This is a genomic window from Siminovitchia terrae (assembly GCF_003605405.2).
In the GTDB taxonomy this organism is placed as follows: Bacteria; Bacillota; Bacilli; order Bacillales; family Bacillaceae_C; genus Siminovitchia; species Siminovitchia terrae.
On sequence record NZ_QYTW02000023.1, the window covers coordinates 1 to 57,671 of the forward strand.

The 57,671-nt window shown below is 41.6% G+C and carries 50 protein-coding genes (1 of these 50 running past the window's edge); 8 read left to right on the top strand and 42 right to left on the bottom strand.

Going from position 1 to position 57,671, the window contains the following annotated elements; genetic code table 11:
• Positions 1 to 115 precede the first annotated feature (115 nt).
• Positions 116 to 556, bottom strand: a complete 441-nt coding sequence (locus D5F11_RS18685) for a GNAT family N-acetyltransferase (protein ID WP_185830791.1) — start codon at positions 554 to 556, stop codon at positions 116 to 118.
• Between the two features lie 691 nt (positions 557 to 1,247).
• Positions 1,248 to 1,607 (bottom strand): holo-ACP synthase, encoded by a 360-nt coding sequence (acpS, locus tag D5F11_RS18690; protein ID WP_120119269.1) that lies wholly within the window; start codon positions 1,605 to 1,607, stop codon positions 1,248 to 1,250.
• A gap of 77 nt (positions 1,608 to 1,684) precedes the next feature.
• Between acpS and D5F11_RS18695 the strand changes: the two genes are divergently transcribed.
• Positions 1,685 to 2,287 carry a rhomboid family intramembrane serine protease gene (locus tag D5F11_RS18695; protein WP_120119270.1) on the top strand — a complete coding sequence of 201 codons (603 nt, stop codon included), beginning with the start codon at positions 1,685 to 1,687 and terminating at the stop codon, positions 2,285 to 2,287.
• Here the strand turns inward: D5F11_RS18695 and D5F11_RS18700 are convergent.
• The 5 genes from D5F11_RS18700 to D5F11_RS18720 all read right to left on the bottom strand — a co-directional run bounded on the left by D5F11_RS18700 (position 2,271) and on the right by D5F11_RS18720 (position 8,574).
• Positions 2,271 to 3,734, bottom strand: coding sequence for a PH domain-containing protein (locus D5F11_RS18700; RefSeq protein WP_120119271.1), 1,464 nt, complete (start codon positions 3,732 to 3,734; stop codon positions 2,271 to 2,273). The two genes, D5F11_RS18695 and D5F11_RS18700, sit on opposite strands and share 17 nt — an antisense overlap.
• Entirely contained in the window at positions 3,727 to 4,209 is a 483-nt protein-coding gene (locus D5F11_RS18705) for a PH domain-containing protein (protein ID WP_120119272.1), read from the bottom strand. The genes D5F11_RS18700 and D5F11_RS18705 overlap by 8 nt, the downstream gene beginning before the upstream one ends.
• A 220-nt stretch (positions 4,210 to 4,429) precedes the next feature.
• Entirely contained in the window at positions 4,430 to 5,869 is a 1,440-nt protein-coding gene (gene cshA, locus D5F11_RS18710) for a degradosome RNA helicase CshA (protein WP_120119273.1), read from the bottom strand.
• A gap of 248 nt (positions 5,870 to 6,117) precedes the next feature.
• Positions 6,118 to 7,500 carry a UDP-N-acetylmuramoyl-tripeptide--D-alanyl-D-alanine ligase gene (locus D5F11_RS18715; RefSeq protein WP_120119274.1) on the bottom strand — a complete coding sequence of 461 codons (1,383 nt, stop codon included), beginning with the start codon at positions 7,498 to 7,500 and terminating at the stop codon, positions 6,118 to 6,120.
• Positions 7,501 to 7,515: 15 nt separating this feature from the next.
• Positions 7,516 to 8,574, bottom strand: a complete 1,059-nt coding sequence (locus D5F11_RS18720; RefSeq protein WP_120119275.1) for a D-alanine--D-alanine ligase — start codon at positions 8,572 to 8,574, stop codon at positions 7,516 to 7,518.
• 348 nt (positions 8,575 to 8,922) lie between these two features.
• On the opposite strand from D5F11_RS18720, the gene D5F11_RS18725 reads away from it, so the two are divergent.
• Positions 8,923 to 10,101 carry a dicarboxylate/amino acid:cation symporter gene (locus tag D5F11_RS18725; RefSeq protein WP_120119276.1) on the top strand — a complete coding sequence of 393 codons (1,179 nt, stop codon included), beginning with the start codon at positions 8,923 to 8,925 and terminating at the stop codon, positions 10,099 to 10,101.
• A gap of 186 nt (positions 10,102 to 10,287) precedes the next feature.
• On the opposite strand, the gene D5F11_RS18730 is transcribed toward D5F11_RS18725, so the two are convergent.
• Complete coding sequence (locus D5F11_RS18730; protein ID WP_120119277.1) at positions 10,288 to 11,058, bottom strand: hypothetical protein; 771 nt, start codon at positions 11,056 to 11,058, stop codon at positions 10,288 to 10,290.
• Between the two features lie 669 nt (positions 11,059 to 11,727).
• Here D5F11_RS18730 and D5F11_RS18735 point away from each other — a divergent pair.
• The gene (locus tag D5F11_RS18735) at positions 11,728 to 13,020 is read left to right on the top strand and encodes a hemolysin family protein (protein WP_120119278.1); all 1,293 of its coding nucleotides are present in this window, start codon (positions 11,728 to 11,730) and stop codon (positions 13,018 to 13,020) included.
• A gap of 179 nt (positions 13,021 to 13,199) precedes the next feature.
• On the top strand, positions 13,200 to 13,790 hold the full coding sequence (locus D5F11_RS18740) for a YqaA family protein (protein ID WP_120119288.1): 591 nt from the start codon (positions 13,200 to 13,202) through the stop codon (positions 13,788 to 13,790).
• Between the two features lie 44 nt (positions 13,791 to 13,834).
• On the opposite strand, the gene D5F11_RS26720 is transcribed toward D5F11_RS18740, so the two are convergent.
• The 22 genes from D5F11_RS26720 to D5F11_RS18845 form a co-directional block, all read right to left on the bottom strand.
• Positions 13,835 to 13,987 carry an Lmo0850 family protein gene (locus D5F11_RS26720; protein ID WP_185830785.1) on the bottom strand — a complete coding sequence of 51 codons (153 nt, stop codon included), beginning with the start codon at positions 13,985 to 13,987 and terminating at the stop codon, positions 13,835 to 13,837.
• Positions 13,988 to 14,616: 629 nt separating this feature from the next.
• Complete coding sequence (locus tag D5F11_RS18745; RefSeq protein WP_120119279.1) at positions 14,617 to 15,135, bottom strand: MerR family transcriptional regulator; 519 nt, start codon at positions 15,133 to 15,135, stop codon at positions 14,617 to 14,619.
• A gap of 381 nt (positions 15,136 to 15,516) precedes the next feature.
• Positions 15,517 to 15,921 carry a ferritin-like domain-containing protein gene (locus D5F11_RS18750; protein WP_120119280.1) on the bottom strand — a complete coding sequence of 135 codons (405 nt, stop codon included), beginning with the start codon at positions 15,919 to 15,921 and terminating at the stop codon, positions 15,517 to 15,519.
• Positions 15,922 to 16,312: 391 nt separating this feature from the next.
• Positions 16,313 to 16,585 (bottom strand): zinc ribbon domain-containing protein, encoded by a 273-nt coding sequence (locus D5F11_RS18755; protein WP_120119281.1) that lies wholly within the window; start codon positions 16,583 to 16,585, stop codon positions 16,313 to 16,315.
• A 28-nt stretch (positions 16,586 to 16,613) separates the two neighbouring features.
• The gene (gene fmdA, locus D5F11_RS18760; RefSeq protein WP_120119282.1) at positions 16,614 to 17,792 is read right to left on the bottom strand and encodes a formamidase; all 1,179 of its coding nucleotides are present in this window, start codon (positions 17,790 to 17,792) and stop codon (positions 16,614 to 16,616) included.
• 144 nt (positions 17,793 to 17,936) lie between these two features.
• Positions 17,937 to 18,158, bottom strand: a complete 222-nt coding sequence (locus D5F11_RS18765) for a hypothetical protein (RefSeq protein WP_120119283.1) — start codon at positions 18,156 to 18,158, stop codon at positions 17,937 to 17,939.
• A 93-nt stretch (positions 18,159 to 18,251) separates the two neighbouring features.
• Entirely contained in the window at positions 18,252 to 19,367 is a 1,116-nt protein-coding gene (locus D5F11_RS18770; RefSeq protein ID WP_120119284.1) for a dihydrolipoamide acetyltransferase family protein, read from the bottom strand.
• A gap of 23 nt (positions 19,368 to 19,390) precedes the next feature.
• Positions 19,391 to 20,413, bottom strand: a complete 1,023-nt coding sequence (locus D5F11_RS18775; RefSeq protein WP_120119285.1) for an alpha-ketoacid dehydrogenase subunit beta — start codon at positions 20,411 to 20,413, stop codon at positions 19,391 to 19,393.
• 59 nt (positions 20,414 to 20,472) lie between these two features.
• Positions 20,473 to 21,456: a thiamine pyrophosphate-dependent dehydrogenase E1 component subunit alpha gene (locus tag D5F11_RS18780; RefSeq protein ID WP_120119286.1), complete on the bottom strand. Its 984-nt coding sequence runs from the start codon at positions 21,454 to 21,456 to the stop codon at positions 20,473 to 20,475.
• Positions 21,457 to 22,431: 975 nt separating this feature from the next.
• Positions 22,432 to 23,391: a nuclease-related domain-containing protein gene (locus tag D5F11_RS18785; protein WP_120119287.1), complete on the bottom strand. Its 960-nt coding sequence runs from the start codon at positions 23,389 to 23,391 to the stop codon at positions 22,432 to 22,434.
• A 1,204-nt stretch (positions 23,392 to 24,595) separates the two neighbouring features.
• Positions 24,596 to 26,521, bottom strand: coding sequence for a sigma-54-dependent Fis family transcriptional regulator (locus tag D5F11_RS18790; RefSeq protein WP_120115665.1), 1,926 nt, complete (start codon positions 26,519 to 26,521; stop codon positions 24,596 to 24,598).
• Positions 26,522 to 28,025: 1,504 nt separating this feature from the next.
• Complete coding sequence (locus D5F11_RS18795; RefSeq protein WP_120115652.1) at positions 28,026 to 29,513, bottom strand: sodium:solute symporter family protein; 1,488 nt, start codon at positions 29,511 to 29,513, stop codon at positions 28,026 to 28,028.
• A complete protein-coding gene (locus tag D5F11_RS18800) occupies positions 29,510 to 29,710 on the bottom strand; it encodes a DUF3311 domain-containing protein (RefSeq protein ID WP_120115651.1) in 201 nt (66 codons plus the stop codon). The genes D5F11_RS18795 and D5F11_RS18800 overlap by 4 nt, the downstream gene beginning before the upstream one ends.
• Before the next feature lie 179 nt (positions 29,711 to 29,889).
• A complete protein-coding gene (locus D5F11_RS18805) occupies positions 29,890 to 30,186 on the bottom strand; it encodes a hypothetical protein (protein ID WP_120115650.1) in 297 nt (98 codons plus the stop codon).
• A gap of 341 nt (positions 30,187 to 30,527) precedes the next feature.
• Positions 30,528 to 32,000: an aldehyde dehydrogenase family protein gene (locus D5F11_RS18810; protein WP_120115649.1), complete on the bottom strand. Its 1,473-nt coding sequence runs from the start codon at positions 31,998 to 32,000 to the stop codon at positions 30,528 to 30,530.
• A gap of 222 nt (positions 32,001 to 32,222) precedes the next feature.
• Positions 32,223 to 33,893, bottom strand: coding sequence for a thiamine pyrophosphate-binding protein (locus tag D5F11_RS18815; RefSeq protein WP_120115648.1), 1,671 nt, complete (start codon positions 33,891 to 33,893; stop codon positions 32,223 to 32,225).
• A 292-nt stretch (positions 33,894 to 34,185) separates the two neighbouring features.
• Positions 34,186 to 35,235, bottom strand: coding sequence for an aromatic ring-hydroxylating oxygenase subunit alpha (locus tag D5F11_RS18820; RefSeq protein WP_120115647.1), 1,050 nt, complete (start codon positions 35,233 to 35,235; stop codon positions 34,186 to 34,188).
• Between the two features lie 452 nt (positions 35,236 to 35,687).
• Positions 35,688 to 37,106, bottom strand: a complete 1,419-nt coding sequence (locus D5F11_RS18825) for an amino acid permease (RefSeq protein ID WP_120115646.1) — start codon at positions 37,104 to 37,106, stop codon at positions 35,688 to 35,690.
• Positions 37,107 to 37,590: 484 nt separating this feature from the next.
• Positions 37,591 to 38,766, bottom strand: coding sequence for a Glu/Leu/Phe/Val family dehydrogenase (locus tag D5F11_RS18830; RefSeq protein ID WP_120115645.1), 1,176 nt, complete (start codon positions 38,764 to 38,766; stop codon positions 37,591 to 37,593).
• 142 nt (positions 38,767 to 38,908) lie between these two features.
• Positions 38,909 to 39,952: an aromatic ring-hydroxylating oxygenase subunit alpha gene (locus D5F11_RS18835; RefSeq protein WP_120115644.1), complete on the bottom strand. Its 1,044-nt coding sequence runs from the start codon at positions 39,950 to 39,952 to the stop codon at positions 38,909 to 38,911.
• Between the two features lie 332 nt (positions 39,953 to 40,284).
• A complete protein-coding gene (locus tag D5F11_RS18840) occupies positions 40,285 to 40,530 on the bottom strand; it encodes a ferredoxin (RefSeq protein WP_120115643.1) in 246 nt (81 codons plus the stop codon).
• Between the two features lie 14 nt (positions 40,531 to 40,544).
• Positions 40,545 to 41,558 carry an NAD(P)/FAD-dependent oxidoreductase gene (locus D5F11_RS18845; protein WP_120115642.1) on the bottom strand — a complete coding sequence of 338 codons (1,014 nt, stop codon included), beginning with the start codon at positions 41,556 to 41,558 and terminating at the stop codon, positions 40,545 to 40,547.
• Positions 41,559 to 41,912: 354 nt separating this feature from the next.
• Between D5F11_RS18845 and D5F11_RS18850 the strand changes: the two genes are divergently transcribed.
• Positions 41,913 to 43,268, top strand: a complete 1,356-nt coding sequence (locus D5F11_RS18850) for a sigma-54 interaction domain-containing protein (RefSeq protein ID WP_120115641.1) — start codon at positions 41,913 to 41,915, stop codon at positions 43,266 to 43,268.
• A 481-nt stretch (positions 43,269 to 43,749) separates the two neighbouring features.
• Here D5F11_RS18850 and D5F11_RS18855 read toward each other — a convergent pair whose 3' ends face one another.
• Positions 43,750 to 44,085 (bottom strand): L,D-transpeptidase, encoded by a 336-nt coding sequence (locus D5F11_RS18855; protein ID WP_120115640.1) that lies wholly within the window; start codon positions 44,083 to 44,085, stop codon positions 43,750 to 43,752.
• A gap of 115 nt (positions 44,086 to 44,200) precedes the next feature.
• Here D5F11_RS18855 and sda point away from each other — a divergent pair, with 115 nt between their 5' ends.
• The 3 genes from sda to D5F11_RS18870 all read left to right on the top strand — a co-directional run bounded on the left by sda (position 44,201) and on the right by D5F11_RS18870 (position 45,154).
• On the top strand, positions 44,201 to 44,332 hold the full coding sequence (sda, locus tag D5F11_RS18860; protein ID WP_185830786.1) for a sporulation histidine kinase inhibitor Sda: 132 nt from the start codon (positions 44,201 to 44,203) through the stop codon (positions 44,330 to 44,332).
• Between the two features lie 61 nt (positions 44,333 to 44,393).
• Positions 44,394 to 44,771 (top strand): DUF2512 family protein, encoded by a 378-nt coding sequence (locus D5F11_RS18865; protein WP_120115638.1) that lies wholly within the window; start codon positions 44,394 to 44,396, stop codon positions 44,769 to 44,771.
• Positions 44,772 to 44,878: 107 nt separating this feature from the next.
• Positions 44,879 to 45,154, top strand: coding sequence for a YqhV family protein (locus D5F11_RS18870; protein WP_120115637.1), 276 nt, complete (start codon positions 44,879 to 44,881; stop codon positions 45,152 to 45,154).
• A 70-nt stretch (positions 45,155 to 45,224) separates the two neighbouring features.
• Here the strand turns inward: D5F11_RS18870 and D5F11_RS18875 are convergent, their stop codons facing one another.
• The 11 genes from D5F11_RS18875 to D5F11_RS18920 form a co-directional block, all read right to left on the bottom strand.
• On the bottom strand, positions 45,225 to 46,622 hold the full coding sequence (locus D5F11_RS18875) for a YfcC family protein (protein WP_120115636.1): 1,398 nt from the start codon (positions 46,620 to 46,622) through the stop codon (positions 45,225 to 45,227).
• A 683-nt stretch (positions 46,623 to 47,305) separates the two neighbouring features.
• On the bottom strand, positions 47,306 to 47,638 hold the full coding sequence (locus D5F11_RS18880) for a thioredoxin family protein (RefSeq protein WP_342776051.1): 333 nt from the start codon (positions 47,636 to 47,638) through the stop codon (positions 47,306 to 47,308).
• Positions 47,639 to 47,716: 78 nt separating this feature from the next.
• On the bottom strand, positions 47,717 to 47,878 hold the full coding sequence (locus tag D5F11_RS26725; protein WP_185830787.1) for a hypothetical protein: 162 nt from the start codon (positions 47,876 to 47,878) through the stop codon (positions 47,717 to 47,719).
• 380 nt (positions 47,879 to 48,258) lie between these two features.
• Positions 48,259 to 49,428, bottom strand: a complete 1,170-nt coding sequence (locus D5F11_RS18885) for a response regulator (RefSeq protein ID WP_120115634.1) — start codon at positions 49,426 to 49,428, stop codon at positions 48,259 to 48,261.
• A gap of 653 nt (positions 49,429 to 50,081) precedes the next feature.
• Positions 50,082 to 50,264, bottom strand: coding sequence for a hypothetical protein (locus D5F11_RS18890; RefSeq protein WP_120115633.1), 183 nt, complete (start codon positions 50,262 to 50,264; stop codon positions 50,082 to 50,084).
• Between the two features lie 369 nt (positions 50,265 to 50,633).
• A complete protein-coding gene (locus D5F11_RS18895; RefSeq protein ID WP_120115632.1) occupies positions 50,634 to 51,014 on the bottom strand; it encodes a hypothetical protein in 381 nt (126 codons plus the stop codon).
• A 42-nt stretch (positions 51,015 to 51,056) separates the two neighbouring features.
• Entirely contained in the window at positions 51,057 to 51,212 is a 156-nt protein-coding gene (locus D5F11_RS28205; protein ID WP_120115631.1) for a DUF11 domain-containing protein, read from the bottom strand.
• Between the two features lie 814 nt (positions 51,213 to 52,026).
• Entirely contained in the window at positions 52,027 to 55,212 is a 3,186-nt protein-coding gene (locus D5F11_RS18905) for a hypothetical protein (RefSeq protein WP_120115630.1), read from the bottom strand.
• Positions 55,209 to 56,633 carry a glycosyltransferase family 2 protein gene (locus tag D5F11_RS18910; RefSeq protein ID WP_120115664.1) on the bottom strand — a complete coding sequence of 475 codons (1,425 nt, stop codon included), beginning with the start codon at positions 56,631 to 56,633 and terminating at the stop codon, positions 55,209 to 55,211. The genes D5F11_RS18905 and D5F11_RS18910 overlap by 4 nt, the downstream gene beginning before the upstream one ends.
• 52 nt (positions 56,634 to 56,685) lie before the next feature.
• Complete coding sequence (locus tag D5F11_RS18915) at positions 56,686 to 57,624, bottom strand: HEAT repeat domain-containing protein (protein ID WP_120115629.1); 939 nt, start codon at positions 57,622 to 57,624, stop codon at positions 56,686 to 56,688.
• Positions 57,621 to 57,671: the 3' portion of a response regulator transcription factor gene (locus tag D5F11_RS18920; RefSeq protein ID WP_185830788.1), read on the bottom strand. Its footprint extends 810 nt past the window's final position; the window shows 51 of its 861 coding nt (coding positions 811-861); its start codon lies off the right edge, out of view; it ends in the stop codon at positions 57,621 to 57,623. The genes D5F11_RS18915 and D5F11_RS18920 overlap by 4 nt, the downstream gene beginning before the upstream one ends.

The window sequence follows — 57,671 nt, forward strand, 5'->3', positions numbered from 1 at the left end:
GAAGCAAGAGCCGTACGCTCTCTCACTTACACGGTTAAGTTTACACTCCCATAAAATCGTTCAATCTAAGGGTTTCTTCCGCAATTGCGCCCATTAGTTGAATAGGTAATTTATTTCAATTGAGAATTAACTTCATGCCTTCATGACTGGAGTTAAAGCCCAACTTTTCATAAAAACGATGGGCATCTTTACGATCTTTATCAGTAGTTAACTGTACAAGACCGCAACCTTCGGATTTTGCTATTGTAATTGCTTCCCGAAACAAAGCTTCACCAATCTTTTGCCCTCTGTAATTTTTATCAACACGCACTCCCTCAATTTGTGCCCGTTTCATTCCAAGTCTAGCTAATCCAGGGATAATTGTTAATTGCAAACACCCTATTACGATTTCATTGTTAGTAACTAATAAAATTTGATTACCACCTTGACTTTCAATTGCTGAGAAGGCATTATAATAAGCCTCTGGTAAAGGGTCTTCATATTTCTCCCGTTTTGATCCTAGTTCATCATCTGCTAGCAAACGCACTATCTCTTTTAAATCACTTTTCTTCGCCATTCTAAACTCCACTTATATCTAACCCCCTTTCTTTTTTATAAATTCTCACATAGGATTATACTTAATATGACTGATTTTTCATAATATTGGTTTGTAATCAGCATCGATTTGAAAATGTTATTAGAGTAGCTCATCATCTCATTAATCTGCTTTAAATCAAATGCGCCTTGGCGTATTTGCGCCCAGATTTTATCGAGCGCTGCTCGATCTGTGGCATCCGCTGAAGGCTTTAACTTTGTTCAGCCGGGGTTTGAACCCCCACTGAATGGAATACCAATAGGCATTCATCTCACCACTTACAGAAGTGGGAGATTTCTGCTGAATGAAGTTAAACACTTTATTTGTAATTAAAGAACTTTATTGTCAATCGACTCTAGGAGCTGAAACTGGGCACTAGAAAAGTGAAGGGTGGTCGCTTAGTAGCGACAAGCGCTGGCCGCCGAAAAACGCCACGTTCTGTGGCGTCGGTGGTTTAGGGCATCCTGTCCTTAGAGTAAAATAGGCGGTATTTAAACATATTTTCATCAAAAAAGCGCAAGAAATCAACGTTTCTAAAATTGATTTCTCGCGCTTTTTAAGGTTTCAACCAGTTTTGCCCCAGCCTCACAGTTTCTATATTTTTTGATGAAGCCCGTTGAATAAGCCACGAGATGAAACATTTAGAGCCTAACATCCACTATATCTACGTTCCCTAACCCTCTTCAATGATCACCTGTGCGGCTGCATATGCTTTCGTATGTGTAATGGATAAATGTATTCTTTTTCCTTGATCCACAGGCCTGACAATATGCGGCTTTCCTCTCTCGTCTGCGGCAATTTCAATATCCTGGAATGACAGCTGCGCCCCAATACCTGTTCCAAGCGCTTTGGCGAAAGCTTCTTTCGATGCAAACCTGCCAGCCAGGAATTCGTTTTTTCTTTTTTCAGGCAAGGTTTCATACTGTTGAAGTTCCCTGGTCGACAAAACGCGTTCGGCAAAGCGCATCTGACGCCCTCTCAGTTTTTCAATTCTCTCTATTTCAACGAGGTCCAGCCCCATTCCCAATATCATCTGAGCACTTCCCTTCTACTTTTCATCCCTGGCTATAATATAATGATAGGAGTCTCAAACAGAAAGGAGATCATCCCATGTTTGTCCGAACAGAATCTTTTCGGCAATTCATCCGTCTATACCCTGTAGTCACAGCTCTTGTAGTTATTCATATCGCTATTTTCCTTGCGATAAACTTACCACTCTTTCCGCAGCAGCTTATTTTTGAAAAACTGGCTGGCGTTAACGTATTGATCCATATGGGAGAATATTGGCGACTAGTAACACCGATTTTCGTTCATGTTGCTTTTACACATCTGCTGTTCAATTCATTCTCACTTGTTTTATTCGGGCCCGCGCTCGAACGTGCACTTGGCAAACTACAGTTCATTCTTGTTTATCTCGCATGCGGAGTTGCTGCCAATATAGCTACGCTTCTTCTGAAACCGCCCTATTACACGCATATCGGGGCAAGCGGCGCCATCTTCGGTTTGTTCGGCATCTATTTGTCCATCATTTTTTTAAAAAAAGAAGCGATGCCCCAACAAGGGAAGCAAGTGATCTTGCCGATTGCAGCGCTGGGTGTGATCATGACATTTTTCCAAGCAAATATTAACATCACTGGCCATATCTTCGGCTTGATTGCTGGCTTTTTAATCGGAACTGTTTTAATCAAAATTAGGCCTATCCGATTTCTGTAGTTCGCTCATGATGGCTATACCAAGCATAAATTTCCAATACATCCATTTGGTCCAAATGGGCGATTTCCGCATGACGGGAAGCTTCACCTGATTTTACCGATGCACTCACTGCAGCTAAATCTGCACGTTTTTGAAACCAACTGACACTTGCCTCCATTGACTGAATCCGATTTTTCTTCATGAGCATCGTGTGCTGTTCAATTGTCCTGTACCGCATTGTCAGTTGGGAACCAGTAAAATTCCAGCCTGCTGATTTATACTGAGCATATCCCCATAAAATGGCGATCGGAATCAAGATCGCTCCGAATAAACCATACGGCCAGAAAAATCCGGTGAGCACACCTGCAATGATGAAGGCGATGAGTGATTTTATAAACAGATAACGCCGTAACGAACGACTAGGAGCAGACTTAAAATCGTTTTTGAACATGTAGTCCGTCATATAGTCCTCTAATATATCTGCTATCTTGTTCCGCTTCACAACCGGAAGAAGGACCATGGAGGAACTTTCCAAATCAGTGGACGATCCTCCTGCACTCTCCAAAGATACACTTGCGTAGCCAAATGGTTGCCGAATCGGGCTCTCCTTAATCGTCAACGCTTGGATCCGGTGCAGAGGAACGGTCGTTGTTCTTTTTTCAAGTAACCCCCGCGTAATGATCAATTCATCTTTTACTTTCCTTACTGTAAAATCATTGTATTTGAAAAAGGCGATGGCAACAGACAGTAGCCAGGCGATCAAAAGAACGACGGCAACGATCCCAGAAATCAAAACCACCCCAAATTTGACCAGTTCTTGCATCTCATTGAACAATTTTTCATAAGGAATAAAGTTCTCAAACTGAAAAACGAATGCCAGGAATGCCGAAATAACAACCCCAGCCCTTCCCGAAGTTGAGGCGAGAAACAGAAGTTGTCTCGAAGTAATTTTATAAATGATATCTTCTTCCAAGCAGGCTTCCTCTACAACACTTGCCTGCATCTTATTTTTGGCGTCAGCAATGATCTTCTGTAAAGTCGCTGCATCTTCTTTTTTAATAGCAGTCAGCTCCGCTTCCGCCTTATCTCCTCCCGAACCGGCCGTTTCAACCTTCACCTTCACAAGACCAAGTGGACGATGGATAATGCTCTCAGACAAATCGAGACTTTGGATTCGGTCAAAAGGAATATATCTTTTTTTCTTCACAAAAAGCCCTTGCTCAATTCGGAGTTCGTTGTCCTCAACCCTATACGTAAACCGGAGCCAATTGATAACCATAGAAGCAATCATAAAAAGGACGAATAGTAAAAATAGGAGCTGCGGGAGCATGCTTAAAAGAGGCCCTTCTATCACAATTTTATTTTTGCCAAAAATAAAAAGGAAAATAAATGGAATGATGAGCTCTTTCAGCGAACGGACGAAATCATACAGCACAGTGATTGGATGCAGCCGTTTCGGTTCAAACATCGTCTTCAGCCACCCTTGCCAAAGCGGAAATTGAGCGACGAAGCTCCTCCGCCTCATGTATATCGACCGCTGGAATTTCGTGTACCGTAGCTGCAGTTGAGATAGAAACAGTAGCAAGATTATATTTCTTCAAAATTGGTCCCTGAGAAGTATCGACATGCTGGACCCTTACCATTGGTACAAGTGTTCGATGGATGAAAAAGACCCCGTGCTGAAGCTCAAGTTCATGCTCTGTCACTTCATACCGCCACCGCTTCCAACGGATGGTAGGGATGATAGAAATACTCAAAACCGTGATGATAAGTACTAGCCCGGATCCTGCGGCGATGATCCAAAGCGGCCAATCAAAAAAATACGTCAGCACTCCTAAGATACCAACTATAATCCATAATATCAGGGAATTAATGACTCCCATGATGCGCCATACTTTTAAACCTCGCTGTGAAATCCTTCGCGACGGTGGTCTGATCTCCATTGAATCTCCTCTTTTCTGAATGACAATTTCGCTGTAGGTTGTCTGGATATTTTAGATTTAACCTGGGGTATTCCCAGATAATTTTCAGAGTGAGATGTACTCCTTTAGGATTTCCTGTCCGTTCTACAGTTACTCTTAACTATTAGACCTTACTATCTACTCACCATATTCTAACAAAAAAACAACCGGATATCTCCGATTGTTTTTTCTACGTTTTATATTAAGGTCTACGATTTCCCGAACGACGCTGAGGTTTCCTGTGCCCTTTATAAGATGACTGGCCAGGTTTCCCTCTTCTGCCGCGTCCGCCCCGGTCTCCTCTAAAGGAATCACGCTTAGAAGGCAGCGGCTTTTCCTCTGTAATGTGGACTGGCGTTTTGTCCGGTTCTTTTGTGATTATTTTTAATGCCGCAGCAATGACTTCCACCGCATCATGTTCGTTCATTAGGTCAACAGCTGTGGATCTATATTCATCCAAGTTGCCCTCTTCAATTGTTTCATTCAATTTTTCCATTGTTACGCGTTGTTGGCCTTCGAGCGCTTCATCCCATGTAGGCGGACGCATTGGATTCATCCGTTTTTTCGTTGTTTGTTCAACGATTCGAAGATATCCCATTTCTCGCGGGCTGACGAACGTGACGGCGATCCCCTCTTTTCCGGCACGTCCCGTACGTCCGATACGGTGTACGTAGCTTTCCGGGTCCTGAGGGATATCGTAGTTATACACGTGAGTTACACCCGAAATGTCCAATCCACGTGCGGCTACGTCGGTCGCAACAAGCACATCCACTTTACCTTCTTTGAACTTACGTAAAACAGACAAGCGTTTCGCCTGGCTCAAATCGCCGTGGATTCCCTCCGCAGTGTATCCGCGAACGGTCAAAGCGTTGGACAACTCGTCCACACGGCGTTTCGTCCGGCCAAAAACAATGGCCAATTCCGGTGATTGAACATCAATCAAGCGTGAAAGAACGTCGAATTTCTCTCTTTCCGGCACTTTTACGAAAAATTGCTCGATTAATGGAACCGTCATTTCTCTTGCCTTTACTTTCACCAGTTCAGGCGATTTCATGAAACGTTCGCCAATGCGGCGGATCGGTTCCGGCATTGTGGCAGAAAAAAGCAATGTCTGTCTTTCTTCAGGAACAGTCTCCAAAATGGATTCGATATCCTCGATAAAGCCCATGTTCAACATCTCATCCGCTTCATCAAGTATGACTGTATGGACATTGCCCAATTTCAATGTACGGCGGTTAATATGGTCAAGGACACGTCCAGGCGTTCCAACGACAATTTGAGGACCTTTTTTCAACGCCCTGATTTGGCGCTGAATATCAGATCCGCCATAAACCGCAAGCACTCTGACCCGGCTGTCGATGGCAATTTTATATAGCTCCTCTGAAACCTGGATAGCCAGCTCACGCGTCGGAGCAATAATGATCCCTTGGACCGAATGATCTCTCGGATCAATTTTTTGAATCAAAGGAATTCCAAACGCCGCTGTCTTTCCAGTACCCGTCTGGGCCTGACCGATTAAATCCTTGCCTTCCATGCTGAGCGGAATTGTTTTTGCCTGTATCGGTGTAGCTTCTTCAAAGCCCATTCTATTGACTGCTTTTAAAATAGACGGACTCAAATTTAAATCTGAAAACTTCGTCAATGCTTCTCAATCTCCTTTTAAAACTTCAAGTTGAGGCAAACGCCCCACTTCTCGCGAAAACTATAAACGATGTTGCTAATTCTATCACTAAAATCTGATGGTGACAATTTCCACTCTATTGTCAGCCATCAGTTTTTTCAAAAAGGTGCCGCTAACTCTCACCTCAACCATCGATATTGAAAAATTCAGATGAGAGGTAACGGCACCTAAATGCAGGGGTGGCAGCCCCCGCCTCGAAACAATCCGCTTTATTCCTCAATTGTCAATGCTTCAACTACTTTTTCCATCTTCATGCCACGCGAAGCTTTGACAACAATGAGTTCGTTGCCAAAAATCTTTTCCTCAAGGGAGCGAATTAATTCATCCTGATTCTGGAATGAGAAAACGCGGCCCAAAGGGAATTTTTTTTCTGCACCATGCGCAATCCATTTCCCGAGCTCTCCATATGTATAAACATACTTTATTTTGGAAGGATCGATCTCTTCTCCGATTTGTTCATGGTATTCTTTTTCCTTGTCCCCAAGCTCAAGCATGTCCCCAAGCACTATAATCTTTTCCTTTTCACCGTCCATGCTTTCAAGCATCCCAATCACGGCGCGCAAGGCGGTTGGGCTTGAGTTGTAAGAATCGTTCAGAATAGTGGTTCCCTTGATTCCTTTGCGCCATTCCATTCTCATCGTAGACAGTTTTACGGAATTTAAACCGTTTTTCACATCAGCAACCTGCACCGAAAACTCCTTCGCTGCAAGCAATGCTGCCAATGCATTCATGACATTATGCTTCCCTGCAATAGGCAAAAATAGTGGCTCCTCCGAAAAAATAGATGCGGTAAATGAACTGCCTCTTTCTTCTAAAGTCCATTCTAACGGATAGGCGTCATTTTCTGTTGATTCTCCAAATGTTACCAGCCGTATGTTTTTTAGTGAAGCGGCTTTTTCCTGTAAGAGCGGCTCATTCCCCGGGTAGATAAAGAGACCGCCAGGGGCCAGACCTTCTGTAATTTCAAATTTCGCATTAGCAATTTCTTCGCGCGAGCCCAGATCAAGCAAATGAGCTTCCCCGATATTTGTAATAATGGCCACATCAGGTTGGCCAATTTTTGTCAGCAAGGATATTTCCCCCCTGCTACTCATCCCCATTTCGAGAATCGCAATCTCGGTTCTTTCTTCGAGTGCCAAAATGGTCAACGGAAGCCCAATATGATTATTAAAATTCCCTTCTGTCTTTTGAACACGGTACGTCTCACCAAGAACAGCCGCTGTTATATCTTTCGTTGTCGTTTTTCCGTTGCTGCCTGTTATTCCAACGACTTTTGCCGACAATTCATCGCGGTAAGACTTCGCCAGCTCTTGTAAGGCTAGCAGTGTATCTTTTACGATCAAAACTGGACCGTTAGTTGGCGGGTTTGGAACATCCTCCTGCCAAAAAACAGCCGCAGCTCCTTGATGAAGCGCCATTTCCGCATGCTTGTGTCCGTCAGTATGCTCTCCTTTAAAAGGAATGAACAAATTTCCTTGTAAAACTTTACGCGAATCGATGGATACGCCCTTTACAAGATGTTGTGTGTATTCAGTTATATCGTTTTCTATTTTGACCATTTTGGCTATCTGGCCAATTGTTCTTTGAATCATCGTGATCCCTTCTTTTTAAAAACTATGAATGATGTTTTGTTTTTCTTCGTAACGTTGTCTGCCCAAATCTACAAGCCGTTCAATCAACTCAGGGTATGGAACACCAGTATTTTTCCAAAGAAGCGGGAACATACTGGCTGGAGTAAAACCAGGCATTGTATTTACCTCATTGATCAGCACCCTTCCGTCTGACGTCACGAAAAAGTCCATACGTGCAAGACCTGAACAATCCAGTGCTTTATAGGCCATAAAAGCCATCTTGCGAATCTCATCGTAGCTCTTTTCAGGAATGTCAGCAGGAATCATAAGTTCAGTCGTATCATCCGCATATTTCGCTTCATAATCATAGAATTCTTTTTTAGGGACAATTTCTCCCGCAACCGAACATGCGAGTTCATCATTCCCCAGGACACCAACCTCAACTTCTCTTGCAATGACGCCTTCTTCGATAATAATCTTCCTGTCATAGCGAAAGGCATCTTCAAAGGCGGCTTCCAATTCGTCACGATTATCACATTTGCTGATTCCGACACTCGAACCAAGGTTGGCAGGTTTTACAAAGCTCGGATACCCGATTTTCTCTTCCACTAGCTTATATGCCGCTTCTCGATCTGCATCCCATGTACTGCGGATGAAAGAAACATACTCCACCTGTTCCAAACCAGCCTGTGCAAAAATATTCTTCATGACCACTTTATCCATACCAGCAGAAGAAGCAAGCACGCCATTTCCAACATATGGGATATTTAAAATTTCAAGCAGCCCCTGAACTGTTCCATCCTCTCCGTTGGGGCCATGGAGGAGCGGGAACACCATATCATAATCCGTATTTAAGGACTGAGGCATCAATTCTTTGCCGCCATTTGGAAACTGTAGTTGTTTTATATCCTGAATAGTCTCCGTAATTTGCGGACCTTGAATCCATTTTCCTTCTTTTGTAATGAAAATCGGAAAAATGTCAAATTTATTCATATCAAGTGCATGTATGACCGCTTTTGCAGTTTGCAGCGAAACTTCATGTTCAGCAGATTTTCCACCGTATAACAAACACAATTTCATTTTATTATCCTCCATCTCCATAACATCTTTTTAATTTTACCATGATTTTTAATAAAACAAAGAAGAAAAATAAAATCGTTATGGCGGACAGGACCGATTCTTCGGAAGGCTGTAATAACTGCTTTCGCGCGCTTTATTCCGTCCAATTTTATCGTATGCCTATTGAGTGTAGCTGGTGAAATTGCTTGGAATGCACAGGGGCAGACTTCACTGAATATTGGAGGTTACAGTAGGAATGTGTGCCGATGCAAGCTTGTCCGTTCTACAAATTTTTAAAGAAAAGTTCATTTATTATGCTAGAATAATATAGGCGGCTCTTTTCTATAAAGATGCCGATCACAACTTTATGGAGGTCCATCTGTCATGAAATTCGGTTTATTACCGCGCATTATACTTGCCATTGTGCTCGGTATCTTAATAGGGTTTGTCTCACCTGTTCCTTTGATACGGGGCTTCGCTACGTTCAACGGATTATTTGGGAACTTTCTAGGCTTCATCATTCCCTTGCTGATTATCGGCTTTATCATTCCAGGAATCGGCGCTATTGGAAAAGGAGCAGGAAAGCTTCTTGGTTGGACTGCAGCCATCGCATACATTTCTACAATTGGCGCTGGCCTGCTTGCGTTTATTACTGCAAAAGCACTCTATCCTTCTATTTTGGCCAACCAATCGCTAAAGAAGTTTACCAATCCAGAAGAAGCACTTTTAAAACCTTACTTTAAAATTGAGATGGAACCACTTATGGGCATCATGACTGCCCTGCTGTTATCCTTTGTCATCGGAATTGGCATTGCAGCGGTTAAAAGCGATCTGCTTTTGAATTTGTCCAATGACTTCAGAGACATCATTCATCTTGTCATCGAAAAAGTGATCATTCCTTTATTACCCATCCACATTTTAGGTATATTTGCGAATATGACCCATGCCGGCCAAGTCGGTTCTATATTGAGCATCTTTATCAAAGTTTTTGCCATGATTATTGTACTTCATATAACCTATTTAATCATTCAATATACGATTGCCGGTTCCGCGCAAAAAAGGAATCCTTTTTCTATGTTAAAAACGATGAGCCCAGCTTATTTTACAGCACTTGGAACACAGTCTTCCGCAGCTACAATTCCTGTTACTTTAAAACAGGCCAAGAAAATTATTAAACAAGAAAGAGTTGCAGATTTTACAATCCCATTGCTTGCAACAATCCACTTGTCCGGGAGTACCATTACTTTGGTTAGCTGCTCCATGGCCGTTATGTTCATGCAGGGACACAGTTATGAATTGACGACCATGCTCCCTTTCATTTTGATGCTTGGCATTACGATGGTAGCAGCACCCGGCGTTCCAGGTGGAGCCGTAATGGCTGCAATCGGCCTGTTGGAATCCATGCTTGGATTTGGCCCTGCAATGACCGCTTTAATGATCGCTCTATACATTACTCAGGACAGCTTCGGAACAGCCTGTAATGTTACAGGTGATGGAGCAATTACAGCAATCATGGATAAAATCAGCCATGATTCGGTCGAAGATGGCCGTACAGCCATGTAGCCAACAGGCCTCCTGCTAAGGGGGGCCTTTCTTTTTTGGCTAACCTATATCCTGCTGAATTCGGATCATTTTTGGTGCATTTGAATTTTCCTTCCCTTCCTCTGCTAGGATCTCCCTCTCCTCTTTGAAACTTTCATCTATAAAAAAATCCAGCCTCCCTATGAAGGTAGCTGGACCCATAAATATCTATTCCAACAATGCCTGCCATTCCCCGGCCTTCCGGTCGAGGACGAGTCTGGCATTAGGCGCATGTCTGCTTAATTGTAAATATTCCTCGTACATTTCATCCCTATCTATAAAGTCTCCGACTATCCAAATGGGCACTTCCATTTTCAACCGGTCGCCCGTCACTTTGTCAAAGGAAAATACGATTCCTTCTTTCATCTGTCCGCCCAATATCTGTATGATGTCTGCCGGAATGAAAGGTACCGGACGGTACTTTCGGCGCCCAAACAGGGTTCTTTCCCTTCCTGGACTCATTCTATTTGAAATGACCACACCAATCATGGCAAAGAAGTGTTCCCATTTTTTATAGTAAGTCTTATTGAATATACCGTCTCCCTCTGCCAAGTAAAAAAATTGATTCCCAAGCATTCTGTAAAAGGGAGGTCTCAAAGGTGATTTGATATGGCTTAAATAGAGGAATTCAGCAAGTTCCTGTCCTGTCAACTCATTCAATTCTTCCTCATCTGAAAAATCAACCCAGCAAAATTCTTCATAACGAAAAACGTCATCTTCTAGCAATTGTTCAACATTTTCACTTGTGATGAAATTCAGCCGGGTATGCATGTTATAGTAGCCATCTTCGAATTGATGTTTAAGTAATAGAAGATTTGACGGCTTTACAGGAATTCCTTTCATAAAATCGGAAAACTGAATGCCAGATGACAAGATATACCGAGCAGTATGATTCATGTGTATGTATATAATATTTCCCTCAGCTGCTTGATTTTTCAACGAGATTTCCCCCAAAAATATATTCATACAATATACCTATAATCTATATATTAACAAATATTTGTTATGACTTTTATTACATATTGACAACAAATTGATCGGATTCGTAACGACTACTTAAAAATTGGTTATGTAGTGATTAGAAAATGAACTGACACTCCGAAATCATTAAGCAATAATCAAATGGCCTTAGCGTATTTGCGCCCAGATTTCGAGCCTCCGCTCGATAAATTTCCACTGGCTTTGACTTTATTCAGCCGGGTTTGAACCCCACTGAATGGATTACCAATATGCATTCATCTCACCACTTATAGAAGTGGGAGATTTCTGCTAAATAAAGTTAAAAGAATTTAACTGAGCAAATCCAAATTTGGAAGACTTCCGTCCCGGACTTCTGATCATTGTAGCCAACGATATTCTTCACTGGCTACGCACTTTCCGGAAAAGCCCACATAAATAATGATAAAAGTTGCCTGGTATTGGGTAAAGTATGAATGAAGAAAGCTGCCTGGTAAGTATAGAATTGCTTTCAAAGGATTATTCACAATTATCATATATAGCGTCCTATGGCCCCAGCGGCATCAGGTGGCCAGCCCCCCCCTTAATAACAATTTTATGAAATGGAGGAGGTGAAGCCTTGCTGCATATATAACAGAGCAAGGCGCTCCATTGTTTGCATTGAAACTTTTACTTGTATTTTTTTTAATAGGAATAACAGCCTTTTTTGTTGCATCCGAATTCGCGATTGTAAAAATACGGAGTTCTCGGCTGGATCAACTAATTGTAGAAGGCAACAAAAAAGCATCAGTGGTCAAGCAAATCATTTCAAATTTGGATGGGTACCTGTCCGCCACCCAGTTAGGTATTACCGTTGCTTCTCTTGGTCTCGGATGGCTCGGTGAGCCGACAATCCAGATGATTTTGATGCCTTTGTTTGAAAGGTTTGAAGTGCCGAGTTCACTCACAGGAATACTATCTTTTTTAATAGCTTTTATCACAATTACATTCGTCAGTGTTATTCTCGGCGAACTGGTACCAAAAAACCTAGCCATATTCAAACCTGAAGCAGTCGCTCTTGCCGTTTCAACCCCACTTGTTTGGTTTTATAAAATTCTTTTTCCTTTCGTATGGCTTTTAAACAGGACAGCTCGTATAGTGACAAGGTTATTCGGCGTCAAATCAACATCTGAAAGCGAGGTTGCCCATTCTGAGGAAGAGCTTCGCATTATTTTATCAAACAGCTTGAAGAGCGGCGAAATTAATCAATCGGAATATCGATATGTCAATAAGATTTTCGAATTCGACAATCGGGTTGCAAAGGAAATCATGGTTCCAAGAACAGAAGTCGTGACAATCGATGAATCGGCATCCATTGAAGAAATCATGAGCACATTGAAAGAAGCACGACTGACCCGTTATCCGATAACGGAAGATGGTGACAAAGATAGAATATTAGGCGTAGTCAATATAAAAGAATTTTTAACAGATTGCATCGAGGGAAATTGCAAAGGTTCGCAACCGATTATTAACTACATCAAGCCGGAAATTAGTGTGATTGAAACGATTCCGATCCAGCGGCTTCTATTAAAAATGCAAAAAGAAAGAAGCCATATGGCTGTTCTTGTTGATGAATATGGCGGAACTGCCGGAATCGTGACAGCGGAAGATATATTAGAAGAGATTGTTGGAGAGATACGGGATGAATTCGATGATGATGAAATACCGCTAGTGAGAAGATTGGGAGATGAACATTTTCTTTTAGATTCAAAAGTATTAATCGAAGAAGTAAACGACCTATTGGGTATAGATTTACAGTGCGAAGACATTGACACAATTGGCGGATGGCTCCTAACGCAAAAATATGACCTACAGCAAGGCGACACGATCGAAGATGAGGGATACAAATTTCATGTAAAAACAATGGAAGGCAACCACATCTGTGAAGTTGAAGTGACAGCATAAAAGACAGTTTTCCATTTTATTTCCGAGGAAATGATCTATTTCGACAATCATTTCTCCCTTAATCTTGACTAAAAAAAGACATATTTCAAAGGCTATTCCACCAATTGTGCTGACGACCTGATGTAATAATGCTATACTTCTTTTAGCAATTCGTCATCTAAAAGGAGTATATTTGAATGATATCAGAATGGCTTACAGTTATTGAAAATTGGCTGATAGACTACGGAGTGCTAGGGCTAATAATCGTCTCGTTTACGGATTCCGCTTTTTCACCGATCATTCCCGATTTATTGTTAATCCCAATGGGCATTGCGGCACCCGACCAAGTTTGGTTGTATGCTTTTTACACTACTGTAGCTTCCGTTTTGGGAGCACTGCTTGGATGGTATATCGGAAAGAAACTAGGAAGGCCCATTTTACTCCGTTTTATCAAGGCGGATAAAATAGACAAAGTAGAATATTACTTTGAAAAATACGGTGCAATGGCAATTTTAATAGCAGCCTTTACCCCTGTCCCTTATAAAGTTTTCACGATTTTTTCAGGCATTTCCAAGGTGAGGATCAAGACGCTCATTTTTTGGTCTATCCTGGGAAGAGGAGGGCGCTTTTTCCTTGAGGCAGCAATTATTGCGGCCCTCGGTGTCAAAGCCAAACCCTTCATTGAAGAAAATTTTACTTTGATCACACTCGGCATTGGCGGGCTTGCGGTTATCTCCTTCATTATATATCGCTTGATCCTTAGCAGAAGAAAAGCAGCAACAACCAAATAAAACAACAATGCGGGCCAGTACAATGTACCAGCCCGCTTCGTTTTTTATTCTACATGGTATTCTGTATACCCTGGAACAGCCTGTACTTCATCGAGAACTTTGAAAAGTTCCAGCCGAGATTTCGTAACTGAAATATCTACTCCCAGTTCAGCAAGACTATCCATAAATTTTTCGAGTTGTTCATGATCTCTATGCAAAAAGACCACCCCATTTAAGATTTAACATCTTATACTTATTTTAACGCACTTTTCAACTGATTTGAATCGCTTTCAGAAAAAAATAAAAAATATGTGTCCAAAATTAAAACAATCTTGTTCAATATTCCCTGTTTTTCAAACAATAAACTTCCTTTCGAGAATATTATGATAGAAAATGCTCGTTTATCGACACACAACTCGGAGTGAGATAATGGATGCCTTCCTTTCGGAAAAATACTGGCCAAGCTCTACAGAAAAGTGTCCTTTGGCTACAGAGTAATTGGCCAAGTCAACGACATCCTGTCACTTCACTTGCACTAGAATTCCTGTGTGTCACAGTCGGGCGATACAACGGCATCTGTTGCTTTTTCTGCACGAATCCTTCCTGTACAGAGACACTAAACGGACGTAGCGTGATGATCTTTTAGGAGTTTTATGCACTAAACAATGAAAACAGGCCTTCCTATTTGGAAGTACCTGCAGGGTAATTCAGTTCCAACCGGAAAGATCTTCTTGAGTTGTACCATTTAGTTTCTTCACTTCACCTTTTACCTTGTCCAAAGTTAACACAAACTTTCTTTCATCTGAATCTCTCATAGGAAGGCCTGCTCTCTTAATAAAAAAACATGTCAAATCGTTGATTTCTTGTCAGAAAATGTGAAAGACCGTAAAAAGTCGATCCCCTTTCTTTTCTTTCGGTTCCGGGCATTTTCCATCATGTCAAATAGTTGTTGATCCCGTTCCCGATCTTCAATTTTTTCTGTTAGCCGTTCCACCTGGAGCGCAAGCTTCTTATTGATTTCAGCCAGATTCGTCTGTTGCTCCTCTAACAGAGTGATTTTTTCACAAAGCTTGTCAATGTTCAATTTCGCGTCTTGCTCTTCAGGAACAGCCACCAGGACTTCTATCTTTCCCGATTGGCCTGCGGTTATTTCAGCCGCCTGATCCACTGTCATTCCATCCCTTGTCATTCTTTCGATCATTTCCTGAATCTGTGAAATATCCTTCTCCCTGAAAATCCGCCCATTATTCGGACCACGCTCAAAATAGTATCCTTTGGATTCTAACACAACAGCATAATTTCTGAGGGTACTGACCCCTAATCCCAACTCCATGGCTGCCCCGGAAGTATACAACACTTTTTCCATCTCCGACCCTCCCCAGATTTGGTTGTACTAATAATATTCCACTAAACAGAGGGCTTGACCTGCCTCTAATAATGTAGATTGAAAGGGAGACATGTCTTTCGTTTTACAATTTTTTTATGGAGCAGTTTTTACGTCTAGAAAAGTTATGAATGACCTTTACCTATAAGATCAAATACCCTTGGCGTATTTGCGCCCGGATTTTATCGAGTTCCACTCGATACATTTCCTCTGAAAATCTGTGGCATCCGCCAAAGACTTTAACTTATTCAGCCGGGGGTTGAACAACCACTGAATGAAATACTAATATACACTCATCTCACCACCTACAGAAGTGGGAGTTCTGCCGAATGAAGTTAAAATCCCCTAAGACATTAACTTTCATTACTTCATCATCGACAAAAACCAGACAGCATGGTTTTGTTCATCTGCAGCGGCTCGACGAAACAGATGCTGAATATATGGATGTTGTGCTTTATCAGCAATTTCATGGTAAAAATCGACTGTTTCTTGTTCATCCTCGAACGCGAATTTTAAACCATCTGTAAAATTGTTTGGACATTTTTTTGTGACTTTGGGATCAGGCTGTTGATTCATCATAAGCATATAAATAGCTGAAATATAATGGAAATGACGGATTTCATCATTTCGGATTTCACGTATGATCTTTTTTTCCCTCTCTGAAGGTGCCATTTCTATCAACTTTCCGTAACAGGCAATAGCACTGTATTCACCATTAACCGCGTTAGCAATATCCCTTTCCAGCCTTTGATCAATAGTAAACTCCATAAAAATCCCTCCCCATTTTTCAACTATCGTATGCTGGACAGCTAGGATGGTGATTAAGATGAAGTTCCCTTATACCGCAAGATGAGCCCAATACCAAAGAACACACTGAAAAAAAGGCAGTGAAAATTCACCAGGTCCTAATAGAGCATAGCTAAGGAAATATTGTCTAAAAAAACCGTACTGTCCGAGTAAAAGAGATACTGTTCAAAAAAGCGGAATACTGTCTAGAAAAAAGAAATACACTCCACTTAGACCGACATACCGCCCCAAAAAAGAAATACATCCCATATAAGAGATACTATCTGTAAAATTCACGTACGTTCTTTTATCTTTGAAAAGAATCGGAATAAACCTTCAATAAAAAACCCCGTTCCAGGGAACGGGGTTTTTCTTATGCCTGCCACGGACGACTCGCCACAGCAGGTCTTTTTTGGGGAAGTTTTTTTGTGCCTAATTCTTCGCGGGTCATCCGCCGCGGTTCCATTCCTTTCTCAATTCTTGATTTGAGAGCATTCGGCATGGAATACAAATTGGGCGGTAAAAATACACGTTTTGAAGCTGAGCTGCAAATTGGGCATTCAGCGCTTTCCTTGTTTCCCTCCATTGATTTGAAAAACAAGGTGAATTCCCCACAATCATTGCAGTGAAATGTATAGCTTGGCAAGATATCGCCCCTTTTTATGCGTTTACTTCTATTTTGGTGTAATATCTTTATCGAAAATCTGGGTAGGAATCGCTACTGTACAGCAGGCATTCGGAATATCTACAATTCCAGCTACCCGCCCCTCAACTGGTGCAGAACTCAACAACATGTAGGCCTGCTCACCTGTATAACCTTGCGTTTTTAAATACTCTATCGCATTTAGGCATGCTCTGCGGAAAGCCGTGTTTGCATCTAAATAATGCTGTTTTCCATCTTTTTCATCCACTGATATCCCCTCAAATACGAGGAAGTCCGAATATAAAGGATCAACTGGCCCCGGCTTGAACATTGGGTTGTCCTTAATCATATATTTCGCCATCCCGCCTTTGATGACATCAACCTTCAAGTCGATCCATCCAGACATCTCGATTCCACCGCAAAATGTGATTTCTCCATCCCCCTGTGAGAAATGGAGGTCTCCTACTGATAATTTCGCTCCGTCTACAAATACTGGGAAGAAGATTCTTGAACCTTTGGATAGATTCTTAATGTCACAGTTTCCGCCGTTTTCCCTTGGGGGCACTGTTCTGGCTCCCTCTGCAGCCACCCTGTCAAACTCAGCGCCCTTCAACGTTCCAAGCACTGCACTTTCCGGCGTAGGCAGATTCGCAAGCGGAGGAGTCCTGTCTGGATTCGTTGCTTTTAACTCTTCTTCTCGCTTATTCCACTCCTGCAACAACTCCATAGATGGCGCTACGCCAATCAGGCCGGGATGGACAATTCCTGCAAATTTGACTCCAGGAACATGGCGTGACGTTGTATAGATTCCTTCAAAATCCCAAATAGACTTCTGAGCTTCAGGATAATGGTCAACAAGGAAGCTTCCGCCATTTTCCTTCGCAAAAATTCCGTTGAATCCCCATTCATAGCCCTGATGGGCACCAACATCTAATATGTCAACTACCAATAAATCTCCCGGCTCAGCACCATTGACATAAACCGGTCCACTCAGCACGTGGACTCGTTCCAGGTTCACTTTTCGGATATCTTCCGAATCATCGTTGTTTTTAATCTGTCCATCCGTCCATTCCTTGCAGTCCATCCGGAACGCCGTTCCGGGATCCACTGCAAATGCTGATGGTATATCCGGATGCCACCTGTTGTGCCCTGGGTGGGCCTGCTCTTCCATCGGTTTGCTAAGATCTAACTTAAACAAAGTCTTCGGCATCTTTCTTCCTCCCCCATTATTTTATGTAAAATCATTTTCAGCAAAACATTGTATACCCTTTCATTATATGATAATAATCATCACCAATCAAATTTTTCGGATAATTTAATCTACTCAATAAAAAAGAAGAATATTGCTACTAAGCTACGTTTCTTCTCTCATAGAACTCTGATAAATTGCATCCTGTCTCTCAAATCCGTTCTCGAAATGAGACTCCCAATTTTCAGACAACCATTTTAGATTGACGAATAAGCAGTTCCAGTTAGTATATAAGTGCTCCCAATCATGAGTAAAATGTTCTTCAGCAGCATCTTGATGCAAGGCAGACATGCTACCTTTGTCAGCGGATAAGTAAACCCATTTCACATAAATGCACTCCCAATTTCAAAGATGTAGTCGATACTGACCTTCCCTTTAAATCGAAGAAGCTGATAAACCTGCCAGCTTCTTCGTATCTCTCTACACTTCTTTAACAAGCGACTGGCATTGATCTGCAATTGTCTGTAAAAATTTTGCTGCTGGTGCACCATCAACCACCCGGTGATCGAATGTCAGGCTGAGTGGAATCCTCTCTTTTTGTACAACCTCTCCATCTTCCAAAACAAGATAGGGCTCTATTTTACCGACACCAAGAATACAGGCCTCCGGTGGATTGATAATCGGCGTAAAGAACTCTATTCCAAATTTCCCAAGATTTGTTACTGTAAAAGTACTACCTTTCAGTGCTACATCCGACAAATTTTTGGAAGCCACTTTCTTTGCAAGTACCTTCAATTCTTTATCCAGTTGTATGAGTGACAATCGGTTGGCATCTTCAAGAACTGGCACATATAACCCTTCCGTTGTATCCACTGCCATGCCCAAATGAACCTTTTCATGCATGGTGATTTTTTCCCCTTGAACATGAGCATTGATAGCAGGATGCTGCTCAAGTGCTTTGACGGTCGCGTAAGAAATAAGACTGTTCCAACCCATGTTTGATTCGGTTTCCTTACGCCTTTTTCCCAGCTCCGTCACATCCACCCACGTGGTTAGGGTCAGCTGCGCAGATTCATGCAGGCTTGTCATCATCCTGGATGCAATTGTTTTGCGAATATTTGACATCTCTTTCGCGGTCCTGGTTTCTTTCTGTACTTCCCCACCTTCAACTGCATTTTTGATGTCTTTTTCAATAATTGTTCCGTTTTTCCCTGTACCTTTCACATCTGTCAGATTCACGTTCAGATCCTTTGCAAGCTTTCTTAGTCTTGGAGAAATGCTGACAAACGAAACTGCATGAATCTTTTCTTCGTTAATTTTATTATCGACCTTTAGTTCTGATTCTTTAGAACTATCCAAGACTTTCGTTTCAACTTTAGCAAGAACATCCCCGACTTTAGCTGATTCTCCTCTTTTGACTAAAATTTCACTGATTGTTCCTTCCGTTTCAGCTTCTATTTCAAAGACGGCTTTTTCCGTTTGCACCTCGACAAGCACGTCTCCTTCTTCAACGGAATCTCCTTCTTCTACATGCCAAAAGACAATGAGACTTTCTTCAATTTCATCGGATGTTCTGGGCATTTCTACTTCAAACATGCACTTCACTCCCTAAGATGCGATCAATATGTCTCCATTAATTCTTTTACCGATTTATAAATAGAATCCGGACCAGGAATAACAAAATCTTCTAGTGGATCACTGTATGGAATCGGCACGTCCGGAATAGCAAGTCTTCTGACTGGAGCCTCCAATTCGTATAAGGCTTCTTCTGCAATAATCGCTGAAATTTCAGCCGTCATGCCGTAGGAAAGATAATCTTCATCAACAACAACAAGACGGTGAGTCTTTTTAACAGATTCGATGATTGTATCTTTGTCAATTGGTTTCAAGGAGCGCAAATCTATGACTTCCGCTTCAATGCCTTCTTTGGCCAATTTTTTAGCCGCCTGCACTGCATAATGTGTCATCATCTGAACTCCGACAATCGTTACGTCACTGCCTTCGCGTACAACCTTCGCTTTATCAAGAGGCACAGTATAGGCATTCTGAGGAACATCTCCAACAGACTCATCCAGTTGATCCATCCAGCCCAAGCCTTGCAAAGATTTGTGGAACATGAAAAATACCGGATTATCATCTCGGATAGCAGATGTCATCATACCTTTTAAATCATACGGAGTTGAAGGAGCTACTACTTTCAACCCAGGCATATGTGCAAAAGTGGCATATAGAGTTTGCGAGTGCTGCGCTGCATCATTGTATCCACCGCCGACCGCAGTCATCAGCACCATTGGAAGTTTGACGCTACCTCCTGACATATACTGGATTTTCGCCATATGATTGTAAATTTGGTCCATGCATACGCCGAAAAAGTCGACAAACATCAGCTCTGCAATTGGCCGCATGCCTTCTGCTGCTGCGCCGATAGCCGCTCCAATGATGGCTGTCTCCGAAATCGGCGTATCAATAACACGCTCGGCACCGAATTTATCGAGAAGGCCCTCAGTCGATCCAAAAATCCCTCCGTATTTACCAACGTCCTCTCCAAGAACAAACACTTTATTATTCTTGTCCATCTCCAGAGCAATTGCCTCGGCCATAGCTTTATTTCCAGTCAATAAGCGTTTCTTTGTCGTCTCCATCAATGATTTGTCTCCTTCCCGTTCGATTTTTTTATCAATTAGGTTCAGGCTCAAAATCTTTAATTGAACATATCAGCAAGCGCTGCTTCGGGTTTCGGCAACTCGCTTTCCCTTGCAAAATTGTATGCTTCATCGACTTCCGCCTTTACTTTCGATTCGATTTCTTCTACTTCGGATACATTCACACCGTAGTCGTCGATCAGAAGCTTCCGTATTCTCAAAATCGGATCACGCTCTTTTAAAGAAGGCACTTCTTCTTTTTCACGATACAACTCCGGATCCCCCTGGAAATGCCCTTGATACCTGAACGTCTCAATTTCAATAATGCTCGGGCCCTCGCCATTCCGGGCTCTCTTTATAGCCGCTTCTGATATTTTATACATCTCGATTGGATCATTATTTTTTACATAAGCGCCCTCAATTCCGTATGCCGATGCCCTTAGATCATTCGATTCAATGGCAGTTGAAGCCTTTTTCGAGACAGAGATTCCATAAGCATTATCCTCAATAACCAAAATCAACGGCAATTTCCAAAGCGCGGCCATATTTAGCGTTTCATGAAAAGCTCCCGAGTTTGCCGCTCCTTCGCCCAGGAAGGTGACCGCTACCCAGTCTTTTCCTTTCATTTTTGCTGCTAGCGCCGCACCGGCTGCCTGCGGAATCCCTGCTCCGACAATCCCGCTGCAAGAAAATTTTACATCCGGATCAAACAAATGCATGTGCCCACCTTTTCCTTTTGAGAGGCCCGTTTCCTTTCCGAAAATTTCTGCAGTCATCCGCTTCAAATCGACCCCTTTCGCAATCGCATGATGATGCGGACGATGTGGGGATGTCACCGTATCATCTTTCGTCAAATGAGCACAAATCACCGCGGCTGGCTCCTGTCCCGTTGACAAATGCATCTCTCCCGGAACCGTTCCTGCCCCTATATTAAAAACAGGAGTCTTCCCCTCCAAATACACTTCAGTCATTTGATCCTCGTAGTAGCGGCTCTTCGTCATCATTTCATACATCCACTTCAACTTGTCCAAAGGTACTGTCATATTTACTCCTCCTTCTTTTTTAAAAAATCTATGTATGATAGATAGCAAGATTTATTCCAACATTCTAACCCTCGATTTCAACGCTATTCGATAAAAAAATTGTCCCATTTCGGTACAAATGTCCTGCTGAAAGTGAGACACTGTACCAAAATGGGACGTTCGTGTGCAAGCCTTGGTTCGTGGGAGGGAATCGATTGATTTAAAAATGCTGGGCGGAACCTGCTTCCGGTCCGTGATCTTAGCATTGTAAGAAATCTAGACACTTTCAGAGGAGCGTGAAGCCCGATTTGCTTGGCAAACACCTGCGTTTGGTTCGAAATAGGGGAACCCGGTTTATTTTCGGAAATGTGAGGAGCGTTCCTAAATCAAATTCTCGCATTGGTTCCATTTTTTTCCATAAAACAACTTACATTTGCTCCAAACCCGGGATTGTGCGATTTTATGATTTATTGTGCGAAATATGAAATTATCGTGCGATTTCCAGGTTTATTGTGCGAACGACTGTTTTCAGTCATGCAGGCTTGTTCCTAAATCAAGTACGCGAAGACTATATTTAGTTCGAAACCCGGGATCGTGCGATTTTATGGTTTATTGTGCGAAAATCGGAATTATCGTGCGATTTTTCGATTTTTCGTGCGAAAAATGAAATTATCGTGCGATTTCCAGGTTTATTGTGCGAACGGCTGTTTTCAACCATGTAGGCTTGTTCCTAAATCACGTACGCGAAGACTATATTTAGTTCGAAACCCGGGATCGTGCGATTTTATGGTTTATTGTGCGAAAACCGGAATTATCGTGCGACTTTTCGATTTTTCGTGCGAAAAATGAAATTATCGTGCGATTTCCAAGTTTATCGTGCGAACCCTATTTTTCAGGACATGCGCTCGTCCTAAATCAGGTTCCTTCCCAATTTTTCAATTAAACCGAAATCCAGAAATCGGGCGAACGCCGATTTTCATATTAAAGTTATTCAAATTACAGAAAATATTCTCTTCCCTTCGTTCCCCCGGAATGGCACAAGCTCATAGTACGAATTAGCCTATAGGCAGAATAACGGGAGGACATACCCAAGAAACTACACATTTCTCTTACCGTAATTGTATCGCTAATCAGTAATTTATAATCCTGCAGCGCGCGGATGTGGGCATCTTTGCAATTATACATACAAACTGAGCATTGCCAGTTGCCATGCAGGCGGATCATAGGAAGAATTGAACAACTTGGACAACAGACCCCCTTTAATAAATCAGCATGAGTGATCTTAAAATATTTGAGAGGATCATAGTCACTAGGAGTATGTGCCGTGACTAAAGCTTTGGCAAAAGGCCACAACTCTTCCTTTGTAAAAATCTCTTTTGGATATTTTAATTTAAATTGTTCTATCTTGTTATCGATGTTTATGCTGCGGGTAATTTTATCATAATAAGAGGGGTTACTTGTTGTTTCAATAATAGTGGAAGAGTTACTGAGGATTATGAGCGACTCTACAGGAATATCCTCCATTCCATTGCTTTTCATCCAATTTTTAAATTGTAGCTGTTGTCGCCTTATTTGAGAAATCGGGTCAAGCAAGCCTCTCTTGTTTCCATTTGAAGATTGCTGTATCAGCTGGTTGAAATGATGATCTAGGAAAAGGCTGCCACCGTAATTTTTGACATCAATTATAGTGAAGAAGCGAGAGGACAGAAGAAGTGTATCAATTTGAAAAAAATAGCCCTGCTCATTTTTAAGCCTCAAATCATGAAGAATGAAAAATTCATCTTGAGGCAAAAAGGTTAAGTGGTAATCTAGGGACCTTTCACCCCGTTCCCCGGACTGCCGTTTATGTAACTCTTCTTTTATCCACTCCCATTGTGGATGACCTGGATTTAGTCTAGATATTAACGCCTCCAATTTTTCAACTTTATTATTTTTCCCTCGGCTTTTAATAACCATTGAATCAACTCCTACTCAATCGTTAAAATACCATTCGACAAAATCACCTAAACTCCTCTTTTTTATTGATTCCTCTTCTGGACGTGCAGTTCACACAAGTAGACGGAAGCTTCGCGAATACGAAGCTTATTTTTTGAGACGCGGGATCGTGCGATTTTATGATTTATTGTGCGAAATATGAAATTATCGTGCGATTTTCAGGTTTATTGTGCGAACGGCTGTTTTCAACCATGTAGGCTTGTTCCTAAATCACGTACGCGAAGACTATATTTAGTTCGAAACCCGGGATCGTGCGATTTTATGATTTATTGTGCGAAAACAGAGATTTTCGTGCGACTTTTCGATTTTTCGTGCGAAATATGAAATTATCGTGCGATTTTCAGGTTTATTGTGCGAAAGACTGTTTTCAACCTTACAGGCTTGTTCCTAAATCACGTACGCGAAGACTATATTTAGTTCGAAACCCGGGATCGTGCGATTTTATGATTTATTGTGCGAAAACAGAGATTTTCGTGCGACTTTTCNTTCCTAAATCACGTACGCGAAGACTATATTTAGTTCGAAACCCGGGATCGTGCGATTTTATGATTTATTGTGCGAAAACAGAGATTTTCGTGCGACTTTTCAATTTATCGTGCGAAATATGAAATTATCGTGCGATTTCCAGGTTTATCGTGCGAAAGACTGTTTTCAACCTTACAGGCTTGTTCCTAAATCACGTACGCGAAGACTATATTTAGTTCGAAACCCGGGATCGTGCGATTTTATGATTTATTGTGCGAAAACAGAGATTTTCGTGCGACTTTTCAATTTATCGTGCGAAATATGAAATTATCGTGCGATTTCCAGGTTTATCGTGCGAAAGACTGTTTTCAACCTTACAGGCTTGTTCCTAAATCACGTACGCGAAGACTATATTTAGTTCGAAACCCGGGATCGTGCGATTTTATGATTTATTGTGCGAAAACAGAGATTTTCGTGCGACTTTTCGATTTTTCGTGCGAAATATGAAATTATCGTGCGATTTCCAGGTTTATTGTGCGAACACCAACTTTCAGCCTGCAAGCCCAACTCCTAGATCAGGGACATGCTCGAATTTCATTTTCACCATAAGTCCGGAGCCTACGTTTGGTTCAAAATCCGGAAATCACGCGAACGCCAGTACTCCTCATAAAAAAAGAAGCCTCGCCCCGCGAAGCTTTCCTTATCTTACTCCATATCTTTCCATCTGCCTGTATAGGGTACTACGGGAAATTCCCAGATGCCGGGCTGCCCTGCTGTAATTTCCCTCACACATTTCAATCGATTGCATCAATGCCTGCTTTTTTATTTCATCTTTGATTGGCAACTCTTCTTTTGCCAAAAAGGATGAATCACCGAACAATTCTGCAGGCAGATCCTTCGGCATCAGTTTGTTTCCAGCTCCTTTTACGATTGCCCGTTCTAATATATTTTGCAATTCACGGACGTTTCCAGGCCACTCATATTGTTGTAAAGCGTCGTAAAAAGAAGGTTCGACTTTAAGTGGCGCCCTGCCAATTCGCATGGCAAGTTTCTCTATGAAATATTCTGCCAAACGGGGAATGTCATCGCGCCGTTCCCTTAACGGAGGCAGGATGAGCGGAATGACGTTCAGCCTGAAAAATAGATCTTCACGAAAGTTTCCTTTTTCCACTTCTTCCCGTAGATTTTTATTTGTAGCGGCGATGATCCTTACATTCACCGGAACAACTTTGTAGCCTCCGATTCTGACAACCTCTTTATCTTGCAGAACCCTTAATAACAGCACTTGCATTTCTAAGGACATTTCAGCAATTTCATCCAAAAAGATAGTCCCGCCCTCGCCCAGCTCAAATTTCCCCGGCGTCCCGCCTCGCCTTGCACCGGTAAATGCCCCATCCTCATACCCAAACAGTTCGCTCCCTAGCAGATCTCGCGGGATTCCTCCACAATTAATAGCAATAAAAGGATTGTACCCCCGATCGCTTTCATTATGAATCGCCTGTGCGAAAATATCCTTTCCTGTCCCGCTTTCCCCCGTCAGCAATACATTCGAATCAGACCTTGCCGCTGCAATGGCCTCAAGCTCTACCTTACGTATCTTTTCATTTTCACCTACAATATCACGAAACGTCACCTTTGCCTGATTGCCGGAAAACTGGTTGATCATCTGCCGCACTTTATGTATTTCTTTAATGGTCAGCAGCTTCCCGATTTTCTTTTTATGCTGAAAAATTCCTTTTGATGTTATCAGTACCCGAGCTTGGCGTTCACTTCCGGATATTTTTAGCTTGATTTCCTGGTCTATGACATTTGCCTTTGAAGGACCGATTTCCTGAAAAAACCCATTGTCAAAAATTTCATTGATTTCTTTGCCCACAAGCTCGTGCTCTTTTTTACAGATAATCCGATGTAAAATTTCATTCGTTTTTAAAATTTTCCCTGCCGTATCAATGATGATCATACCTTCAGAAAGGGTGTCCGTCGTTGCCTCCAGCAAACTTTTCATGACCGCATTCCCTCGAGTTTTCTCAATAATTTGCAATTGCTTTTCTATCGTAGCTGCTGTGGATACAACCATTCCCAAAGTATGCGGATGCACCTTTTCCACTGGGCCGGACATATTTAAAACGCCGATAAGTTTTCCTGATGAGTCATATATAGGCGCGGCAGAACATGTCCATGGGTGGCAAGCCTCCGTATAATGCTCGGAAGCCCACACCTGAATAGGACTGTTCATAGCTATACATGTTCCAATAGCATTCGCTCCCATCGCCTCCTCACTCCAGGATGCTCCTTCAATAAATTTTATTTTATTCGCCAGCTCGAGCGTCTCCTCATCCCCCAGTGTCTTCATCAAACGCCCCTTTTCATCACAAAGGATGACAAGGAAGCTGGAACCTTTCACAAATGAATAAAGATTCTCCATCAACGGGAGTGAAATCCATATAAGCTCTTGTTTGTGCTGCTGCAATTCAGCCAATTCCTCGTTGGAAAGCAGTTGTGTTGCACTTCGAACATGAGGATTTACGCCATAGTCCCTTGAACGGAGCCAGGCCTCCTGAATATCTGTTTTAACTAATTTGTTGAGATGTCCCCGATATACAAAATCCTCCCACAACTTCCCCATCAACTTTTTGTCTATCAAGCCAGTTCACCCCAACTCTATAGTATAACTCTATTATAAATGTAATTTTGGGAAAATTGAAGTAACCTCTCCCTCTTATTCTTCATTATTAGTGAAAAGAGGAGTTAAGTCATAATGTTCTACATAAAGACACATGTACTTGCAGCTAAATCTAGTTCTTTGCCACAAAAAACGAGAGGGTGATGAAAAATGATATGTGAATCGTGTGAAAATGAACAATCAACCGACAAGTTCTGCGGGAAATGTTTATAGACAACATAGCTGCTGAAGAGAATCCTCCCCCTGCGAAAACAGCCATTCAGGCAGTTACGACCTCAGAGCCTGAAGTTACTCCAACATTTACAGGGAAACCTGTGCAGCTCTCAGAACCCCATTTTCATGTGGAAAAAATTAAAGAAACACCGAAAACATTTTGGAGTTACTTTCTTCACCATTTGAGACATCCATCCCACATTTTCCACCAAATGGATTGATTTCAATCGGGATATTTGCAGTAATAGTTGGGATTACTTTTTACAATGCTGGAGGAACCATTCTAAAACTTCTTTTTGAAGACGCTTTTTTAGGGTCTGATTACTGGTTAGAAGCTTCAAAACCCAGTTTCATGACTGTTTTCCCACAAGTAGTTATTTTTATCTTGTTAAGTATGGCCGTAGTGACTTTTCTCTTTTTATCATTAACAAATTCTTTGGCCCTGGCTATTCCTTTAAAGACATCATCACTGATAGCTCTTACCCCCTCGCGTTTTTGTAACTGGGCATACAGGAACAAAAGCAAATACCTGGTAGTCAGTTTCTTTTTATACAGATCTTATGGGGCTTGAAAAGCTCCATCGCCAAATAGTTGGTCCTCGATGGGCTTAACCCATTTACCAAATGGCGTGAACAGTCCCCTCTTTATAATGGATTTGGACAAGCTATTACCTATCCGTCCACTAAAATGAGTCTTTTGTTTTTCAGACGTGTCTAAATTTAGAAACTAATATATACAAAAAAAGTGGTAAATAATGGAATTATTGTTTATTATCGGTAGAATAAATGTTTATAGAAAAAGAGAGAAGAAAATGAATAATGAGTATTTCACGCAGATACTGATAATAGGTAATTTGCTCGCTGGTTGTGTGGGCGCTGGAAACCAGAAGGAGATAAGGTAGAAGTCTCTGAAAAAGCGAATAATTGAAGACAGACGCAAAACCGAAAGCAGAGGCAATGCTTAAAGATATGGAAAATAACAACATTGGAAATGTTAACTTTACAAAGCTTTGGTGAGGAAAAGCGCGTTATAAAGGGGGGAAATTGAGTATTTTACATAAGATACTTAAGTAAAATAGAATCACTCGGCGTTGCCCTGTGAAGTGATGCAGAGCAACGCCGAGTCTAATATTAGCACCAGTTTTTTCAAAATTCCCTAAAATCCAGCCTCTACCGGCCATATTTCCTTTCAAAAAACTACACTAAACATTCAGAGTTCCGTCCTTTTCACACTCTTAATTTGCCTTCCTGTGATGCAAATCCATATTTTCAACAGCCTCGCCTTCACTTTTTACAGCCCTATTGGTAGCTGCTCCAACAACATATGTGATAACAAAATTTATGATCATAATGACAAGGCCCATATCAAAATCCCTAATGATTGATGGTGAGTTAGGGAATAATGATGCCATGGTTGTATTAGTGACGGTTGAACAAATAACAAGGATAAGCCCAACAATCATCCCAGCTAAAGCACCAATTTTATTGACCGGGTTCTTTTTCAACAAGCTGAAGAATAGCGCAGGGAATAACTGAATGATGATGCTATAGGCCATGATATAGATTAATCCGATTAATTTGGATTCATTCAAAGCAAAAAATACTGCGAAGACGACCATTAGCGGAACGAGGGCACGGCTCAATTGTCCGATCTGTTTGTCTGTCGTTTTGGGCTTCCAAACTTTATAAATATTTTTAGACATAAGTGTTGCCGATGACAGTAATACGATTGAACTTGGAACGAGGGCTGCCAACGCCCCTGCGGCTCCAATAACACCGACAAACCATGGTGGGAATGCTGATTGGGCAAGCTTGAATAATGACATATCTGCATCATCCAACCCCGGGACCTGCAAAATGGCAGAAAATCCAATGATAATAGAAAACACAATAATCAGTTGGTATAAGGGCATACTGGCAGCATTCCATCGTATTGCCTTAGCACTCTTCGATGAAAAAATCCCAGCCTGCATATGAGGGAATAAGTAAAAAGATACAGCCAACATAATACTTGTGGTAACAAACCATGTAATGCTCAACCCCTCAGTCGGGAAAAGCAACATTTCCGGATGCGCATTTTCGATCGCCTTGAACATCGGCTCGAACCCTCCATAGTAATGGAAGGGGAGATAAAAGCCCATAAACACCATAACTGCCAAAAGTAAGATATCCTTCATAATTGCAGTCCATGCAGATCCATGCATACCTGAAACAGTTACATAAATAGTGACAACCACTCCGCTGATAATAACAGCCAATCCAGAGGAAATGGCCCCGTAGGAAGATGACGATACAATGATTCCTAGCCCGACAAATTGCATAACGAGATATGAAACCGATGCGATGACACCAATTACTGCAACAACAACACCGAGACCAACACTATCGTATTTTTTCACGTAAAAATCAGATTGCGACAAGACGTTGTTTTTCTTGGCGTATCTCCAGATTGGGGGCAGGAGCCAATAAGCAATAACAAAATAAAAACAGTTAAAAGCGTAAACAGCAGGCATTCCAACCCCATAAGCCATTCCGCTTGCTCCTAAAAAAGTGAATGTCGTAAACATTTCACCAGCAAGCAGGAAAAATACGATAACCGGACCAAAGCTTCTTCCGCCTACAGCCCATTGCTCCATGTCCATATTCTTGCCTTTGCGCGCGCGAATCCCTAAATAACAGGCCAATGCCATAATACCAAATGTGATTGCCAATGAAATATTCAAATGTCATCCTCCCCTTCATTTTCCGTATCGAGGATGTTAACAATATACAAAAACAGGGAAGTGAGAACCACCCACATTAGCAGCCAAAACAACACAAAAGGCAAGCCAAGGACATATGGCTCAATTTTATTAACTACAGATAAACTTCCTATGGCTGGTATCAAACTAAAAATGTATAACCAGATTCTCTTTTTCATTTGCTGCGCCTCCTGATTAAATGATACTTTCACTGTTTTTAGATAGATATATGCACCTAACTAGATGATTCATTTTTCCAGCCATCTGTTTACCGATACAGCGCTTTCAATTTTAAGTTACGTTCGTTATAAATCGTTCTAAAACATTTAATAACGCAACAAACGCTGAACTAAGAGGATCACTTTAGGGAAATAGCTATGCAACCAACCCAATCCCTTCTTTTACTTCGTTTGTAATACCATGCCCGCACCTTAATAATCAGCATTTCCCTAAAATCAAATGCGCTTTGGCGTATTTGCGCCCAGATTTTATCGAGCTCCGCTCGATAAGCTTCCTCTGAAAATCTGTGGCATCCGCCGGAGGCTTTAACTTTATTCAACCGGGGTTTGAACCCCCACTGAATGAAATACCAATAGGCATTCATCTCACCACTTACAGAAGTGGGAGACTTCTGCTGAATGAAATTAAATTTCATCACTCGCCCCTTTCTTTTTTAATCATTGTGCACATTCATTATTATTTATTGCAAGAATGGTACCAACTTTCTCATATTTAAAACCCTATAATATTGCGTTTTCAAAAAGGAAAATGAGTGCCCTGATACTCATAGAGTGTATTTGAACTCATTTGACGTGATCCTCTACCTTTGGCTGGTCAGTTGTGCTGTTATACATGGAGACTTATAAGAAAGTTGGAACGCCCGGGCAGCTCAGCCTTCCCGAGGGCACTTCACGGACCGTTTGTACCAACAGCACCCAAACCAGACTGGCGCTTCCCTACCAACAATAAAAGCCGGCCCCCAAGGGCCGGCTCCCATTAATCAAAAAATTGAATCGGTTTAGGATCCATGTTGATATTGATTTGTTTTGTCTCTTGATATTCTTCCAATGCATTTGTGCTGATACTTCGACCGATTCCGCTCGTTTTGTAGCCTCCCCACGGAGCCTGAACATTCGTCAAGTGGTATGCGTTCACCCAAGTGATTCCCGCACGAACTTTCTTAATGACACGCATAGCTTTGTTGTGGTCTTTAGAGAAGACAGCGCCCGCAAGCCCGAACTCTGTATCATTCGCGATCCTGATGGCTTCTTCTTCATCCTTAAACCTTTGAATGGCCACGACTGGCCCGAAAATTTCTTCGCGGACGATTCGCATGTCGCTTGATACGTTTGTGAAAACAGTCGGCTCAATAAAGAAGCCTTTTTCCATCCCATTCCGCTCGATGCGGCTGCCACCCAATGCGAGGTTTGCCCCTTCTTCTTTTCCGATCTGGATATATTCCAGGATGCTCTCCATGTGTTTTCCACTGACGATGGCACCCATTTGTGACCCCTCAGCATTTCCTGGACCAACTTTGATGTCTTTCGCCCTTGCCACATATTTTTCAACAAATTCGTCATAGATGCTATCTTGGACAAGAACTCGGCTTCCGGAGGAACAGACTTGGCCTGATCCCATGAAAATTCCAAACAGTGCATAGTCGACAGCTGTTTCAAGATCGGCATCTTCAAAAATGATATTTGGAGATTTTCCTCCGAGTTCAAGGTTCACTTTTTTAAGATTGCCTGTCGCCGCCTGCATAATGCCACGACCAACGCCAGTGCTTCCAGTAAAGGAAACAACGTCCACATCATGGCTTTCGGCAATCGTTTGGCCGACTACTGAACCGGATCCCATCAAGAGATTGGCCACGCCTTTTGGCAAATCGGACTCGTCAATCAGTTCAAACACTTTGACAGCAGTCATAGGTGTAATTTCAGCCGGCTTCAACACAATGGAATTTCCCGTTGCCAACGCCGGAGCAATTTTCCAGACACTCATCAACAGCGGAAAGTTCCAAGGAACGATTAACCCTGCAACGCCCATCGGCTCCTTGACAATCATCGTCTGTATATCTTCCGCAGCTTCATACGTTACGCCGTTTGGATTATTCAACAGAGCCGCGTAGTAGCGGAATGTGTTAACTGATTCTTCCGCATCTGAAAGTGCCTCTCTTTTGGTCTTACCGTTGTTCATTGTTTCGAGGTCAGCAAGCTCCTCAAGATTTTCTTCCATTTTATCAGCGATTTGCAGTAAAACTTTTGCTCTTTCCTGCGGCGTGCGCCCTGCCCATACGCCGCTTTCGAAAGCTGCTTTTGCAGCCTTGATTGCTTCTTCAGTCTCTTCTTTTGTTGCTTTCGGGGCCTTGGCAATGACTTCCTGGTTGGCAGGATTTAGGATATCCTGCGTTTCCGGGTTGCTTGAATCCACCCATTCCCCGTTGATATATAATTTCAATTCCTTTGTCATAACCTTGATGCCTCCCCGTTTTGAGCTGATTGAACTGCATTTTGTAAAGATTCCATTCGGAAATTGATACTTAATTTTGCATTGTGGTTAAATTTTTTTAACCACACAACCATAAAACAAACCGGCAGCCATACGCGGTTTTAAAATCCCCATACAGCCGCCAATATGATGTTTTTTTAAAATGCTTCTTATCAGTTGTGAGATTTGCCCGTACTTTTAGTATTAGTTGTGCGGACGGAAAGAACGGATATAGTCATCGGAATCTTTATAATGAAGGATTCCAATTGCTTCTACGTCTACAACAACCATATATGGCTTTTTGCTTTCAAGCGCATTTGCCAAACCTTTTTCAAACTCTTCAACTGTAGTAACTTTTTCAGAATCAAAGCCCATAGATTTTGCCATCATGACGAAGTCAGGGTTTACTAAATCAACAGCTGTTTGTCTGCCATAAGCTGCTTCTTGGTAGTATTTTAAGATTCCGTAGCCGCCATCGTCGAACAAGAGAACAACGATTGGTGCATTTTCTTGAACAGCAGTGATCATCTCACCTGCATTTACCATGAATCCACCGTCACCAGCAACGAGAACAACAGGTTTTTCCGGTTGGCCGACTTTGGCACCGATGGCCATTGGCAAGCCTTGTCCAATACCGCCGCCAGTCATGTAGAGGTAATTTCTTGGCTCGTGAACGTCAACCAATTTGTTTGCCCAAGTGTATCCAGGGATTGTAACGTCAGTCACCAAAACTGTGTTTTCAGGAAACTGCTCATTCATGATTGCCGCAAGATCTCCATATGGCTCAATTGTGCTGCAAAGGTCTTCGCGAACACCTTCGCGTACAGCTTTTACTTCTTCCACATAAGCTGCATCAGGAGTGATCTCCTTGTCAGCCAACGCTTTGTTGAGTTCTTTTAACACTGCTTTCGCATCGCCGACCAAACCGTAAAGCGTATCGAAGTTGCGGTTGAACGCATTTGGATTCAAGTCGATATTGATGTGATTTTCAGGCACCGGAGATGTCCAGCCATTTGTTTCACCGCCACGGAAACGGACGCCGATGCTGATCAGCAAATCAGACTTGCTCAAAAGCTCTTCAAATCGAGGGAACCACGCGAAGTTTCCGATGCAAAGCGGATGTTCTTCAGGGATGGAACCTTTTGCGGATTCGCTAGTCACGACAGCAGGCTGGGTTTTTTCCACCAAAGCCAAGAGCTCTTCAGATGCACCTGAATGTATAACTCCATCTCCTGCCCAGATAATCGGTCTTTTTGCAGCAGCGATTTTTTCAATCACCTCAGCCGGAAGGTCGATTTTCACTTCTGTATCTTGTTCAGCTTGCACGGCAACTAAGTTGTTTTTCGGAATGATTGTCGCTTGGTAGTTCGTCGGGATTTGAACTGTGACAGGTCCTGTTGGAACAGTCTTCGCTTCTTTGATTGCTTTTTGCATAAATGGTGTGATCAATTTCGGAAGCTTCAGAAGATAAGCAGCTTTGTTTGCGCCTTCCATCATTTTCAACTGGTCTCTACATTCGTGGATGTAACGTTGGTCCGTTCCAATATAGCTTGAATCTGCTTCTCCTGTAATGTGAAGAAGCGGAGTTCCGGAATTCCATGTTTCAGTCAATGAACCTGCGCCATTTCCTGCACCTGCTCCTGTACTTGTCAGCACAACGCCAATCTTGCCAGTCGCACGTGAGTAAGCATCAGCCATATTAACCGCACCACTTTCACCGCGAGCAGTGGCCATGCGGATTCTTCCATCACGAAGCATTGCATCATAGATTGGCATATTATGAATACTTACGATTCCAAAAATAACCTCGACACCTTCCGCAACCAATTCCTCTACGATCGCATCTGCAACTGTATATTCTGTATGTTTACTCATTGTAAATCCTCCCTGAATGTCTTTAATTTCTATAGTAAAAATGCACTCCTTGTATGAGGAGAGTATTTTTTTATCTAAGGTATTTTCTAGTGCCGCGCGTATTCAATGTCCCTGAGTTTCCTACATATCCGCGGGAATTTTGTTTATACACGATATTTCCGATACACCTTTTCTCACAAGTATCCAATGCCATGGCACAATCAATGTCCCCGAATCCCACACTATCACATTTTTTCACAAAATATCAGGAATATGAAATGCCGGGCGAGTAGAAACTCTGTCCACCTTTTTTTCAAACGTCCTGCATTTCTTCCAGGTAGCGCTTGTGAAAATACTTGATCGCATATTCCTTTGGCGAATAGACGCCGCGGTTAAATGCTTTCGTGTTAAAGCCATTTTGTAAAAATTCCACTAAGCCGAAGTCCTCTTCCCTGACCTGATCCACGAAACGGATCAGCTCTTCCTGTTCTTCAATAATATGGTCATCTTTAAAATAATAACTATAGATGGCCAATGATTTGTCAGGAGCGAGCGGCAAGATTTGACTTGTCGTCATATTTCCATTTTCACCTGGATAAATACTAATCATCAGGTTCGGCCACACCCAATAAAAATTGGCGTGCTCTTCCTGTTCTTCGTCCGCTTTTTTGGTCATCTTGGAGTATTGGCAGGAAAAATTATCATGAAGATCGATATGATAGTTTTTCATATCAAACGTTTTTGAAAACTCCGGATGCGCAATCTTGCAATGGTCACACTCCAAATAATTGTCAACAACCGCTTTCCAATTAGCGTCAATCACTCTTTCTTTAACCCGAATCTTTTTCAAAGAATCAAGGAAAGTGTACTTCTCCAGGCTTTCCATCAATTCGCCATACGATTCGGCCATCGGCTCGGCCTTCGGATTCAAGTTGATAAAAATCATACCTTTATAAACTTCAAGGCTCACTTTAGTCATGCAACTATGCTTGCCAAGTTCATTTGTAGGAAAGTTTGGAGCTTTATTCAGCTTGCCGTCCAGCTGGAACGTCCATCCGTGGTATTGACACATGAAAACCCTTTTATTTCCGGATACACTTTTTTCCACTTTCGAGCCACGGTGTGGGCAAATATTATAAACAGCGTTGATTTCATTATTTTTATCCCTACTGATAATCAAAGGTTGGTCTGCGATATCAAAAGTGAAGAAATCCCCGACATTTTTGACCTGACTTGTATGCCCGGCCAAAATCCAGCTGTTATGAAAAATTTTTTCCTTCTCCTCTGCAAAAACATCAGAATCGACATAGCGATTGTATGGAAGTGTAAATTCCAAAGAATGTCCAGTTTCTGTTTGACCCATGATGTCCTTCTCCTTTCTAACAACCTTACTTGTAAGAAATACTGCTTTATTATTTCAATGCAATTTACATGCCAATTTTTCAGGAAGCTAGAAAGTGATAATTACGAGCTTTATAAAAAAATATGAGTACGATTATACTCACAGAGTGTGTATTAAAACTCACTTGTACCTGTCACGATATAATTTGCTCTTTGTGCAAATCCCTTCTGGAATATATACTCATGACTTTACTGAATTACTTCCACTTTAAAAAATGCTCGCAAGCTTACCTAACTACTCATCAATTTGAAAAAACACTCATCCACTTTCGAAAATTCTCTCCAATTTTAATACTCCTCACATACAGTCACTAATATAAAAAAGCAGCTGACCCTCAGGCCAGCCGTTTTTCACCCGCTCGAAGATATCGTTTTCATTCACTGGAAAGCATACACAACTACTCGAAATCTATTTTATTGAACTATTTTTTCAGGCTGTTCATCTGTCAGAGCTGGTGCGCTGCCTTTATTTCTACCGAATTTAAAATGGTAAAAGACGTAACAAGCGACAACGAATCCGAATCCGATATAGAGCGATGTGCGCTGTGCCGGATCGAAGGCCGTGAATACAACAATACCTACGCACATGATCAGACAAAGAAATGGGACAATTGGAAAAAATGGGACTTTAAACTTTAGATCTTCCAATTTTCCACCGCTTGCAATATAGCCTTTACGGAATCTATACTGCGCCCACGCAATCGCCATCCATGTAACGACTCCGCCCACACCGCTGATTGCCAGAAGCACGACAAACAATGTTTCTTCTGCGACGACACTTGTAAGCAACGACAACAATGCGAAGGCCAAAGTGACGAGCAGCGCTTTCATTGGTACTCCGCGCTTATTCACATTAGCAAATACTCGAGGAGCATGTCCGCTTTGGGAAAGTGAAAAAAGGATTCTCGTACAGGCGAACAACCCTGTATTTCCTACTGAAAGAATAGCTGTTAAGATAACAAAGTTCATAATATCTGCGGCATATGGAATACCGATCATATCGAATACGGTTACAAATGGGCTTTCAAGCACTCCCGCTTCTTTCCATGGCACAATCGCTGATAAAACAAAAGTTGCTAATACATAGAAAACCAAAATACGGATGATGATACTTCTGATTGCTTTTGGGATATTCTTTTCAGGTTCTTCTGTCTCACCTGCTGCAACACCCATGATCTCCGAGCCCATGAATGCATACACGACCGTCATCATCGATACAAAGACGCCTGTGAAGCCTGTTGGAAATAATCCATCACTGAAAAAGTTCGATAGGAACGGTGCGGATTCTCCTTTTATAGGAACAACTCCAAAAATTGCAGCTCCTCCAACGACGATGAAAAAGAGTACTGCAACAACTTTAATAGCCGAGAACCAGTATTCCGTTTCGGCGAAGCTTCTCGTAGTCAAAGCATTGATACCGAACAAGAGCAAAGCAAAAGTTGTACACCAAACCCATACTGGCACATCCGGGAACCACCTAGCCATAAGAAGACCGGCCGCGATAAATTCAAGTCCGACATAAATCGCCCAGCTCAACCAGTACGTCCAACCGATCATAAATCCGGTAGCAGGACCGATAAACTTTTCTGCATGGGCCTGAAACGAGCCGGAAACTGGCATGATGACCGACAATTCTCCAAGACAGACCATGACTAAATACATAACCAAGCCGCCAAACAAATAAGCGGAAATTGCCCCGGCAGGGCCTGCCTCTCCAATTGCATAACCCGACCCAAGGAAAAGTCCTGTTCCGATTACTCCACCTATAGACATCATAAATAAATGTCTGCTTTTCATTGAACGTCTTAGTTCTTTAGGCTGATTCTCTTGCATTCAATTTCCCCCCATTTCTTTATTAATAGCGCTTTCTTTAAGAAAAGTGCAAGGCGCCCGCTTATCGGCGACAAGCACAAGACGAATTTTGATGAGGCAGCTTTTCAGCCACCACAGCAAAGCTGCTTACATAATTACATCGTGAGAAACCCTTGAATATGCTCATGCAGCTTTGCGACGAGCTGAACAAGGCTTCCTCGAAAATGCTATGACGAAGGAGACAATCCTCCTGAATAAGCTTCCGTGCTCCTTTTGACCTCGAGCCGATGGCGTCTGGCCGACTTAATGCGCCACGTCCTGTGGCTCCTTCGGCACTAGGACCTCCTGTCCGTCGGAGCTAGACATACCAAATCCTCGTTCGAATAGAAGATTCTGTCTAATTTTATGCTTTCTTTAGCTTTTATAAAATACCGTCTAAAGAACAACCGGACGGCGGAAGTTCAAGTAAATCCTCCGCCTGACGTTCTCTGTAATAACACCGTTTTTACTTGACAGGAACCGTTGGAATTGGCGCCGTATATTCTATTAAGTCGCTTTTTTCAGGTTTGAAAATTTCATAAGCGACATCTCTTTGATATCTGCTTTGTTCCCTCGCTTCACTGAACAAGCGGAACACATTTTTCCTGCACAGTCTTTCAATATCATCGATGACAGCTTGCGGCTCCGCCTCTACTAGTCCGAAAATAACTGCATCGTAAGCCCGGATTGCTCCAAGGTTTGCAACAAAATCATTGACGATATCGAGGCCTTTTTCCTTAACGATTTTATCCCCCTCGGCGGAAATCGGAATGTTCGCCGCTTCTACGACCAAGCTCGCATTCACCTTATCTGCATTAGATCCGTTAATGACGTCTTCCAAAGCACAAGGGATTAAAATGTCGCAATCGACATCGAGCCATTCTGTATTCGATCTAACTTCATAGTTAGATTCGAAGAATTCTTCGTCCATTTCACCATACACATTTTTATGATCGATAAGCTTTTGGACATCCAGTCCGTCTTCACATGTAACAAGCAAGTTTGCATCGGAAACCCCGACAATTTTATATCCGAGCTGGGACAACTTCAAAGCGCAGCTCGCGCCGACACATCCGAATCCCTGGATGACAACCTTCGCTCCGTCTTGTCCATTCTTGAACTTCCAGGCTTCGTCCGCTGAAAAAGCAACGCCATACCCAGTAACGACATCGTTTACAAGCAAGCCGTCGATTCTTTTCGCCAGCAGATCATCATAATCCTTGATCCCTTTCAAGACAGCCGGATCTTTTTTCATGGACTGTGTAAGAGGGATATCCACGCCATATTCATGGAAAATTTCAAGTACGTGCTCATATTTTGTTCCCAAATCGGCTCCAAGGGACACTCCGTTGTCAATATAAGGCATCATGGCGGCCATGAATCTTTTTAAAACGTCGTACGCATCAGGAGCTTTGTAATCATAAGAAATTCCGGCCTTACAACCTCCGGTAGTTTCAGACTCGCTTGCTACATATTTATAAGCCATTGCTTCGGCAAGTCTCTCGACTTCTTCTTTTGTGACTGATGGATGCATTCTCGTACCGCCGCCTGTATATCCTTTTACAAAATTATGGACAACCATCCAGCCTTGTGCATCTGTTTCTGTATCGTTCCACTCAACAACCAAATACGGTTTAGTCATTTTAACTCCTCCTAAGCTGTATTACTTTTTAAGATGTATCGATTGATGTTTTCAAATATCCTTTGCTTAATTGCTATACGAATATAACATAATTCAATGATATATAAGACTCCTTCCATATAGAAGGAGTCCCGTCGCAGGTTTAATCCACTTTCATTTCCTCTCTATAACGCTGATGGAAATACTTGATGGCATATTCTGTCGGAGAATAGATTCCGTGTTCAAATGCCTGTGTATCAAAACCTTTTTGCAATAATTCAACGAGATCGAAATCTTCCAGGCGTACCTGATCAACGAATCTGATCAGTTCTTCCTGCTCCTCAGAGATTTCGTCAGATTTAAAATAGTAGCTGTAAATGGCCAGCGATTTATCTGGGGCAAGCGGAATGATCTGGCTTGTCGTCATGTTACCGTCTTCACCAGGATAAATGCTCACCATCAAGTTTGGCCATACCCAATAGAAATTCGCATGCTCTTCGCGCTCTTCATCCGATTTGCTGGTCATTTTTGAATACTGACATGAAAAATTATCATGAAGATCAATATAATAATTTTTCATATCGAAAGTCTTTGAAAACTCAGGGTGCGCAATCTTACAATGGTCGCATTCCAAATAGTTGTCAACAACCGCTTTCCAGTTAGCATCTATGACCCTGGTTGTTACACGCACTTTTTTCAAAGAATCGAGGAAATCGTACTTCGCCATATTGTCCATGAGTTTACCATAAGTTTCTGCCAGCGGCTTCGCCTCTGGATCCAAGTTGATAAAAATCAGGCCTTTAAAGATTTCAAGGCTCACCTTCGTCATGCAGCTATGTTTGCCGAGTTCATTTGTAGGAAAGTTTGGCGCTTTATTCAGTTTGCCGTCCAGTTGGAATGTCCAGCCATGGTATTGGCACATGAAAACCCTTTTATTTCCGGACTCACTTTTTTCAACTTTTGATCCCCTGTGAGGGCAGATGTTGTAAAAAGCATTAATTTCATTATTTTTATCTCTGCTGATGATCAAAGGCTGATCAGCGATATCAAAAGTGAAAAAATCTCCGACTTTTTCAACCTGACTTGTATGGCCGGCCAAAATCCAACTCTTTTGGAAAATCTGTTTCTTTTCATCTTCAAAAATTTGCGGATCAACATAATTTTTATATGGAAGAGTGTATTCCAATGTGTGTGTCGTTGTAGCCATTTTTTTTAAACTCCCTTCTCATCCAATACTTCTTGTAAATATATTATTGCAATAATCGTACCAACTTTTTTATTAGGTAAAAGCTTATAGGTATAAGGTTTTAAAAATGAAAGCGAGTGCATTTGCATTCATAGAGTGCACTTGCACTCGCTTGGTTCGATTCTTATGTTGTTGGTGCCATGCAGGATATTCCTTTGCCGAGTTTGATCATACACAGATCTGATCAAGTACTCTGTTTTTCGGCTCACAGACCGGACATTCGGATCACACCTGGATGAATCCAATCACATTCCAGCATCCCGGTCTTCCCCGGCTTACAGCCACTATTCAAATCAGACAGCCTCGTCTTCGACTTCAAACGGTTCTTCCTCAACTTGAATGGAGCTTGTCGGACAACCGTCGCAAGCATCTTCCAAATCGTCGATCAGATCTTCCGGCACCGGAGTGACGCCGGCATTCATATCCAGCAGGCTGAAAGAGATGCCTTCTTCGTCGTAGTCAAAAATGTCTGGAGCCACTTCCCCGCAAGCTCCGCAACCAATGCAGGTATCCTGATCAACCTTTACAAATAAAGCCATATCGAAACTCTCCTTTACACTAATGTTTTATCCTTTTCTCCCATCAAGCTTGTACTGTGAAGTGCCTGCAGTTTCGCATTTGGGTCCATGTACACCTTTGCATTGCTGACTGCGATCGGCGCTTCACCAAATCCAGTTGCGATCAGCTTCACTTTTCCTTCGTATGTGCAAATATCGCCAACCGCATAAATGCCTTCGATGCTCGTCTCCATTTTGGAATTGACAACGATGGAATTTTTCTCGATATCCAATTCCCAATCCTTGATTGGTCCAAGAGATGAAATGAATCCGTAAGTGACGATTACATCGTCCACTTCAAGCTCCGTTTGCTCTTCGTCTTTTGCTTGCTGTACAACAACTTTTTCTACTCTGTCGTATCCAATAAGTTCAACAGGTACATACGGTGTTAAAATTTCCACTTTTGATTGCTGCAGCAATTCAACACTGTGTTCATGGGCACGGAATTTATCTCGGCGGTGAACGATCGTCACTTTCTCTGCGATTGGTTCAAGCATCATCGCCCAGTCGACCGCAGAATCCCCGCCGCCAAAAATAGCAACGCGCTTTCCTTCAAACTGCGCCAGATTTTGAACCGAGTAGTGCAAGTTCGTTTCCTCGAATTTTTCTTCCCCTTCTATTTTCAGCTTACGCGGCTGGAATGCACCGTTGCCTGCAGTGATAATAATTGCTCTTGAAAAATGGACTGCCTTATTTGTAACAATCTTAAAAATGCCATCTGCTTCTTTTACAACGTTTTCGACGGTTTCCCCAAGGCACGCCTGAACTTCAAACTGGTTCATCTGTTCAGTCAAATTGTCAACGAGTTCTTGCGCCCTCACTTTTGGAAACCCGGCAATGTCATAAATATATTTTTCCGGATAAAGTGCGGAAAGCTGCCCGCCCAATTGTGGTAAACTTTCGATGACTTTTACTGATGCCTGGCGCATGCCCGCATAAAAGGCGGTGAACATTCCGACCGGGCCTCCGCCAATAATCGTAATATCTGTTACTTTATTTTGTTCTGTCATAATTGCCTCCTTGGTTTCTTCTATCGCGTGTTTACTTTTCATAAAAATTCATCTATATTTATTTAAATGCTGGCTTATTACGCTGTTTAGCCAATCAACTTTGCCACTCCTTTTGTTGAAGCAACCTTGATTAGCTCACTGCAAACTCTATTTATGCAAAATCCATGCCAAACTAAAAAAAAGCTACAAAACTAAAGCGGAGTCATCACATTCTCCCTTGAGACACCGCTTGAAGTCAGCCGAGTGTTTACCTTTCAGACGCATGGTTTAACATAGCAATAATGTTTTTTCGAACATTTTTATGCTCAAATTGAGTTTTTTTAAACTCGGAATATATTTTAAGGAGGTCATCACATGAGTATGTCCAATCTGGATTTTGACCTAGACACACTAGTCAAAATATTGGATTATTCCTCAGATGAAATTTTTGTCCTTGATAAAAACATGAAAATAATCTATGTGAATGATGCCTGTAAAAAGCATTATGGACTGGATAAAGAGGATGTCTTAGGTAAGAAAAGCGTGGAGCTTGTTGAGAACGGATATTGGACTCCGTCCATTTTCCCTGAAATTTTTAACAAAAAAGAGCCTTTTGTTGTGAAGCAAAAAACAATACTTGGGGCAGAGCTGCTCACATCCGCAGTTCCTATATTAAATGAAGAAAACGAAGTAGAATTGGTTGTCACAACAGCAAGGGAAATGCAGAGCTATAAAATCATAAAAGCAAGAGAGGAAAGTCTAGATACAGCGGAACAGCCCGAGAGTCCTTTCGCCATCATTACAAACAATGAAAAAATGAAGAATGTCTTGAAATTCTCCCAAAAAGTGGCACTGGCTAATTCCACCATTCTTATACTAGGCGAATCTGGTACTGGAAAAAGTGTTCTTGCCCAATATATCCACGAAAACAGCAAAAGAAAAAACGGACCATTCCTGACGATAAATTGCGCGGCTATCCCAGCCGAACTAATGGAGTCGGAGCTATTCGGGTATACTGCCGGCGCTTTTACCAACGCCAGCAAGTCCGGAAAAAAAGGACTGATTGAAAGTGTGGAAGGCGGCACCCTTTTTCTGGACGAAATTGGGGACATGCCCTTACCATTGCAAGCGAAAATGCTGCAAGTCATCCAGGATAAAAAATTCATCCCTATTGGCGGAAATAGAGAAAAGAAGGTCAACGTCCGCATCATTGCGGCAACCAATAAAAACCTGGCCGACATGGTCGCAAACAAAACATTCCGGGAAGATCTGTACTACCGCCTGAACGTTGTCGACATCCACATGCCGCCATTACGGGAGAGGCCTGATGACATCGTTCCACTCACGTACAACTTTTTATATAAATTCAACCGTATGTACGAAGTGAACAAATTGATCTCAGAAGAGTGTCTCGAATGGCTGACTTACTTTTCATGGTCCGGAAACGTGCGGCAGCTTGAGAATCTCATTGAAAAGCTTGTCATTACAAGCGAAGATGTCATCGGTATTGAAGACCTTCCTGAAGGAATTTATACCCATGGAAAACGACAAATCGAACAAACAACCCCATCCTCCCTTAACGAAGCCGTCGAGCAGGCAAAAAGGGAAACGGTCAGAGTCTCATATAAATTGAACCAAAGCTCACGCAAGGTTGCGGCTGATCTCCAAATCAGCCAGACACAAGCAGCCAAGCTCATAAGAGAATATTGTCAGGACTTGCAAGAGAACTAATTAGAAAACGGAAAGCCCAGTGAGAGCTTTCCGTTTTTTGATTCTGTCCTAATTATCCGATTTGCTGGAACACTGGCAGGGTTGAAGAATTACTGTCTAAATTTTGGTGAATTCTTGCCAATTTTGATGAATACTAGCCAGGCTCAAAAAATTACTCGTCAAATTCAGGTGATTACTTGCCAGATTTTCAAAAAAACACCATTCGATCTAAGATTACTGGCCTAATTCAGAGAATTTATTGGCCAGATTTAAGATTTTCTATCCTATTACTTTCCATATCCAGGTTTACTGTCCAAACTTTGAGCAATACTATCCAAATTTGAAGGAATACTAGCCAAATACAAGAATTACTCGCCAAATTCAGGTGAATACTGTCCAGATCCAAGAAAGACTATCCAAACTTAGATGCATACTTGCCGCGAAACATTTTTTTACTCCCCTGGCAGTTAAGATTAGCCTTTAACCCTGAAAATTTTCCACTTCAGTTATGAATCACTACTCTCGTTCCGACCGAAACTTTTGAGGACAGTTCCAACACATCATGATTATGCATTCGGATACAGCCGTGTGAAACATTTTTTCCAATGGATGACGGATTGTTCGTACCATGGATTCCGTAATGAGGCTTGGAAAGCCCCATCCACAAAGCCCCAAACGGACCACCCGGATGCAGTTGCTTATTCACAATGGTATATGTTCCAGTTGGCGTAGGTGTCAGCATTTTTCCAATAGCAACTGGATAGGTTTTCACCAATTTGTTGTTTCGATAAAGACGCAATCTATGCGTTTTTGTCGACACATCAATCCAATAGGGCATATGATCCTTCCCTCCCTTTTTCATCATAATATGTAAATCATATTAGGAACGCTTTTGATGTTTAAAAATTGTAAAAATGGCTACTGAATATGAGGTTGCAAAGGAGGATCAGTATATGGACAAGATTTCTAACGATACTCTACTGCTTTCTTATAAAAAAGCGAGGAAACTGGAACAAATCGATGAGAAATTTATAGAGCTTTTAAAAAAAGAAATACGAAGAAGAAATTTCCCGCACGAACAATAATCCGGAAGGTATAAAAAGATGAAAAATCACCACCATAATACAGAAGGAGGCGAAATTATAATTGGAAAACAACATAAATCACAGTCAGGCTCTACTAAGAAAGGCCATTTTAACCCTTCCGTTTGTATGGATAATTTTGTCTGTGTTTAATGATGTTTCTTTCGTACATTCCACATTGCTAGGTATCGCTCTAGTGTTGATTTCGTATTTTCTGGGAGATTTAATGATCTTGCCGAGAATGGGAAACACTTCCGCTACCATCAGCGATTTCATCCTTTCTCTGCTTGTTATTTGGGGAGGGCTTAATCTATTTGGATATGATGAAGCGTTTGGAGAATCCTTGTTAACGGCTGTTATCCTGACCATTGCGGAATACTTCTTCCATTTATGGATGGAGCGAACTCAATTTAACGGACCTACGGACGTAAGACAATCATAATTTTCAAGGGCAGCGGCTTTATTACGGTCCGCTGCCCATTAGTTTTAATTTTTTTACCATCCGATTCATATAATGGGAGTTAGTACGAGCCATTGGGAGGAAATCGGATGTTCACTTTTTTAGAAAAAGCTGTAGTGGGTATGGCCTTATTAAGACTGCTGTCTGGCGGAATTGAAATATTTGCCGCCTTTCTTATGATCCGTTTCAATGCCGTGGAGAAAGCAATTATTATCAACAGTTCACTCGCCCTTATCGGACCGCTCATCCTAATTCTTACAACTACGATCGGGATCTATAGTATTGCCGACAGAATTTCCTTTGGAAAATTCATCTGGGTTTTCATGGGAGTCGGGTGCATTTTATATGGAATAAAAGGAAATTAATTGGTTTTCGGTGAGACAACAATTTTTGCGGATACGCTTAGCCAAGGGCAGACAACGATGACCCGTAGCTTTACCGTAATCCAATCAGGACCGCAATGATAAGTGCAACAACAGCAATCACCATCCACCCGAGAATAAGCTTCCAGACAAACCGGACCCACCGTTCATAGGGAATGCCTGCAACCGCCAGATATCCCATCAGCACCGAGGATGTCGGAATGATTGAATTTGTAATCGCGTCACCATATTGAAACGCCAGTACCGCTACCTGCCTGCTCACACCAGTTAAGTCCGAAACAGGCACCATGACAGGCATGGTTGTTGCCGCTTGCGCCGGCCCAGCCGGTATGAAAAAATTCAAGAAGGACTGTGCCAAAAACATGCAGATCGCTGTATATGTCTGCGGCAGTCCCTCAATTAAGTGAGCCACTGAATAAATGAGCGTATCAATGATATGCCCTTCTTCCAGTACAATGACAATAGCTCTTGCGAATCCAACCATCAAGGCACCGAACGTCATAGCTTTTGCACCTTCTACAAATGAATCGAAAGTTTTATAAAAGGATAGCCTGCCAACCACTCCCGCAGCGACACCCATAATTATGAAAGATGCCGTCAATTCAGTCAGAAACCATTCCCATTTCATTACACCGTATATATTGATGACAAGCCCGGTTCCCACCACTGAAATAACAAGATAATGCCGATCACTGATCGGGGGGATTGACGTCGAATTCGCACTCTTTTTTTCAATATCAAAAATAACACTGTGGGAAGGTTTTTCTTTTACTTTGAATGCATAACGCGCAACATACCACATCGCGAACAACAGAATGACAACATAGACAGAAAGGCGAAAAGCAAACCCTGAAAACAGCGGCACCTCTGCAATTTCCTGCGCTACTCCAATAGTAAACGGGTTCAGCATCCCGCCGATAAAACCGCTCGCTGCCCCAAGAGTGACCATCGCCGTTCCGGTCACCGCATCAAACCCGGCAGCTCTGGCAACGGCAATTCCAATTGGAACGAAAATAATCGTTTCCTCCGCCATGCCGAAGCTGAAACCTCCGATGGAAAAAAGAAACATAAAACCGGGAACAAGGAGCCGTTCCCTTCCTTCCATCCTCACCATGAGTTGGTCAATCGCCGCTTCAATCACACCTGTTGCGCGGATAATCCCAAAAACTCCGCCAACAATAAATATATAGAAAATGATATTCGCTGCATTCTCCATTCCTAATGGAATCGTCTTGAACACTTCAAATAAATGAGTGGGATTCGAATCGATAATCCGATATGTCCCTTCAATAACGGTAGTCTGCCCTGTTTCTTTATTGGTTTCCCTTTGAAACTCCCCAGGCGTTATAAAATATGTCGCAATCCAGGCAACCAGCAATATTGAAAATAAAAAAGCATATGTATGCGGAAAAATAAGCTTTTTATTGGCCACGCTCTTATTCTCGGACACATCATCACCCCTAAATACAAGAAAAGCGAAAGGCGCTTAGCCTTAGGCGACAAGCACAAGGTAAATTGCGCGGAGGTAGCTCCTCAGCCACCACAGCAAAGCTGCTAACTTAATTACATCGTGAGAAGCATCTTTGAATATGCTTCTTGTAGCTTTGCGACGAGCTGAACAAGGCTTCCTCGAATAAGCTTTGGCGCAGGAGCACATTCATCCTGAATAAGCTTCCTTGCGACTTGTGACCTCGAGCCGATGGCGCCTGGCCGCCTCAAGCCGCCACATCCAGTGGCTTCGGTGGCACTAGTACTTCCTGTACGTCGCAGCTAGACATATAAAACCTTAATTCGAACAAATTATTTCATCGAAATTTATACTTTCTTACTCTTTAAGAAAAACCCCTGCAACAGGAGTTTCCATCTAAGTTGAGTATTACCAATAGGGTGAGTACTGTCAAGGACATCTGAGTCGGTACTTTTTAAAAATGAAGATCTTTTTTCGAAAGATGAAAGTAATTTCGAAAAAGTGGAGAGTACTCTACGAAAGTTGAGGGTATTTTAATGGTGAAGACATCGATAATCATGGCTATTTCCGAAAAGTGAAGAGTTCTCCAAAAATCATGAGGATTTTAAAACAAAAAACATCCCCTTTTAAAAAATAGCTGCCCCACTTCACGCAGGACAGCCTTCTTATTGCATAAATTCAGCGACCTTTTCTAACTGCTTCCGCAGCTCTCCTATCGGAACAAATCTCGCTTTTCTAATCATCTCTTTTCCTTCAACAAACACAAGAACAACAGGCACTGTAAAAATTGAATATTCTCCTGCTATTTCGGGGATTTCATCCGCGTCTACGTGTATGGAAACAACTGACGGAAATTCATACAGCAGCTCCTTAACCTGCGGCAGAAGCCCACGGCAAACAGAACAATCAGGTCTGGAAATATATAGAAGAGTCAGCTTACTTTCATTGATTGTTGTTTGAATTTCCTCCAAAGAATGGACAGAATTCACGTCCTTCATTTCCCCTTTCGAGTCTGATGACACAAATTATATCTTATTTCCTCAGGCAGGGAAAAGAAAATGTAATCAGAGGCGTGCTCAAAGAGAACTTTCGACCTTCCCTTTCATTGCAAAAGTGATAGAAGAACATCGAACCTTTAATCTTTTATCGAGCACCGCTCGATAAATTTCCTCTGAAAATCTGTGGCATCCGCCGGGGGTTTTGACTTTATTCAGCCGGGGTTTGAACTGGAGTACCAATATGCATTCATCTCACCACTTACAGAAGTGGGAGACTTCTGCTGAATGAAGTTAAATCCTGCTCAGCTCTAAAACAAATATTTATTTTCTTAGTGCTTAATCAGTTACCTCTTTCATTGTTTTCATCAAATCATACTGGCCATACCACTAGCCTTTTCTCCAAACCCAATTCTTCTGGATTGAGCAGAATCCTTATGTAACATGAAAGGCAACACACAAGCAAAATGATTTTCACTTAGAGACTACGTTCAAACGGTTTTGCAAGAGTTCTCTCACCTCTAGATGATGTATGAGCGCGGAAGTCAAAAAGGTTGTGGAAAAATCAGATCTCTTTTCTTCATCACTGATTTTCTTGGACTATACTACAATAAACAGTCCAATCACTTATATTCTAATGTCAAGTACCTCTCTGCCTGAATGCCACTATTATTGATTTGTTTCACTTTCCGTTGCTGATACCACTGCCGAATGGATTTATCGGGGGTGGTATCGTATTCCTCTTTCAACATACTTTTTAACTTCTCATATTGTTCTTGAACCGAATAACGATCTCCTAGTGCATCGTATAGTTGCATCAACATGACATAACTCTCTTCCTGATATGGCAGAATTTTTTGCACGCGCAGATATAGAGCAATTGCTTCGTAGCGATTTTCATTATAGATCATATAATCTGCCATTTTTTTTACATGACTTAACCAAAGTGCCCTCAATCGCTTCCGCTCATTTTCCGCCCAAGGATAATCTTCTTCACCGACAAAATCACCTTTATACAAATCAAGAATTTTTCTTTGCTTTAAAAATCTGCTTCTTGTTACATATCGTGTTTCTCCTTCCATCCCCTTTTCCCATACATCCACATCCAACAAGACATCATTTAACTCCAGTCTGTAACTGTTTTCCAAGCTGCTGATCGTAATATTGAAACCGATTGACTGCAACATTCTTCTAATGTGATATATAGCTGTATACAATTGTGAATAACCACTTTTCAAATCCTCCTGGTTCCAAAAAAGTTCCAGAAGAACATCTTTGCGTATAGATTGGTTACGGTGGTGTATCAGATAGGCAAACAATTCTTTGGTTTTGGCTGTTCTCCATTTCACTTCGATTTCTTCGATATCTTTTCCATAGTATATAAATTTTATAGTATGAAAGCAGCATACCATCGGACAAGACTCAGTTTTTTTATTTGTCAATTCCAACAGGCGATTTATTGTCTCTGATAGTCGTTTTACCTGAACTGGTTTCATAATATAATCAGCAGCCTTTAATTCAAATGCATCTACAGCGTAACTATCATTGTTTGTAACGAAAACAATCTTGATATCTGGAAGTTCTTTTTGAATTTGTTTAGCCAGTTCAATTCCGCTAATTCCAGCAAATTCAATTTCAAGAAAGACAACAGTTGGTTGATTTTTTACACTTTCCACCAAACCTTGATAGGGGTTCGTGTACTTTCCAATAATTTCAATCTTCCCATTTTGTATTAGCTTTTCTTCCAATACATTAAGCGCTAATACATCATGGTCTATAAGGATTGCTGTCAAACTAGAATTACCTCCTCATTAAATCCATATAACTCATCAAAACAGTGACCTGAAGATATATATGGTTTGTTTCTAACTACAACAGCAATAAATTACAATGTGTTTATCAAATGCGCCTTGGCGTATTTGCGCCCAGATTTTATCGAGCTCCGCTCTATAAGCTTCCTCTGAAAACCTGTGGCATCCGCCGGAGGCTTTAACTTTATTCAGCCGGGGTTTGAACCCCCACTGATTGAAATATCAATATGCATTCATCTCACCACTTACAGTAGTGGGAGACTTCTGCTGAATGAAGTTAAACAAAACCTTTCGCTATGGCTGAGACAGAATCTGTTTTAGTCTTTTCAAGTATTCTTTATTTTGATACCGTGTTCATTTTTCAATCTACCGTATGCTACTTTCTTCAATGAAAATACCACCTTCCACTACTATTCTTTTCAGAAACTAATCTTTATATTCCTATCAAAGAGAGAGGGCTTTTTTCAAAGCCCTTCTCAAATTTGCAGACAATACAGTGAATAGATCTTTCCTTTAGTTAACTGCATCACCAGCACCCCTCACTTAGCGGTTCCATCTAAGCGAGAAATCCATTTTCAATTGTTTAATGTTCCTTAATCCAAATTATCCATCATGGAGCTTTCGCCTTCTTAGAACTAATAATCCAAACAGGATTGCAAAAATACCAAATCAAATGCGCCTTGGCGTATTTGCGCCCAGATTTTATCGAGCTTCGCTCGATAAATTTCCTCTGAAAATCTGTGGCATCCGCCGGAGGCTTTAACTTCATTCAGCCGGGGTTTGAACCCCCACTGAGTGGAATACCAATAGGCATTCATCTCACCACTTACAGAAGTGGGATACTTCTGCTGAATGAAGTTAACCCATAATTAAATAGGTTTGTAGCGATATTCGGCAGTTTTTGGCCCCCGTTGTATCAGAGGAAGGCGTTTTAGTTCCTGGGTTGTTATCCTGTTCCGGAGCCTGTTCTGGATCCTTTGGCTCAATAGCGATTTTCGCTTCTATGCGATTTGGATCTGGTACATGATTACTACTTACAGTAGGCAATATTTTTAATGGTGTTCCCAAATTGATCGGATTGGATTATTGCTTTAAATGTAACAGGTCTCCACTCTGTATCTTTCTATCTCAGAAATTCGCCTTAATTGTACTGTCTTTGAACTCACCGCTACCTTCATAACTAACTTTCAAGCTGTCTGTGACATACTCAAGACTGGCTCAGTGATCGTTAAGTTTTCGACTAAACTATCAGATCCTTTATTGCGCGTTTTGGTTGTATAAACAATCGTGCCGCCTACTTCGCATTTCTCTTTGTCTTTTTCGGCGTTCATCATGAATTTTTCCCACTCAAGTTTCGGTGCATCTGGCTCATCTATATTGTCACCATCAACGAAGACAATATTTTTAATATCTTTGCCCGCTTGACCTGCTTTGACTTTCACCAGAAATTCAAGTGTATGCCACTTTGTATCTTTAATATCGCCAAATTGTCCAACAATTTTACCATCAACCATATGACCTTTTTCATCATCTTTCGCATCCGTAACAGATTCGCCATCTATTCGCAAGCTGCCTGCTCCCTGTAAAAAATAGGGCTAGTCCCGGCAACATCAGCATTTTTCACCATCTAATGTAGTTGTGCCTGGTACATACGAAGTACCCTCCGGCAAATCATCAAACACTTTCATCATAGTCGATGCTAAAGTTCCGGTGCTTGTTACCTTCAACGTGTAGGTGATAGTATCACCCGGAAAAACCGTATTAATCTACATACTAATTCATATCAGCCCCTCTTTTTAATCAATAGATGATAAAACTTGAAGTAAGCCCTCTATTTTGAATAGAGTGAAACGAATAAACATGTAATCCAAATGCGCCTTGGCGTATTTGCGCCCAGATTTTATCGAGCTTAAGCTCGATAAATTTCCTCTGAAAATCTGTGGCATCCGCCGGAGGCTTTAACTTTATTCAGCCAGGGTTTAAACCCCCACTGAACGGAGTACCAATAGGCATTCATCTCACCACTTACAGTAGTGGGAGACTTCTGCTGAATGAAGTTAAATCCTTTAGAAAAAGTTCTACATATTTCGTCATAAACCAGTACAATTCACCTATTTACCCCACTTTTCCAGCAATTGTAACNCCTTTAGAAAAAGTTCTACATATTTCGTCATAAACCAGTACAATTCACCTATTTACCCCACTTTTCCAGCAATTGTAACAAGCTTCTCTATTCAACTTCTTTTCAAATCTATACAATTTCTATACAAGTTTCTGAGCAATAATACCTTCGCTCTATGCCAATCATCCTATAAAAAAATATCCTTACCTCTTTGAATGAAAGGTAAGGATATACAGTGATTTAAAGCTATTGAAATTAAAAATGCGATTACGAATTAAAATAGTCAGAAGGAACTAATGAAAGAATGTTAAATCGTTCCAAACAAATCAGGACTCAGTCTAAAGTCATTTTTTCAATTGGTATTCGTCCCGCACTAAAGGAGAATCTTGCTCAAGCAGCAGATACTTGCACAAAAGCCCGGAAAGTCAGAGATCGACTTTCCGGGCTTCCGAGACTAACTAATATTTTGAGAAGACATCTTCCACAATGTAATACGATTGTTTCAATCGCTCTTTTGACGCAGGTTCATTCCAACTTTTCCAGGTGTATCCTTCCATTTCCTTCAGAACTTTGTTTTCAATGGATGGGAATGAATCCTGTACGTTTCCTTCCGCATCAAAGTATAAGGCTCCTATATAAATTTGATCGACAAATGTACTTGCTTCCATCCCATCTTTATAGAAGTCTCCTGTGAATTCTTTTTGACTCGGATCTTTTGACTGGATGAGAAGCCATGGGATTCTCATCTCAATGATTCCCTCGTCATTTATATAGTAGTCTGCCAATGAATCGTACTCATCGGAAGCTGGATTGCCGTTCCCTTCCCTTAGTTTTCCGGTTTCATATGAACTAAACGGGATTGTCTTTTTTCGATCAGGGAGATAATACTCTTTATTCAGCGCATATTTAATTAATGAAAATTCGCCACTGTTCTTGGAAGGAGGCTCCCCATCGGTTTCTATCAGCTTCAACGTATGCACGTATTGATAGGTGAAAAAGTCGTAATATGCATCCACCTTGATCCGAGATTCCTTTTTACTGAGATCGACAATAAAATCAACCCCATTTGAAAAGCGGACATCATCGTTTCCTTTGATAAACGTATTTCCCTGTTTCGGCACGACATCAAACAAAATGAGGGGATCTCCCTTGCTATTCTTGTCATGATCCAGCCGGACGTATAAATATCGTTCATCATGATCCACATATAATGCTTTCAAGTTTCCTTTATCTTTCTTATAAAGCGCCTCTTTCTTCCACTCATCTACTTTTCCGTCCACTTGGATTTTATGGCGGTCAAAACTGAGCAAGCCAAATTGTTCTTCGTTGGTTTGGGCATTCGACCAAAATGGGCGCCTGTCCGGATTATCATAGTCCATCGTATTCCAAGTCCGCTTGAACCATTCATCCTGCCATGTAAAAATAAGCCCACCCAACAGCTTTTCTTCCATGATATCCTCAAACAAGTGTCGAATGATTTCCCCTTGCTGCTTCTCAGATAAAAATCCCTGATTCCACCCAAACGGATTTTCATGCGTTAATCCCCGTGAACTTGGCACACCAAATTCTGCCACTAAAATGGGGAGCCGATGAGCATCGTGCAGTTCTGCCAAATACCCAGCGTAGTTATTGTTTTTTCCGCGATGATCTACATACGTTTGATACTTTTCGTCATAGTTTAAGAAATCAGGATAGTAAGGATATACATGATAGGAAGCGAATTGATCTGTCAGCTTTGTTTCATTTTTTGTATAAATAACATTTGGATCGACACTGACGATATCCTCCTGGCCGGTAGAGTCGGAAGGGTGCTCCAAGATATCCGTCGTCACCCAATTCGTGAAGCTCATCGGCCGCATCCAATGATAATGCTCCGCTTCGTACTTGGTGATGAAATCCATTTGCTGTGCAAGCCAGTATTCGAATGCTTCAGCATTTTTTGTTTCGAAATATTTTCCATCATAGTCGCCCATGTCAGGGTATTTTTCATTCGTGTTTTCCACCATGAAAGGATACCATTCGATTCCCAATACCCAGCCAATAACATATTCCGATATATCCGCCCGGTATGCTCCAGATGCATGCCCTGCCTTCTGTTCAACTATTTTATTTCCATGAATGACATCGACAATAGTTTTCATCTCTTTCTGAAAATCCTTCAGATTTTCCTTTTCAAAAGCATCCAATGATTCTCCTAGTTTTTCTTCATTAATCCAAACACCATGCAGGACATATATTTTTTCTTCGTGTTGATCATTGTAACGTTTCAGCGCATTATAAAAACCAGGAGGATGCAGGGTGTATATACGAATCGTATTGGCGTTCATTTTTCCAATCTGCTCGAACCACCTGTAATATTCCTCTTCGGTTATGGCAGCTTCACCAGGGAATGTACCTGGTTTCCCCATTCCAATATTGACACCTTTAATAGTCAGCGGGGTCCACTTGCCATCTTTCATCACCTCAAAAACATCCTCTTTAATTCTTGCATTATATTGAAGCTTACTGGAACGGGTCTTTTTTTCCATTTTCGGTGACTCCTCAAACTGTTCTAGAATGGATGTCATCATTGGAAGATATGTCGACCAATAAAAAGCCTGATCGGAAAACTTTTGAGCCACCTTATATATTTGCTTTAGGCCTTTCATTTGGTAGAAGCGGGGGACATCCGTTACATCATTGAAATCACCCGCAAAATAGTAGCTCGAAGATTGTCCATGTTCACTTTTTGCGACGGCTGCAAATTCAGCGGGAATCCCATTTTGTTCAAGTATTTTACTTCCTTCATCCGTGAGTCCCCATTCATAATTCGCAAGCACCGTCGTACCTTCCTTCGGCGTCACAATATCAAACCAATATTGATAGTCAGGGCTATCTTTAAGCCCAAACTGTTTCTTTCCCTCCGGTGTGAATGAAAGGCTGATACCATCTTTTTGTAAATGCTTTTCTTTCTCCAATACGATGACTTGATAATCCAGATCATTGACCAAAATAACCCCTGATCCGCTGTAGGTCCATGAATCCTTAAATTCATCCAGTATCCATTGAGGAATTTCTTCATTTTTACGCGGATCCAATTCATCAAAATACCGCCCAGTCCAGCCTGACCAATCGATCCCCAAATAATCGGTGACACTTTTTCTGACTGATTCACTTGTTGGCGAAGCGAATGTATTAAACTCGGCAACCAACAGACTTTTCTTTTTCTTATTTAACCGGTCCGTAATCGCCTTCCACTCTTCTTTCTCAAGTCCACCATATACTTTTCCCGACCGGGAGCCTTCTCTGGACTTTTCAATCCACGGCAGATCTTCTTCGTAAACTCCATATGTATCCGCCAAATAAATAACATCATACTTATCATAATCATCGGGAAGCTGGCGAATTTGGTAGCTTTCTTTTTTATGGTCCGGCTGGAATCCAAAATAATTGCTCGCTGGTTCCGATATATTCTCGTTCTCATCACTAATTTTCAAATGTTTTAAAAGCCATGTAATTCCGAGATGCTCTCGATATGTTTCATTTGGAACAGTTTTATCAATAATCGCTACTCGAAGCCCTTTTCCAGGCTCTATCAACCAAAGAATAATAGGCAATGCTAGAGCGATGATGAAAATCAGTCCGGCTATATATATGCGTTTCATTCTGAAATTCCTTTCTTCGAGAGACCCACCCTTTTCATTTGTCCCCAGTCTTCTTTTCTGCGTAAAAAGTGGATAAACCCTTCAAATCTCCAAATGAGTGTCAGAGGTTTATACCAGAATACTTCTGTCAAAGACATGATCATCAGTCGAAATACATCTTTCAATTTAGGATAGGTATTCATACTCCACGCCTCAAGCAAAATGGAGGCTACAGAAAAGACTGTGCCATACAAAATAAAAAGTAAAATAAGCAATAAAGCAAATTCGTAGTAAATATCTCCCAAAAAGAAAGCTATGAGAACATATACATATCCGCCTAATTCAATGATAGGTCCCAGACCTTCGATCAGCCAAAAATACGGAAACGAAATCAGGCCAATTCCACCGTATTTTGGATTGAATGTCATTTTTTTATGTCTCCATAGACTTTGTACCAGACCTTGCTGCCATCTTCTTCTTTGCTTTCTTAATACAGACAGGGTTTGAGGGGCTTCTGTCCAGCACACTGGTTCAGGTACAAACTCGATCCGCTTCTTCTCTTTTTTTTCTTTGATCAGCCGATGTAGCCTGACAACTAGCTCCATATCCTCGCCAACAGTGTTTGTACTGTATCCTCCTGCCTCAATAACCCATTTTTTCGAGAACACGCTAAATGCTCCAGAAATAATAAGGACCAGATTAAATTTACTTAATGCAATTCTCCCCATTAGGAAAGCTCTTAAATATTCCACTATTTGCATAACGACTAAAGCATTTTTCGATAAGTCCGACTGAAAAACGGCTCCTAACTGAATATCAAGTCCATTGGCGATTCGAATATTCCCGCCAGCCGCAATCACATCCCCATTAGACTTCATGATTGGTTTCATCACACTTAAAAGTGAACTTTCCTCAAGAATCGAATCACCATCAATGGAGCAAAAATACGGGAACCGCGAAGCGTTGATTCCAACATTAAGAGCATCCGCTTTTCCACCGTTCTCTTTCTCAATCAACAATAAATTCGGATGAATTTCCGACCGATAGATTTGTTTAATGGGCTTTGTTGGAACCTGTTCCAATATGTCCATTTGAACGGGGATCATGCGAAATTTCTCGATAGCCAACTGCTGGGTATGATCAGTTGACCCATCATTAACAATAATGAGTTCTGTCTGTGGATAACGGAGATTCAACAGCGAATGAATACTGTCGATAATACCGGCTTCTTCGTTATAAACTGGAATAATGATGGAGACAGGCTTCCAATGCATGGCATGGACGTAATCCTCCGCAAATTCACTTTTATCTATCAAGTACTGTTTTCTTAAATGAATGAGCGCCAATACCAGCATAGTACTGTAAACAAGAATGACGGCTGCCATATAAATAAAAATCAGTCCGCCAAAAAATGTGATTAATCCTTCAAGTACAACTCTCATATGTCTTGCAATCCTCACTCAACATCGTTTCGGGGATTGACCTTTCATCTCCTTATTTTTCGATTGCTAGGGCTGCTTGAGTACGGACAAGCCATGATTCATCCTTCAGCAGCTTTTCTAAATAGGAGAGCGAACCTTTCAACGGCACATTTTGCAGTAACTTTGCTGCCATTAGGCGTTCTTCCCAAATATCTGAAGTGACAAATGGAATATATCGATCCAAATTCACAATAATACCAATTTCATGCAACGCTTTTAAAGACCGAATTCGAATTTCAGCATCGCTATGATCCAATTGGGCTTCAAGAAAAGGTATGGAATCCATATTTCTTATCATTCCAATCGTATCAATCATGGAATATTGACAAGCGGGCGGCAATTGATCAAAACAGGTCATCAATCGCTCGCGGGTGTTGGGGTCGATTCCTGTTAAAAGCTTTTTATACTCAAATTCGGATAATTTCATAGTATTTGCAATTTTTTCTATGAATAAATCAGGTTCAAACATCGAATATATTTTCAGTAATTGAAAGTTCTCTTCATGGGTCAGTTTCTTTTTTTCCATCTCCCGATATTTATCGACCAGGCGATATAATTGGAAGTCGGCAACCCGATACAAAGCATTCATTCTTCGGCTCCATTTCCTGCTGTCAAGGAGCCTTTGATAATGGTCCATTAGGTACCGATTGGAAAAATCTCTGATTTTGTCTTGAATCTCAGTACTGGAAATGTTTTTCAAATAGACAAGAAAGATCTTTTCAATCCCTTCGATTTCGTGCTTATGTTTAGGGATCAGCTCATCTGAGAAGGGCTCCTCACCCTTGAAATACCGATACCATTTATGCTGTTTCTCCTCTATGTATCTATCTATTTTTTGTAGCCGGGATACTTCTTTCATCCGTTCAGATGTCAAATAGAGCCAAAAACCCAGGAGCAAAACCGAAAGAAAAACGATCACCCATACTAAAATGTCGAAGAGGATGTCCATCATGACCAGAACCTCTCAAACACCCTTTTAATCTGTGCCTCAAAAAGCCG

Excerpts from the sequence above, each read along its gene's own strand:
- D5F11_RS18890 (WP_120115633.1), bottom strand. The coding sequence starts at position 50,264 with ATGAATGCCTATTGGTATTCCACTCAGTGGGGGTTCAAACCCCGGCTG.
- D5F11_RS18745 (WP_120119279.1), bottom strand. The coding sequence starts at position 15,135 with ATGGAAAAAGTGTTGTATACTTCCGGGGCAGCCATGGAGTTGGGATTA.
- D5F11_RS18785 (WP_120119287.1), bottom strand. The coding sequence starts at position 23,391 with ATGGTTATTAAAAGCCGAGGGAAAAATAATAAAGTTGAAAAATTGGAG.
- D5F11_RS18845 (WP_120115642.1), bottom strand. The coding sequence starts at position 41,558 with ATGACAGAACAAAATAAAGTAACAGATATTACGATTATTGGCGGAGGC.
- D5F11_RS18790 (WP_120115665.1), bottom strand. The coding sequence starts at position 26,521 with ATGGGGAAGTTGTGGGAGGATTTTGTATATCGGGGACATCTCAACAAA.
- D5F11_RS18685 (WP_185830791.1), bottom strand. The coding sequence starts at position 556 with ATGGCGAAGAAAAGTGATTTAAAAGAGATAGTGCGTTTGCTAGCAGAT.
- D5F11_RS18910 (WP_120115664.1), bottom strand. The coding sequence starts at position 56,633 with ATGAGAGTTGTACTTGAAGGATTAATCACATTTTTTGGCGGACTGATT.
- D5F11_RS18810 (WP_120115649.1), bottom strand. The coding sequence starts at position 32,000 with ATGACAAAGGAATTGAAATTATATATCAACGGGGAATGGGTGGATTCA.
- D5F11_RS18720 (WP_120119275.1), bottom strand. The coding sequence starts at position 8,574 with ATGGAGGATAATAAAATGAAATTGTGTTTGTTATACGGTGGAAAATCT.
- D5F11_RS18750 (WP_120119280.1), bottom strand. The coding sequence starts at position 15,921 with ATGGAGTTTACTATTGATCAAAGGCTGGAAAGGGATATTGCTAACGCG.
- D5F11_RS18775 (WP_120119285.1), bottom strand. The coding sequence starts at position 20,413 with ATGGAGACGACAAAGAAACGCTTATTGACTGGAAATAAAGCTATGGCC.
- D5F11_RS18770 (WP_120119284.1), bottom strand. The coding sequence starts at position 19,367 with ATGTTTGAAGTAGAAATGCCCAGAACATCCGATGAAATTGAAGAAAGT.
- D5F11_RS18905 (WP_120115630.1), bottom strand. The coding sequence starts at position 55,212 with ATGAAACGCATATATATAGCCGGACTGATTTTCATCATCGCTCTAGCA.
- D5F11_RS18815 (WP_120115648.1), bottom strand. The coding sequence starts at position 33,893 with ATGAGTAAACATACAGAATATACAGTTGCAGATGCGATCGTAGAGGAA.
- D5F11_RS18825 (WP_120115646.1), bottom strand. The coding sequence starts at position 37,106 with ATGCAAGAGAATCAGCCTAAAGAACTAAGACGTTCAATGAAAAGCAGA.
- D5F11_RS18780 (WP_120119286.1), bottom strand. The coding sequence starts at position 21,456 with ATGACAGTACCTTTGGACAAGTTGAAGTGGATGTATGAAATGATGACG.
- D5F11_RS18850 (WP_120115641.1), top strand. The coding sequence starts at position 41,913 with ATGAGTATGTCCAATCTGGATTTTGACCTAGACACACTAGTCAAAATA.
- D5F11_RS18880 (WP_342776051.1), bottom strand. The coding sequence starts at position 47,638 with ATGAAGGACGTGAATTCTGTCCATTCTTTGGAGGAAATTCAAACAACA.
- D5F11_RS18705 (WP_120119272.1), bottom strand. The coding sequence starts at position 4,209 with ATGGAGATCAGACCACCGTCGCGAAGGATTTCACAGCGAGGTTTAAAA.
- D5F11_RS18915 (WP_120115629.1), bottom strand. The coding sequence starts at position 57,624 with ATGATGGACATCCTCTTCGACATTTTAGTATGGGTGATCGTTTTTCTT.
- fmdA (WP_120119282.1), bottom strand. The coding sequence starts at position 17,792 with ATGCCGAAGACTTTGTTTAAGTTAGATCTTAGCAAACCGATGGAAGAG.
- D5F11_RS18805 (WP_120115650.1), bottom strand. The coding sequence starts at position 30,186 with ATGAAATTTAATTTCATTCAGCAGAAGTCTCCCACTTCTGTAAGTGGT.
- D5F11_RS18870 (WP_120115637.1), top strand. The coding sequence starts at position 44,879 with ATGTTCACTTTTTTAGAAAAAGCTGTAGTGGGTATGGCCTTATTAAGA.
- D5F11_RS18820 (WP_120115647.1), bottom strand. The coding sequence starts at position 35,235 with ATGGGTCAAACAGAAACTGGACATTCTTTGGAATTTACACTTCCATAC.
- D5F11_RS18830 (WP_120115645.1), bottom strand. The coding sequence starts at position 38,766 with ATGACTAAACCGTATTTGGTTGTTGAGTGGAACGATACAGAAACAGAT.
- D5F11_RS18715 (WP_120119274.1), bottom strand. The coding sequence starts at position 7,500 with ATGATTCAAAGAACAATTGGCCAGATAGCCAAAATGGTCAAAATAGAA.
- D5F11_RS18725 (WP_120119276.1), top strand. The coding sequence starts at position 8,923 with ATGAAATTCGGTTTATTACCGCGCATTATACTTGCCATTGTGCTCGGT.
- acpS (WP_120119269.1), bottom strand. The coding sequence starts at position 1,607 with ATGATATTGGGAATGGGGCTGGACCTCGTTGAAATAGAGAGAATTGAA.
- D5F11_RS18840 (WP_120115643.1), bottom strand. The coding sequence starts at position 40,530 with ATGGCTTTATTTGTAAAGGTTGATCAGGATACCTGCATTGGTTGCGGA.
- D5F11_RS18695 (WP_120119270.1), top strand. The coding sequence starts at position 1,685 with ATGTTTGTCCGAACAGAATCTTTTCGGCAATTCATCCGTCTATACCCT.
- D5F11_RS18700 (WP_120119271.1), bottom strand. The coding sequence starts at position 3,734 with ATGTTTGAACCGAAACGGCTGCATCCAATCACTGTGCTGTATGATTTC.
- sda (WP_185830786.1), top strand. The coding sequence starts at position 44,201 with ATGGACAAGATTTCTAACGATACTCTACTGCTTTCTTATAAAAAAGCG.
- D5F11_RS18835 (WP_120115644.1), bottom strand. The coding sequence starts at position 39,952 with ATGGCTACAACGACACACACATTGGAATACACTCTTCCATATAAAAAT.
- D5F11_RS18800 (WP_120115651.1), bottom strand. The coding sequence starts at position 29,710 with ATGAAAAAGAGAATCTGGTTATACATTTTTAGTTTGATACCAGCCATA.
- D5F11_RS18855 (WP_120115640.1), bottom strand. The coding sequence starts at position 44,085 with ATGCCCTATTGGATTGATGTGTCGACAAAAACGCATAGATTGCGTCTT.